This window comes from Microcoleus sp. Pol1C5 (genome assembly GCF_036701115.1).
Taxonomy (GTDB): domain Bacteria; phylum Cyanobacteriota; class Cyanobacteriia; order Cyanobacteriales; family Microcoleaceae; genus Microcoleus.
Genome location: NZ_JAUBQE010000005.1, coordinates 115,343 through 173,013, shown reverse-complemented (window position 1 = coordinate 173,013; position 57,671 = coordinate 115,343). Strand labels below are relative to the sequence as shown.

The 57,671-nt window shown below is 46.4% G+C and carries 44 protein-coding genes and 5 pseudogenes (1 of these 49 cut by a window edge); 24 read left to right on the top strand and 25 right to left on the bottom strand.

Annotated elements, in window-relative coordinates:
• A protein-coding gene (locus QUA23_RS04755; RefSeq protein WP_333074025.1) for a histidine phosphatase family protein crosses the window boundary here: on the bottom strand, positions 1-1,478 show its 5' portion. It extends 586 nt beyond the left edge of the window; the window shows 1,478 of its 2,064 coding nt (coding positions 1-1,478); its start codon is at positions 1,476-1,478; the stop codon falls past the left edge of the window.
• Positions 1,479-2,186: 708 nt separating this feature from the next.
• Between QUA23_RS04755 and QUA23_RS04750 the strand changes: the two genes are divergently transcribed.
• The 3 genes from QUA23_RS04750 to QUA23_RS04740 all read left to right on the top strand — a co-directional run bounded on the left by QUA23_RS04750 (position 2,187) and on the right by QUA23_RS04740 (position 6,186).
• Positions 2,187-4,664, top strand: a complete 2,478-nt coding sequence (locus QUA23_RS04750) for an ATP-dependent Clp protease ATP-binding subunit (protein ID WP_006632591.1) — start codon at positions 2,187-2,189, stop codon at positions 4,662-4,664.
• Between the two features lie 398 nt (positions 4,665-5,062).
• Positions 5,063-5,656, top strand: coding sequence for a signal peptidase I (gene lepB, locus QUA23_RS04745; RefSeq protein WP_333074027.1), 594 nt, complete (start codon positions 5,063-5,065; stop codon positions 5,654-5,656).
• Positions 5,657-5,862: 206 nt separating this feature from the next.
• Positions 5,863-6,186 carry a DUF1825 family protein gene (locus QUA23_RS04740; protein WP_015176373.1) on the top strand — a complete coding sequence of 108 codons (324 nt, stop codon included), beginning with the start codon at positions 5,863-5,865 and terminating at the stop codon, positions 6,184-6,186.
• Positions 6,187-6,379: 193 nt separating this feature from the next.
• On the opposite strand, the gene QUA23_RS04735 is transcribed toward QUA23_RS04740, so the two are convergent.
• Complete coding sequence (locus tag QUA23_RS04735; RefSeq protein WP_333074029.1) at positions 6,380-8,299, bottom strand: transglycosylase domain-containing protein; 1,920 nt, start codon at positions 8,297-8,299, stop codon at positions 6,380-6,382.
• 307 nt (positions 8,300-8,606) lie between these two features.
• Here QUA23_RS04735 and tyrS point away from each other — a divergent pair, with 307 nt between their 5' ends.
• The 3 genes from tyrS to QUA23_RS04720 are packed head-to-tail and all read left to right on the top strand — an operon-like array spanning position 8,607 to position 11,219.
• Positions 8,607-9,839, top strand: a complete 1,233-nt coding sequence (gene tyrS / locus QUA23_RS04730) for a tyrosine--tRNA ligase (RefSeq protein WP_333074226.1) — start codon at positions 8,607-8,609, stop codon at positions 9,837-9,839.
• A 32-nt stretch (positions 9,840-9,871) separates the two neighbouring features.
• A complete protein-coding gene (gene pyrF / locus QUA23_RS04725) occupies positions 9,872-10,582 on the top strand; it encodes an orotidine-5'-phosphate decarboxylase (RefSeq protein WP_333074031.1) in 711 nt (236 codons plus the stop codon).
• A gap of 37 nt (positions 10,583-10,619) precedes the next feature.
• On the top strand, positions 10,620-11,219 hold the full coding sequence (locus QUA23_RS04720; RefSeq protein WP_333074034.1) for a hypothetical protein: 600 nt from the start codon (positions 10,620-10,622) through the stop codon (positions 11,217-11,219).
• 222 nt (positions 11,220-11,441) lie between these two features.
• Here the strand turns inward: QUA23_RS04720 and QUA23_RS04715 are convergent, their stop codons facing one another.
• Positions 11,442-12,119, bottom strand: a complete 678-nt coding sequence (locus QUA23_RS04715; RefSeq protein WP_190661265.1) for a uracil-DNA glycosylase — start codon at positions 12,117-12,119, stop codon at positions 11,442-11,444.
• 168 nt (positions 12,120-12,287) lie between these two features.
• On the opposite strand from QUA23_RS04715, the gene QUA23_RS04710 reads away from it, so the two are divergent.
• The gene (locus QUA23_RS04710) at positions 12,288-12,959 is read left to right on the top strand and encodes a phosphoribosyltransferase family protein (RefSeq protein ID WP_333074035.1); all 672 of its coding nucleotides are present in this window, start codon (positions 12,288-12,290) and stop codon (positions 12,957-12,959) included.
• A gap of 42 nt (positions 12,960-13,001) precedes the next feature.
• The gene (locus QUA23_RS04705) at positions 13,002-13,292 is read left to right on the top strand and encodes a hypothetical protein (RefSeq protein ID WP_333074037.1); all 291 of its coding nucleotides are present in this window, start codon (positions 13,002-13,004) and stop codon (positions 13,290-13,292) included.
• A gap of 152 nt (positions 13,293-13,444) precedes the next feature.
• Here QUA23_RS04705 and QUA23_RS04700 read toward each other — a convergent pair whose 3' ends face one another.
• Both QUA23_RS04700 and QUA23_RS04695 read right to left on the bottom strand, forming a co-directional pair.
• Complete coding sequence (locus tag QUA23_RS04700; protein WP_333074039.1) at positions 13,445-13,822, bottom strand: VOC family protein; 378 nt, start codon at positions 13,820-13,822, stop codon at positions 13,445-13,447.
• 46 nt (positions 13,823-13,868) lie between these two features.
• Complete coding sequence (locus QUA23_RS04695; protein ID WP_333074041.1) at positions 13,869-14,489, bottom strand: histidine phosphatase family protein; 621 nt, start codon at positions 14,487-14,489, stop codon at positions 13,869-13,871.
• Positions 14,490-14,544: 55 nt separating this feature from the next.
• On the opposite strand from QUA23_RS04695, the gene QUA23_RS04690 reads away from it, so the two are divergent.
• On the top strand, positions 14,545-15,012 hold the full coding sequence (locus tag QUA23_RS04690) for a hypothetical protein (protein ID WP_333074043.1): 468 nt from the start codon (positions 14,545-14,547) through the stop codon (positions 15,010-15,012).
• Positions 15,013-15,157: 145 nt separating this feature from the next.
• Here the strand turns inward: QUA23_RS04690 and QUA23_RS04685 are convergent, their stop codons facing one another.
• Positions 15,158-15,484 carry a hypothetical protein gene (locus QUA23_RS04685; protein WP_333062717.1) on the bottom strand — a complete coding sequence of 109 codons (327 nt, stop codon included), beginning with the start codon at positions 15,482-15,484 and terminating at the stop codon, positions 15,158-15,160.
• Positions 15,485-15,956: 472 nt separating this feature from the next.
• On the opposite strand from QUA23_RS04685, the gene QUA23_RS04680 reads away from it, so the two are divergent.
• The 6 genes from QUA23_RS04680 (at position 15,957) to QUA23_RS04655 (ending at position 23,546) form a co-directional block, all read left to right on the top strand.
• Positions 15,957-16,238, top strand: coding sequence for a hypothetical protein (locus tag QUA23_RS04680; RefSeq protein WP_333024816.1), 282 nt, complete (start codon positions 15,957-15,959; stop codon positions 16,236-16,238).
• 218 nt (positions 16,239-16,456) lie between these two features.
• Positions 16,457-17,284 carry a PHP domain-containing protein gene (locus QUA23_RS04675; RefSeq protein WP_333074045.1) on the top strand — a complete coding sequence of 276 codons (828 nt, stop codon included), beginning with the start codon at positions 16,457-16,459 and terminating at the stop codon, positions 17,282-17,284.
• 200 nt (positions 17,285-17,484) lie between these two features.
• Positions 17,485-17,694, top strand: a complete 210-nt coding sequence (locus QUA23_RS04670; RefSeq protein ID WP_333074046.1) for a CsbD family protein — start codon at positions 17,485-17,487, stop codon at positions 17,692-17,694.
• A 295-nt stretch (positions 17,695-17,989) separates the two neighbouring features.
• Entirely contained in the window at positions 17,990-18,964 is a 975-nt protein-coding gene (locus QUA23_RS04665) for a hypothetical protein (protein ID WP_333074047.1), read from the top strand.
• Entirely contained in the window at positions 18,964-19,827 is an 864-nt protein-coding gene (locus QUA23_RS04660) for a DUF1822 family protein (RefSeq protein ID WP_333093767.1), read from the top strand. Before QUA23_RS04665 ends, QUA23_RS04660 begins: the two co-directional genes overlap by 1 nt.
• A 173-nt stretch (positions 19,828-20,000) precedes the next feature.
• Positions 20,001-23,546 carry a CHAT domain-containing tetratricopeptide repeat protein gene (locus QUA23_RS04655; RefSeq protein WP_333074050.1) on the top strand — a complete coding sequence of 1,182 codons (3,546 nt, stop codon included), beginning with the start codon at positions 20,001-20,003 and terminating at the stop codon, positions 23,544-23,546.
• An 85-nt stretch (positions 23,547-23,631) separates the two neighbouring features.
• Here QUA23_RS04655 and xseB read toward each other — a convergent pair whose 3' ends face one another.
• Both xseB and xseA read right to left on the bottom strand, forming a co-directional pair.
• Positions 23,632-23,859, bottom strand: coding sequence for an exodeoxyribonuclease VII small subunit (gene xseB / locus QUA23_RS04650; RefSeq protein ID WP_333046043.1), 228 nt, complete (start codon positions 23,857-23,859; stop codon positions 23,632-23,634).
• Positions 23,856-25,025: an exodeoxyribonuclease VII large subunit gene (gene xseA / locus QUA23_RS04645; RefSeq protein WP_333074052.1), complete on the bottom strand. Its 1,170-nt coding sequence runs from the start codon at positions 25,023-25,025 to the stop codon at positions 23,856-23,858. Before xseA ends, xseB begins: the two co-directional genes overlap by 4 nt.
• A 236-nt stretch (positions 25,026-25,261) precedes the next feature.
• On the opposite strand from xseA, the gene QUA23_RS04640 reads away from it, so the two are divergent.
• Complete coding sequence (locus tag QUA23_RS04640) at positions 25,262-25,996, top strand: hypothetical protein (protein WP_333074053.1); 735 nt, start codon at positions 25,262-25,264, stop codon at positions 25,994-25,996.
• Here QUA23_RS04640 and gmk read toward each other — a convergent pair.
• The 4 genes from gmk to QUA23_RS04620 form a co-directional block, all read right to left on the bottom strand.
• Positions 25,993-26,562: a guanylate kinase gene (gmk, locus tag QUA23_RS04635; RefSeq protein ID WP_333074054.1), complete on the bottom strand. Its 570-nt coding sequence runs from the start codon at positions 26,560-26,562 to the stop codon at positions 25,993-25,995. The genes QUA23_RS04640 and gmk overlap by 4 nt on opposite strands.
• A gap of 78 nt (positions 26,563-26,640) precedes the next feature.
• Positions 26,641-26,907, bottom strand: coding sequence for an extracellular matrix/biofilm regulator RemA (gene remA / locus QUA23_RS04630; protein ID WP_333074056.1), 267 nt, complete (start codon positions 26,905-26,907; stop codon positions 26,641-26,643).
• Positions 26,908-27,895: 988 nt separating this feature from the next.
• Positions 27,896-29,998 carry a M3 family metallopeptidase gene (locus QUA23_RS04625; RefSeq protein WP_333074057.1) on the bottom strand — a complete coding sequence of 701 codons (2,103 nt, stop codon included), beginning with the start codon at positions 29,996-29,998 and terminating at the stop codon, positions 27,896-27,898.
• A gap of 164 nt (positions 29,999-30,162) precedes the next feature.
• On the bottom strand, positions 30,163-30,999 hold the full coding sequence (locus tag QUA23_RS04620) for a hypothetical protein (protein WP_333074058.1): 837 nt from the start codon (positions 30,997-30,999) through the stop codon (positions 30,163-30,165).
• A gap of 1,105 nt (positions 31,000-32,104) precedes the next feature.
• Here QUA23_RS04620 and QUA23_RS04615 point away from each other — a divergent pair.
• Positions 32,105-32,434, top strand: coding sequence for a hypothetical protein (locus QUA23_RS04615; RefSeq protein ID WP_333074059.1), 330 nt, complete (start codon positions 32,105-32,107; stop codon positions 32,432-32,434).
• Here the strand turns inward: QUA23_RS04615 and QUA23_RS04610 are convergent.
• From QUA23_RS04610 to QUA23_RS04575, 8 genes and pseudogenes are all read right to left on the bottom strand, one after another.
• A pseudogene (locus tag QUA23_RS04610) lies at positions 32,385-33,455 on the bottom strand (IS630 family transposase). The gene QUA23_RS04615 and the pseudogene QUA23_RS04610 overlap by 50 nt on opposite strands.
• A gap of 495 nt (positions 33,456-33,950) precedes the next feature.
• Positions 33,951-34,227, bottom strand: a pseudogene (locus tag QUA23_RS04605) (IS1 family transposase); the annotation flags it as partial.
• 50 nt (positions 34,228-34,277) lie between these two features.
• Entirely contained in the window at positions 34,278-34,571 is a 294-nt protein-coding gene (locus tag QUA23_RS04600) for a TIGR03792 family protein (protein WP_333074061.1), read from the bottom strand.
• A 26-nt stretch (positions 34,572-34,597) separates the two neighbouring features.
• A complete protein-coding gene (locus QUA23_RS04595) occupies positions 34,598-36,808 on the bottom strand; it encodes a PAS domain S-box protein (protein WP_333074063.1) in 2,211 nt (736 codons plus the stop codon).
• 423 nt (positions 36,809-37,231) lie between these two features.
• A complete protein-coding gene (locus QUA23_RS04590; protein ID WP_333074065.1) occupies positions 37,232-37,417 on the bottom strand; it encodes a hypothetical protein in 186 nt (61 codons plus the stop codon).
• A complete protein-coding gene (locus QUA23_RS04585) occupies positions 37,392-38,600 on the bottom strand; it encodes an AAA family ATPase (protein WP_333074068.1) in 1,209 nt (402 codons plus the stop codon). The genes QUA23_RS04590 and QUA23_RS04585 overlap by 26 nt, the downstream gene beginning before the upstream one ends.
• A 71-nt stretch (positions 38,601-38,671) precedes the next feature.
• Positions 38,672-39,217 carry an RNA 2'-phosphotransferase gene (locus QUA23_RS04580; RefSeq protein ID WP_333074070.1) on the bottom strand — a complete coding sequence of 182 codons (546 nt, stop codon included), beginning with the start codon at positions 39,215-39,217 and terminating at the stop codon, positions 38,672-38,674.
• Positions 39,218-39,539: 322 nt separating this feature from the next.
• The gene (locus QUA23_RS04575; protein WP_333074072.1) at positions 39,540-40,223 is read right to left on the bottom strand and encodes a methyltransferase domain-containing protein; all 684 of its coding nucleotides are present in this window, start codon (positions 40,221-40,223) and stop codon (positions 39,540-39,542) included.
• Between the two features lie 565 nt (positions 40,224-40,788).
• Between QUA23_RS04575 and QUA23_RS04570 the strand changes: the two genes are divergently transcribed.
• The 7 genes and pseudogenes from QUA23_RS04570 to QUA23_RS30975 form a co-directional block, all read left to right on the top strand.
• A complete protein-coding gene (locus QUA23_RS04570; RefSeq protein WP_333074074.1) occupies positions 40,789-43,608 on the top strand; it encodes a diguanylate cyclase domain-containing protein in 2,820 nt (939 codons plus the stop codon).
• Positions 43,609-43,754: 146 nt separating this feature from the next.
• Positions 43,755-44,336, top strand: coding sequence for a Uma2 family endonuclease (locus QUA23_RS04565; protein ID WP_333074075.1), 582 nt, complete (start codon positions 43,755-43,757; stop codon positions 44,334-44,336).
• Between the two features lie 117 nt (positions 44,337-44,453).
• Positions 44,454-44,747, top strand: coding sequence for a hypothetical protein (locus QUA23_RS04560; RefSeq protein WP_006632553.1), 294 nt, complete (start codon positions 44,454-44,456; stop codon positions 44,745-44,747).
• Positions 44,734-44,868 (top strand): hypothetical protein, encoded by a 135-nt coding sequence (locus QUA23_RS04555; protein ID WP_333074232.1) that lies wholly within the window; start codon positions 44,734-44,736, stop codon positions 44,866-44,868. Before QUA23_RS04560 ends, QUA23_RS04555 begins: the two co-directional genes overlap by 14 nt.
• Positions 44,834-45,478 (top strand): annotated as a pseudogene (locus QUA23_RS04550) (DUF6745 domain-containing protein); the annotation flags it as partial. The gene QUA23_RS04555 and the pseudogene QUA23_RS04550, both read left to right, overlap by 35 nt.
• 83 nt (positions 45,479-45,561) lie before the next feature.
• Positions 45,562-46,488 (top strand): annotated as a pseudogene (locus QUA23_RS30980) (leucine-rich repeat domain-containing protein); the annotation flags it as partial.
• A gap of 561 nt (positions 46,489-47,049) precedes the next feature.
• Positions 47,050-47,604 (top strand): annotated as a pseudogene (locus tag QUA23_RS30975) (DUF6745 domain-containing protein); the annotation flags it as partial.
• Between the two features lie 598 nt (positions 47,605-48,202).
• On the opposite strand, the gene QUA23_RS04540 reads toward QUA23_RS30975, so the two are convergent.
• From QUA23_RS04540 to QUA23_RS04520, 5 genes are all read right to left on the bottom strand, one after another.
• Complete coding sequence (locus tag QUA23_RS04540; RefSeq protein WP_333074080.1) at positions 48,203-49,048, bottom strand: nitrate ABC transporter ATP-binding protein; 846 nt, start codon at positions 49,046-49,048, stop codon at positions 48,203-48,205.
• A 166-nt stretch (positions 49,049-49,214) separates the two neighbouring features.
• On the bottom strand, positions 49,215-51,215 hold the full coding sequence (locus QUA23_RS04535; protein ID WP_333074082.1) for a nitrate ABC transporter ATP-binding protein: 2,001 nt from the start codon (positions 51,213-51,215) through the stop codon (positions 49,215-49,217).
• 306 nt (positions 51,216-51,521) lie between these two features.
• A complete protein-coding gene (ntrB, locus tag QUA23_RS04530) occupies positions 51,522-52,364 on the bottom strand; it encodes a nitrate ABC transporter permease (protein ID WP_333074084.1) in 843 nt (280 codons plus the stop codon).
• A gap of 79 nt (positions 52,365-52,443) precedes the next feature.
• Positions 52,444-53,838: a CmpA/NrtA family ABC transporter substrate-binding protein gene (locus QUA23_RS04525; protein ID WP_333038790.1), complete on the bottom strand. Its 1,395-nt coding sequence runs from the start codon at positions 53,836-53,838 to the stop codon at positions 52,444-52,446.
• A gap of 784 nt (positions 53,839-54,622) precedes the next feature.
• Entirely contained in the window at positions 54,623-57,388 is a 2,766-nt protein-coding gene (locus QUA23_RS04520; RefSeq protein ID WP_333074086.1) for an HAD-IC family P-type ATPase, read from the bottom strand.
• Positions 57,389-57,671: the final 283 nt, after the last annotated feature.

The following is a 57,671-nucleotide window of genomic DNA, read 5'->3' as shown; positions in this document are numbered from 1 at the left end:
GCTAGCGAGCGGTTCGGATCGGTTGAAGAAAATAGATCCGAAATGAAGGTTGAGGGAGTAAACTGAAACCCTGTTGCCAAGGCCAGGAATGCGACAGCAAGCACTCCGATGAATTTCCAGTTTTTACTGTGGTGGTTTGATTCAACCGGGGATTTGTCGCGCCAAAACTGGGCGATCGCACCCGGTATTGCCAGACCTACAATTAGAATGATGCCGAAAAAGATCAGGCTGTCAACGTTAATGGGTAAATTGGCAACCTTCAATGTAGCCAAAAGCGCCAGTGGAGCAACGATTGATAGCGTTCTTGACAATAAAGCCGACGGATAAAGATTGCCGCCCCAAAGCACGGATAAAACTGGGGAAGTAAGGGCTGGGGGAACCATCCAAAACAGCACCCACAAAACTTTGTACAGATCCGCTTCGCTCTGATACAAAAATCCAGAAAATATTAAAAATAGCCCAACTGCCCATCGCACTGCCATCCACCCGTAAACTAGATACTTCACAGTAGAGGTTACTTTGCGTTTACTCGCTGCAAAGTCAATGTCTAGATAAGTATAAAAAGTTGAGGCGGCAAGACACGCAACGATTATTGCTCGAAATAGGACTGACGGAATCCCTGCTTCTGAGGTGCTGATTGCCCTTGCTAAGCTTCCCAGCAAAAAGGCGGCGGCATAGATCAAAATCGCCCACATAATTGAAAGATCGTTGATCTCTTTTCGCACAGAAGCCGCACCACCAGATTCCTTGTCGCGAAACTTCACGAGATCCACACCGCTGAGAGCTTTGCCATTGGGGAGTTTCAGGTGTTTATAAGCTGTCGGCGGTAGACCGCTTAAATAAAGTGCTAGAGGCTCCAATACATATTGATGGCACACTACTAGAATTGTTTCACCGCGTTCCAAGTGCGGTACTATTTTGTCTTCGTAGAAACGGGCAGCGCGAGAGTAAACTTGGGCAATCTTTTCGCCAGCCGGAGGTGCTTCGTTATGTGAATGCAACATTTCCTCGAAGCCTTCGTAGCCCAGTGCTAGACGCAGCAGATTTAGGTTGCGCCCCGCAAAAATGCCAAAGGATTTTTCACTAATTCGATGGTCGATTTGAACGGGAGTATCGGGCGACTTTAGTGCCTGACTTTCAGCAAGGGCGATTTCACAGGTTTGCCGTGCGCGTCTCATGTGGGAGACATATACTGCGTCAAACTTTGTACCTTTTTTCTTCAGGTCAACACCTGCACGTCGCGCCTGCAATCGGCCAAAGGATGTGAGGTCAACATCCAGAACTCCTGCAAAAATGTTGCGTTCGTTACTGGTACTTTCACCGTGCCGAATAAAGTAGACACGTCCTAGCTGTTCTGCATTGAATTCTTTGTGTGAAGCTGCAGAAGTTTTTGTGGCTGCATCCTGGAATTTACTTGTAACTTCGATCGCTCCATTTTCGGTACTTTCTACCTGGTCATCTAAGTTTCTAGTGTTCATTATTTACTTTCACTACGCCTTAAACAGGATTTAGATTCTTTTCCAAAATAGAAGTTTCAGACTTTTAAGTCTGACGAGTTAACGACCAAAGCACTCTGCTACGAAAGCAAGGTCTTGAACCGTGCTGAGTATAGTCTGAGCCAAACCCCTCAGAGCCTATCAACACTCACTAATTGCTCAGGAGCGATCGCACAACTGACAACAGGAACAATACCCAAATCTTCAACGAATCGGGGGCAAAATTTTAGATAAAGAAAGCCCAGCTCGCTCTCGCCCTCCCAAACCAACAGATCCTTGAGATGGACAACAGCTTAAGGGTGAGTTTAGGGGATCGCTCGTGAATCTAACTAATAAGTTTTGTACAAAACCTGGCCTGTCACTTGGAGAAATATCCATTTTGCGCCTGCATGACAGCCAAAAAGATTATGCTAGAATCCATCAATACGCAGTCGTAGGTTGGGCACGGGCCGAGAAGAGCAATCTTCTTGCAGTCTAGGGGAGGTTGTAGGTCAGCCACCATTTGGGTCTTCCCAGTTGAAAGCCACCCTGCAACATGAGCCTGGAATCTGCAACCGCAGCCGAGTGCGGCAGATAGGTTGGGAGTGTCGCGCTAGAATAAGCAGTACGAGTTAACACTCGAACACAAACGCTCGTTGTGCGAGCGTGACCTCGAAACGGGCACATAGCAGCAGGTGATGGGAATAAATCATGTTTGAACGCTTCACAGAAAAAGCAATAAAAGTAATCATGTTGGCCCAGGAAGAAGCTCGCCGCCTGGGTCACAACTTCGTAGGGACAGAACAGATCCTCCTGGGTCTGATCGGTGAAGGAACCGGGGTTGCAGCAAAAGTCCTCAAATCAATGGGCGTCAACCTGAAAGACGCGCGCATTGAAGTGGAAAAAATCATCGGGCGCGGTTCCGGCTTCGTAGCAGTCGAAATTCCGTTCACCCCCCGCGCCAAGCGGGTTCTAGAACTATCCCTAGAAGAAGCTCGCCAACTCGGACACAACTACATCGGCACTGAACACCTGCTGCTGGGCCTGATCCGCGAAGGTGAAGGAGTAGCGGCCAGAGTCTTAGAAAATCTGGGAGTAGACTTGTCGAAAGTCCGCACCCAAGTGATTCGGATGCTGGGAGAAACCGCAGAAGTCGCAGCCACTGGCGGCGGCGCTCGCACCAAAACTCCAACTCTCGACGAATTTGGAGCCAACCTTACTCAAATGGCGGTCGATGGCAAACTAGACCCAGTAGTCGGACGCCAAAAAGAAATCGAACGGGTAATTCAAATCCTGGGTCGCCGCACCAAAAATAATCCGGTGCTGATTGGCGAACCGGGAGTTGGTAAAACTGCGATCGCCGAAGGTCTCGCCCAGCGCATTGCTAACAACGACATCCCAGACATCCTTGAAGAAAAGCGCGTCGTCACCCTCGACATCGGCTTGCTCGTCGCCGGTACCAAATACCGGGGCGAATTTGAAGAACGCCTCAAAAAAATCATGGACGAAATCCGCACGGCGGGTAACGTGATTTTGGTGATTGACGAAGTGCACACTTTGATCGGTGCAGGTGCGGCTGAAGGGGCGATCGACGCAGCGAACATTCTCAAGCCGGCTTTGGCTAGAGGTGAGCTCCAGTGTATCGGTGCTACGACCCTCGACGAGTACCGCAAGCACATCGAGCGCGATGCAGCCCTAGAGCGGCGCTTCCAGCCCGTCATGGTCGGCGAACCCACCGTTGACGAGACGATCGAGATTCTCTTCGGTCTGCGAGAACGCTACGAACAGCACCACAAGCTGAAAATCTTGGATACAGCCCTCGAAGCTGCAGCCAAACTCTCTCACCGATACATCTCCGATCGCTTCCTCCCAGACAAAGCAATTGACTTGGTAGACGAAGCTGGTTCTAGAGTTCGCTTGATCAACTCCCAACTGCCCCCCGCAGCCAAAGAACTTGACAAAGAACTGCGCCAAGTCCTCAAAGATAAAGACGAAGCGGTGCGTTCTCAAGACTTTGACAAAGCCGGCGAATTGCGCGATCGAGAAATGACGATCAAAGCCGAAATTCGCGCTATTTCCCAAGCCAAAAAAACCGACTCGGCCCGCACCGGCGAAACCGACCCATCGCCAGTAGTCACCGAAGAAGATATCGCTCAAATCGTGGCAAGCTGGACGGGCGTCCCGGTAAACAAACTGACCGAATCCGAATCCGAAAAGCTGCTGCACATGGAAGATACCTTGCACCAGCGCTTGATCGGACAGGAAGAAGCAGTGAAAGCCGTTTCCCGCGCCATCCGTCGCGCTCGCGTTGGCTTGAAAAATCCCAATCGCCCGATCGCCAGTTTCATCTTCTCCGGGCCCACCGGCGTCGGCAAAACCGAACTCACCAAAGCCCTAGCCGGCTACTTCTTCGGTTCCGAAGACGCGATGATTCGGTTGGATATGTCGGAGTACATGGAACGGCACACCGTCTCCAAACTCATCGGTTCTCCTCCGGGCTACGTCGGCTACAACGAAGGCGGCCAACTCACAGAAGCAGTCCGCCGCCGTCCTTACACCGTCGTGCTGTTCGACGAAATCGAAAAAGCCCACCCCGATGTCTTCAATATGCTTTTGCAAATATTGGAAGACGGCCGCTTAACAGATGCCAAAGGTCGCACCGTGGACTTCAAAAACACGCTGCTGATCATGACCTCAAACATCGGTTCTAAGGTGATTGAAAAAGGCGGCGGCGGCCTCGGCTTCGAGTTCAGCGACAACCAAGCCGATGCTAATTACAACCGCATTCGTTCTTTGGTTAACGAAGAACTCAAAAACTACTTCCGCCCCGAATTCCTCAACCGACTCGACGAAATTATCGTCTTCCGCCAGTTGAACAAGGAAGAAGTCAAGGAAATCGCGGTCATCATGCTCAAAGAAGTGTTCGGTCGTTTGACAGAACAGGGAATCACCCTGGAAGTGACCGAAAAATTCAAAGAGCGGCTGGTAGAAGAAGGCTACAACCCCAGCTACGGAGCCCGGCCCCTGCGCCGCGCCATCATGCGCTTGCTGGAAGACAGCTTGGCTGAGGAAATCCTTTCTGGCCGCATCAAAGACGGTGACACCGCTGTTGTGGATGTGGGCGAGGACGGAATTGTTAAGGTGCTGCAAGGTCAAAAGCGGGAATTGCTGCCCCAAGGCGCTGAGTAAGTTTGAGTAAGTGCGATCGCGAGTTAAGTTTGGAAATAACCAATCTCGTAATCGCAAACAACTCAAAATCCTCACATAAAAAAGGTAGAGAATTTAAATTCTCTGCCTTTTTTATGAGTTAATATCAAGAGGATAGTTATGGCATAAAGCTTTGATTGATAGGGAAACCGCAGATGCAACGCAGATGCTTTTCAAGATTGTTTGCGAATGCCTGCACTTCACGTCTAGTAATTAACAGCGACATACTTCAATGGTAAGCTGGATAGCATTTAAATTGTATATTTTGGGCGGGTTCGCGTGCCCAGCTCGCTCATGGTTGGATTATTTCTTGAGATGCAATTTAAATGCTGAGCGAGCTTAATCAGATAATTAGTGGCAACTATATAGCGAGGACTTTCATGACATCTGAAAAAAAGAAATTGGGTACACAAGTAGCAGAAAATCCGCCTGAAAGCTGGTGGCAGAAAGCGTGGAAGTCGCAGCGAGAAAATCTTCAGATAGTGATTATTGCTTTGAGTTTAGCAATAGTGATTCGAGCCTTGGTCGCCGAACCGCGCTACATACCCTCAGATTCTATGGTACCCACTTTGCACGTGGGCGATCGGGTCGTCGTCGAAAAAATCTCTTACTACCTCGAACCTCCCAAAACAGGTGACATCGTAGTATTTGCCCCTCCCGAAAAGTTGCAAGAACAAGGCTTTACCCAAGACCAAGCATTCATCAAGCGGGTAATTGGCTTACCGGGTCAAACCGTCGCCGTTAAAAAAGGTTTAGTTTATCTCAACGATAAACCCCTCGACGAAAAATATATTGCCGAACCTCCTAAATACCAGTGGGGGCCTTATCGCGTCCCAGACAATGAATACTTCGTGATGGGAGACAACCGCAACAACAGCAATGACTCCAGCAGGTGGGGATTTTTACCTAAGCAGAACATCATCGGCCGCGCTGTCGTGCGATTTTGGCCTCTAGAACGCATCGGTCAAGTTTGAAGTCAGTTGACAGTGTGACTGTTGTCATCGCCAGCCCAATGCCCTGTTTGGCCAATGCCCATCCCTTATGCTGTACGGAAATTTCTACTTATTCTTGTGCCTTAAGGGGTAGGGACTTCCTCCGGCAACTGATAAAATGGTACAAAAAGCAGAGGGATTTCTCGCCTCGATCAAAATTAGTTGAATATTAAAAAATTAGGAAAGCTATGGGATTTTTTGATTCAGAAATTGTTCAGCAAGAAGCCAAGCTATTGTTTGAAGACTATCAATCTCTCATCAAACTAGGTGGCAGTTACGGCAAATTCGATCGCGAAGGCAAGAAAATGTTCATCGCTCAGATGGAATCAATGATGGAGCGCTACCGTATTTTTATGAAGCGCTTTGAGCTGTCGGAGGACTTCATGGCTCAGATGACTGTAGAGCAGTTAAAAACACAGCTCAATCAATTTGGTATCACGCCCCAGCAAATGTTTGAGCAAATGAACTCAACGCTGGAGCGGATGAAATCTGAGCTGGAAAAACAATCCTAGGGAGCAGAAGGAAGAAGGAAGAAGGAAGTTCGGCAACGGATTCTGTAACGGATGTAACGGATGTAAGGGATGTCAGGAAGAAGGAAGAAGGAAGAAAAAGAAAGTATTCCCCATGCCCAATCCCTAATGCCCAATGCCCAATGCCCAATGCCCAATGCCTAATCCCTAATGATTAATGACAAATGACTGATAGTTAAGGTCGCTCAAAAGATGAAGCAGGTTTGAAACTTTCTGCGGGAACTCCCTCCAAAGCTTGGCTCATAAAATCACGCCAAACAGGGGCGACAATAGTACCGCCAGTAGCACCGTAGCTCATCGGTCTGTAATTGTCGTTGCCCATCCAAACAGCCACCGACAACTGCGGCACGTAACCCACAAACCAGATATCCCGTTCTGACGAAGTTGTACCAGTTTTCCCAGCAGCCGGTCGCCCAAGCTGAGCAGCCCTTGCCGTTCCGCTGCTAATTACCCCTTGCAGGGCGCTGTTGACAGATGCCGCAGCCCAGGAATTAAGAACTAATTTGGGTTTTGGCGTATTGTCGAGCAAGACGTTGCCACTGCTGTCAGTGACTTGCACGATAAATGTGGTGTCAGAATGCCAGCCGTTGTTCGCAAAGGTAGCAAAAGCTCCGGCCATTTCTAAAGGAGTGAGGTCAACGGCACCCAATGGCAAAGAAATCACCGGTTCCATCGGACTTCGGATGCCGAGCACGCGGCAAATCTCAATCACTTTATTCAATCCGACTTCTTGGCCAAGCTTGACGGCGGGAATGTTCAGAGAGACTTCCAAAGCTCTGCGGATGCTGACTGCACCGGAGAAGCCACCGCCGTAGTTTTGAGGGTAGTAGTAGCCGTCGCCGTCGCGGTAGCCGACAGGGGAGTCGTATACAACTGAATCGGGGCTGTATTTGCCGCTAGCAAAGGCAGCGTAGTAGATAAAAGGCTTAAAAGAAGATCCGGGCTGGCGGCGTGCTTGAATGGCCCGGTTGAACTGACTCTTTTCGTAATCGACGCCGCCCACCATTGCTTTGACGAAGTGGGTGCGGGGATCGACGGCGGCTAGGGCAATTTGACCTTCCTCGCGATCGTAAAACAGGCCTTGGTAGTAAAGCCGATTGTGCCACGCTTTGACGGTTTCTTCGGCTATGCGCTGCATTTTGAGGTCGATCGTGGTTTGAACGCGCATTCCTCCCTTAACCACGGCATCTCGCCCAAAACGCCTTGTCAGTTCCTGAACTACGGCTTGTGTTACGTAAGGAACTTGAGAGCCACCAAAAGAGGTAATTTTGCCTAGCTTAATTTTTTCCTCGCGGGCAGCAGTCTCTTGGGCGGGCGTAATCCATTTAAGATCCTTCATGCGGCCTAAAACGAGGGTTTGCCGCTCTTTTGCCAACTTGTAATTGACGAAAGGACTGTATTCTTCGGGGGCAGAAATTAAGCCGGCCAGCATCGCTGCTTCTGAAAGAGTCAAATTACTTGCTGACTTGTTGAAATAGCTTCGAGAGGCTGTCTCTACGCCATACAAGTTGTGACCTAAGTAGATTTGATTCAGGTATAGTTGCAGAATTTGGTCTTTGTTGAGAATTTGCTCCAAGCGGATAGACATTACCGCTTCAGCTACCTTGCGACTAAATTTTGACTGGGGAGAAAGAAACAGGTTCTTGACTAGCTGCATAGTCATAGTCGAGCCCCCTTCCACGGTTCTACCTTTCTCTAGGTTAACTAGGAGAGCTCGGGCTATCCCGCCGGGATTGATGCCTTTGTGGGTAAAGAAGTTGCTATCTTCGATCGCCAGAACAGCTCGTTTCAGGTGCGGGGAGATTTGGTCAAGGGGTACGACATCCCGGTTGGCTTCGTCGTGGATGCTGGCTAGGGGCTTGCCGTTGATGTCGTAAATGTGAGTAGTTTCTGTGGGAGAGTAAGTTTGCAAGATCCGAACATCTGGCAAATTGCGGAAGCTGATCGCTAAGCCAACCAGTCCACCAGCGACTACGGAACTGGCAAGCATTGTCATGCTGAGTATAGTTCCGGCGGTCACTTTACTGACTGACTGAACAAACTCGAATACGGGGGCTGAGTTTTCCGTGTTATTGCGGACTGCGTTGGTTGACACGTGGATTTCACTTCCTCACTCGATTTGGGGTTTAAGACTTTTAATTTTAGATGCGAACCCTAAAGACTGTCAGTCGATTTTAGATTTTAGATTTTAGATTTTAGATTTATTCCACAGATGAATCTGGGGGTTTGAACAATAGTCTAAAATTTGGGGATCTCCACGACTGTTGTCGGGGGCTGGTATCCGTTTTTAGGCGGGGTCAGCTAATGAAAGCCGGTCAGCTTTGGGATTATAGTAGCTTGATAGTTATGTTTTTATGCGTCAACCAGTGAGTGTAACTAATTCTGCTGCACTTTGGCAAAATATGATGGACGATCGCTCCCCGATGATAACTCCTAACCTTTCAGCGCTTTACCGCGGCGTCAGCGAGATTTTTCCAGATCGACCTGATTCTAGCAACCCTGACGAAAATTTAGCCCAACTGCTGGCAAAAGTCGATCGACCTTTGCGCGTCAAACTCGGAATTGACCCGACAGGGAGTGACATTCACTTGGGACACAGCATTTGCGTCCGCAAGCTGCGGGCTTTTCAGGATGCCGGTCACACAGCCTTACTGCTGATCGGAGATTTTACCGCAAGAATTGGCGATCCGACAGGGAAGTCGGAGATGCGTAGCCAGTTGACGGCCGAACAAGTGGCGGAAAATGCCAAGACTTATTTAGACCAAGTGCGTCCGATTCTAGATTTTGACACACCAGGACGTTTGGAAATTCGCTACAACTCCGAGTGGTTGTCGAAATTGGACTTGGCGAAGATTTTGGAACTGCTGAGGACGATGACGGTGCAGCAGATGCTTGCTAAAGAGGGATTTGATAATCGGATGCAGCAGGAAAATGCGATTTATCTGCATGAGTTTCTGTATCCGCTAATGCAGGGTTACGATTCGGTGGCTTTGGAAGCGGATGTGGAGTTGGGGGGAACCGACCAAAAGTTTAATATTGCGGTGGGGAGAGATTTGCAGCGGCATTTTGGGATGAAACCCCAGTTTGGTTTGCTGATGCCGATTTTGATCGGCACTGACGGGGTGCAGAAGATGTCGAAGTCTTTGAACAATTATGTGGGTTTGTCGGAAGACCCGCTGACGATGTATTCTAAGTTGGAGAAAATTGCTGATAGTTCGATCGCCCAGTATTTTGAACTATTGACTGATTTGCCACTTGATGAATTGCCAGAAAATCCGCGAGAAAAACAGAAACTTTTGGCTGTGGATGTGGTGCGCCAGTATCGGGGGAAGGAAGCGGCGGACCGCGCACAACAAGATGCAATGGCGCTGGTTAAAGGTGCTGCTGGACAAGCTGATGCTGTGGCGGAGTTTTCTTTGGCAAGTGTGCAGTTTCCGGCTAAGTTGTTTTATATTCTGAGTGCTAGCGGGCTTTGTAAAAGCAGCGGTGATGCCAGGAAGTTGATGCAGGGCGGCGGGGTGAAGTTGGAGGGCGATAAAGTTTCTGATGTTAACCTCACCTTTGAATCACCTGCTGAATTGGAAGGTAAGGTTTTGCAGGTTGGGAAGAATAAGTTTGTGCGATTGGTGTCTTGAATCTCTTTTTTAACCGCAGATGAATACTGAAGATGAACGCTGATAATCGAATTATTGTTGCTTTGGATGTTTCCAGTCAAGAAGAGGCGATCGCACTTCTGGACAAACTGCCTGATGTATCTTTCTGGAAAGTCGGTTTGGAACTGTTTGTGAGTTCCGGGCCGGGGATTTTGGAAATTTTAAAACAGCGGGAAAAGCGGATTTTTCTCGATTTGAAGTTTCACGATATCCCGAATACTGTGGCTGGTGCTTGTCGGGCTGCTGCTAAGTATAATGTGGATTTATTGACGATCCATTCTACTTGTGGTAAAGAGGCTTTGAAAGCGGCACAGTTGGCTTTGACTGAAGGGGCGGCGGCTGTGGATAAACCGAGTCCTAAGTTGATTGCAATTACTCTGTTGACGAGTTTGAATTCGCGGCAGTTGGCTTTTGAGTTGAAAATACCTTTGGAGTTGCCAGAATATGCTTTGCACATGGCATTGTTGGCTAAGGAAACGGGTTTAGCTGGGGCTGTTTGCTCTCCGCAAGAAGTAGAACAGTTAAGAAGGAGTTGCGGGGATGATTTTCTGTTAGTTTGTCCCGGTGTGCGTCCGAAATGGGCCGATGGAGGCGATCAAAAGCGATCGATGACTCCAAAGGCGGCTTTGAAAGCTGGTGCGGATTATCTGGTGATTGGGCGGCCAATTACTGCTGCGCCCGATCCAGTGGCGGCTTTTACCCGTATTTGTGAAGAGTTGGAGTAACAATAGAAATGTTGTTTTTTACCGCCGATAAAAGCCGATGAACGCCAGTGTAATTTTATCTGCGTTTATCTGTGTTTATCTGCTGATATCTGCGGTTGCAACTCCGACTTTGGCAGTTAATTTTCTGACAAATCATACTAACAGTATCAATGCAAGTCGGTATGGTTTGTTAGTGCGATCGCCCTGTCCCGCTGATTTAGAAACTTTGGTCGATCGCCTGTTGCAAGATTTGCCGAGTTATGCTAATCGCGTAATTGTGCGATCGCACTTTTCTCCTAACACTAACACACCGCCCGGTTACGCGCTGCCGCAAATAATTTTAGCCGGCCGCCCGGAGTTTGAACCGTTACCTTTGAATTTTGAAGATGCACTTCCTGAAAATGCTAGTCAAGTTTTCATTACTACTTTGGAACGGCAGTATCGCGGGGATAAACGAGTTGAAATTCAGCAATATCATTGGCTGTTTTTAACTAAAACCGAGAACGGGTGGGAATTAGTAAAAATTGTTTCTAGGTTGGATACTGCGGCGGATGTTCGTCCGTTGTTGCGGCGGGAGGGGGTGAAAAGCGAAATTGCTGAGGCGATTCGTTTGTGGTTGCGAGATTGTCGTGCAAAAAATAAGTTGTCTCGCAACTAAATTGTATTTTCGGGCGGGCGAGACGCCCACCCTACATGAAATAATTTTTATTGTGGAACAGGCCTCTTGCCTGTTCCTGACAGAGGTATCAGAAAATTCACGAATTTTCTGTGGAGGGATTTACCGTGGGGTGCGGGCGGGTTTATGAGATTATCTGTTTCCGGCAATTATAGTTGGTGAAACCCGCCCATACAAAGCACAAACAAAAAATTATTACAATTGCTATTTTAATTCATCCAGTTTAGCTTTTATTGCCTGCATATCTTGCCACATATACCATTTCGGAGTTTCCGGTTCGCGGGAGGGGTTTCGCAGCAAGTAAGACGGGTGAAAAATTGGCATACACAAACGATTTTCCCATTCAATCCATTGACCTCGGATTTTACTAATAGGCCGCTTGTCGCTTAGCAAACCTTTGAGGGCTGTTGCACCAGTTAATAAAATGATTTTGGGGTCTAAGATGCGAATTTGTTCGAGCAAGTATGGTTTGCAAGCTTCGATTTCTTTTGCTGTCGGAGGGCGGTTGTTGGGAGGGCGACATTTGATGACGTTGGCAATGAATACGTCGGTTTCTGCACTCAATCCCACGGATTCTAAAATCTTATCTAACAGTTTGCCCGATCGCCCGACGAAGGGCAATCCGGTTTCGTCTTCGTTTTGTCCGGGCGCTTCTCCCACAATCAAAATTGAGGCTTGAGGATTGCCACGCCCGATGACAGCGTGAGTGCGCGTATTGCCCAATTCGCAGCGGTAGCAGCGGTTGCAGTGCTCGCCGATTTGTTCCATATTTTGATAAGTGCCGGGAGGAATGGGAATTTTGGCATTTGCTGGTATTGAGTCTGTTTGGAAAGTGGCACTTTGATTGTTGTCAAAAAGGCTTAGTTGCAAGTCGCTGGACATACATTTTACAATTAGGGAGATATTTTGGAGTCTAGAGTTTATAGTTTAGATCGGGTTTGGTGATTTGAGATTGGCTAGATGCTTGTGTGCGATGCTGTCGATCACACAATCTCAAATTAACACTGGCACAATCTCCAATTGTTTGGTTGAGCTCGTACAGGCAAAAATATGTTCTCTAACCCGTTTTTTGACGATCGCGCCGATGCAGGCGAAAAACTGGCCGAGGCAGTTGTGGACGAGTTCGGCAAGTTGAGTTTAATGACACAGAAGGCGGTGAAACCGATTGTTTACGCCTTGCCGCGCGGGGGTTTGCCCGTTGCTGTGCCGATTGCGCGCCGCTTGGGCTGTCCTTTGGATGTGGTTGTCGCCAAGAAAATTACTCGCCCAGATAATTTAGAATTGGCGATCGGGGCTGCAACTGCTGACGGTCACGTCCTCTGGGAAAAGCAAAAGCAGCACAATTTACGCTTGCAAAAATCAGCATTGCCCCGGGCTCAAAATAATGCTCAATCTCTGCTGGCAGATTTGTCTCCTGGACGCCCAAATATCAGCGCGGCTGGGGCTTTGGCGATTTTGGTAGATGACGGCATTGCTACGGGGATGACGATGGCTGTGGCGGCTAAGGCTTTGGAGTCGCAGCAACCGATGGCTTTGTGGATTTGTGCGCCTGTCGCCCCGGTAGAATTGATGGGATTTTTGGCCGAAATGGGCGATAAGTCGATTATTTTGGAAACCCCAGACCCTTTTTACAGCGTCAGTCGCTTTTACGGGCAATTTGCGCAGGTTGAGACGGCGGAGGCTTTAAGGTGTTTGCAGCAACAAACTGAATGGCGATCGTAGGTTAAGCTAGAAGGCTAAATCTAAAAGCTCGATCGCTAAAACATGAGACCTTGGCAATATTGGTTGGACACTTTGATTCTGTCTACTCAGCACAATCCGCCTCGCTTTGTTGAGTTGGTAATGTTGACTTTGGCGATGATTTTGCTCGGGCTGTGGAGTGTAACATTGCAGTGGCAGTATTTAACGCTGTCTCTGAGTTATATAATTGGTTCGTCTTTTTCTATTTTGGTGCGGGAATATCTCGGCCCGCGACCTCAATTTCAACTAACTCATCTGACAGCATTGTTGTTATTAATTATCAGTTTTTATAGTTTTGCTGAACTGATTAGGTAGTTAAGGCAGTTTTGAGTTTTGAGTTTTGAATGGTAAGTGCTGGTTTTATACCCAGTCCGCCTTAAATATCCCCTTGATTTCTTAACCACTCTGAGTTCGGACGAGAAGCAAGTGTAGTAGCGATTGAAATCGCCTAGTCTTCTCTACAGTCTCTACGGCTGATTGGATTGATGTAAAATTATGCGGTTGCCCGCAGGATCGAAGGCATAGATTTCTAGACCGTGAGCAGCTTTGATAATTTCTCCGTTGGGCGGATAACCTAAAGCCCAAATTCGGGCGATCGCATTTTCGATATCGCTGACTTCCAAACACAGACTCATGCCTGTTTTTGCTCGATTTGCAAATTCTGATTTGTGGGAATCTTTGGGTTTGAATATGCCGATTCTTAAGCCGGGGAGTTGAAATTCAGCATAAGTATTGGGAATGTAAGGGTTGGGTTCTATGTCGAGAAATTTTGTGTAAAATTTAACAAGAACTTCCTTATCAATATCTGCTAAAGTCACTAGGGCTGCGCTGTATTGGAAACTCATATAAATGGGGAATGGGTAATTGGTAATATTATAACTTTTTATTTATTTAAAATCCTCCAATTCGTCCGATTATCTGGATTTTACCTTGTCGATCGCTTTTGAGAATCACAGCTTCGCCGCTTTGCGGTACAATATCAGTAATCGCCGTAATATTCACTTGATGAGTTACCATAATAATCGCGCCTTTTGTGTTGCGGTTGCCAACTATTAATTTGCGAATTGTCGCTGTTTGTTGGGCTTCTTTGCTGCTATCGCTAAAGAACGAGTTCAATGCTGGGAACGGTTCGACTTTGCCTATATTTATCAGTTTTGCTGTTTCCAAACACCGACACCACTGACTCGATAAAACTCTGGCCACTTTGATGTTGCGGTTGCGAAATTCGGCTCCAATTTGCTTGGCTTGAGTTCTTCCCTGTACTGATAAATTGCGCTGGGTGGAACAGTCGCCTAACTTAAAGTTAGCAGGATCTCCAGTACCTGGGGCGATCGCGTGTCGCATTGCTACCACCAACCCCGTCTCCCCCCGCTGCAACAATTGCCACCCTGCTTGAGTTTGCGCGTTGGTTGCTGCGTCAGAACTGGCAGTTGCAATCATTAAGCCGATCGACAATACTAAAGCTACCGATCCGAAAAACCATTTCCAGTTGAGGTCAATCCGCGCAGCCATTGGTGCAGAAGTTAGAAATTAACTTATCATATTATAATACAACAAATATTGCTCTATGGAACTCACCAATTTTATTGCTCTGTCTGTCATTATTGCCCTCGTGCTGGGGATTGGGTTTGGAACAATGACTTGGGCTTACTTCGGCAAGGGCAGCATTTCTGTACTCTTTAAAGAACCAATTTTAACTTACCCAGAATTTCCAGATACCGACAGCGGCAGTAAAGCTTCCGTTTATTTTCAACAAGGAATTGAGGCTTATCAGTCAGGAAAGTACCGCAAAGCAAAAGATAAATTTACCAGCGCTGTAGAACAAGTTTCAACTTTAGCAGAAGCTTACCACAATCGCGCCTTGGCTTGTGCGAATTTGCGATCGGATGAGGAGGCCGTTGCAGATTTGATCCGTGCCAGCGAATTATACCAACAGCAGGAAGCTGGATTTGCGATCGACACGATTAAACAAAATCTTGCCGCATTGAAGCAGCGCAAATTAGAACGAGAAAAACAAAAAGCAGTAGCGACATAAATTATTATGTTCGGTCAGTGGAACTAAACCAAAACCTAGAGTTGTGGCCTGAAAAACCCGGTTTCTTTGTGGTTGGGAGAAACCGGTTTTTTTTACAGAAGTTTTATTAAATTGGAAAATCAAGATTTAACCTTCTCCAGTTCAACTAAATTGTTCTGGAAGCTTCTATTTGGTCGATTTTAGCAATCATCATTTCTCGGCTAGGTGCCACAACTCGATAATTAGTAATGGGATCGTAAGCTTCCCACTCTTGAGTCACTTCGCTGTCTTGCCACAAAAACCATTCCCGGTAAATTTCGCCGTCATCAATGTCGCCACACAATGGCAGCCAATCATCTCCTCCCAAATTATCAAAATCTCCTCCTACTAAATCAATCCAAGCTGCAAGGATACAAGAGTCAATAGCATTATTGTTAACAGCAACGGTGTTATATTCAATAGAAGTCTCGGGAAAACAAAGTGTGGATTTCATAAACTGTACCTGAATGTTATGTTATTAATTTATAAAAAAATCCTCTAGGTGAGTGACCGCAGAATGCCACTATCCTAACCTCCACAGTTCCCACCTCGAAAAACCTTGACACCCAAAGCGCTCAAATGCCTCTGCTTTATGACTTGAGACCGCTTTGAGTCAAGTCGCTAGACAGGCTAAATTGAGCCACTTTGCCAAGTGGCATACAAGAAAGCCCGATCGATAAAATATGGCTGGCGAAGGAGCTCGCGCATTGAGGAGCGAAGACAGCGCGACTGCCAATTGTATACTTGGTAAGTTGGCGAGTTTCAGTACAGTTTTTGTGATAAAATTAGCTCTGAGCGGACTTTCGTACCGACAGCCTGGTTTGGTCAAAAGCTTTGCAACGAGCTTTCCAATCGTAGTGCGATCGCCCGTTGTGATTTATTGTTAATTTTGCCAAGTCCCGATCGACTGTTAGGGAAAAAAAATTATGCAAGCAACCAACCAAGAAAGAATTATCGATCTGACAATCCACTATACAAACGGCAAACAGCAACACTTCCAGTTCAGTGCACCAGAGGGAACAGTAGGAGAGCAAGCAACTTTAGGCACTCGCCTGCACAAAATGTTGACGGCAGACCCGATAATTCTCGAATTGGCAGATAAACTCGTAGTTATCCCAGTTCACAACATACAAAGTATTGAAATATCGCCGATTCCTTCCAAATTGCCAGAGGGTGTCCTTCACCCAATGCGAGAAATCCAGAAATAGCTAAGGTGTTCTGCATCTAAATTCAACTGAAAAGGCGGGCAAAATGCCCACCACACGCAAGCTTTTAATAAACAGCAATGTCCCAATTAAAGGCGCGAAAACTTATTAGAGCTAACAGATTGAAATTACCCAAAAACTTGTCGATCGCAGGGACGATATATGTCGCGTGAGTGAGGGGAATAATTGCAGATTTTACAGACTTTAACTTACCAGAAAAAATGCTAGAGCTCCACTGTCACACTACTTATTCCGACGGCACTCTCACCCCTGCCGAACTCGTAGCCGCGGCCGCGTCCTCCGGGGTTCGCGCCTTGGCAGTCACCGATCACGATACGATGTCGGGCTGGGATGAAGCCTTCGCCGCCGCTGCTTTGCACGGTATCGAAATAGTCCCCGGACTCGAACTCAGCACCGTTCACAACGGCCGTTCGCTGCACATTTTAGGTTTTTATCCCGATGCAAATAAGTTGCGAGTTCCTTTGAACGATCGCCTGGAAGGACGGTTTCGCCGATCGCAGGAAATGGTCGAAAAATTAGCAGCAATGGGATACGCGATCGAACTGCCAAAAACATCCCCAGGAATGGCACCGGGAAGGCCTCATATTGCCTCTGCGCTGGTAAAAGCCGGTCACGCGAAATCATCGCGGGAAGCATTCGATCGCTGGCTGGGAGATGACGCCCCGGCTTATGTGCATTACGAGAAATTCTCGATCGTCGAAGGCATCGATTTACTGAAGAGTTGTCGCGCAGTACCAGTTTGGGCTCACCCTTATTTATTTCGCGGCGGCGCTGTTGAGGAAGTCTTAAAAGAATTAGTAGATGCTGGTTTAATGGGAGTTGAAGTATACCATCCCAGCCACAGTTCTAGCCAAATCCAAAAGTTGAAAGATTTGTGTCTTCATTACGGTTTGCTGGCAACTGGTGGCAGCGATTATCACGGCCCCGATCCCGAAAGGAAAGCAGCAGATAGCACCCAATTGAATATGCTGCATTTGCCGTTAGAATTGCTCGAACCGATTAAAGTTGCGGCGGCGAGTTTGAAATAGTTTTTTAGGACGAATTTTGCCGACCTATACAGTTGTCAAAAAAAGGAATCGTTTACTTTTTGAGTGAGGAATTTGCACGAAGCAAGTCCTTAGAAGAAGACCGAGGTCAAGCAGAATATAAATTAATATGAAGTTAAAGGCAATTGCAGGTGAGTTGATTTTACAATGTTACTAAAGGAACTTGCCAAACGGAGCTTATTATGAGTGCAGAAGACAGAGCAAAGGCGATCGGCAAAAATTTAGAAGGCAAAGCTCAGGAAATTTTCGGTAATATCACGGGCAACAGAAAAGACCAGGTTGAAGGCAAAGCCAAACAAGCGGAAGCCTCCGCCCGCCACGCAGCAGAAGATGCTAAAAATGCGGTGAAAAATCTGGCAGATCAAGCCAAAAGGTCGATCGACAAATTGTAGAAACTGCGTTCTACCAAATCTTGGCTAATAGAATTCGCTTCATATCAAATCCTTTGCTATCAATAGGGTTTGATATGATTTATTTTGGGAATTTGCATAAAATTGGGTGACTCCTGCGACATCTCTTCAAAAGCGCAATGGAGAAGTCCCTATAATTGTTAATTTTACACCGGGTTAATTTCGTAGTAAGGACTTCAGTCCTTATCGCATTGCCTTTACGAAAAATTTTTGCTCAACTCTGCATAAAGCCGCCAAAACCTGCGATATCAGAGTATCCACACGCAAAAACTGGACTATGACGAGACATAATACCCCCGTCGAACCCTTACCAGGTTTAGTTCCTGTAGCCCCAAGTTTCAACTTGTTGCTTCCACCCACGGGTTGGGAACTCAAACCGATTTCCTTGACTTTGTTACTGTTGGCAGGTTACAGCCCTATTTTCCCTGGGATAATCGAATTATCTCGATGTCATCCGAACGTGCCTGTGAACACCGACGAACAGTTACGCCAACTTCTACAACTCTTGAAAGACTCGCCAGAGGCGAGTAAGGAACAAGAAAGACTCAAAAATAAATTGTGCCAACTCATTCCCCATTTGCCCGGAATTCGCAAGAATCGCGATGCCAATCCTAATATTGATTTTGACGGCGCAGTGAATGAGGCCTATGGGGGTTTTTTCAAAACGCTGCCGAGATTTTTTCGGGAAATTGACCTCGATAATATCGCTGATGATGCGTTGCAAACCAGAGTGGTTAAGCGGTTCAATACAATTGTCAAACGCAAAGTATATGACCAATACAGCAAGTTAGAGCGGCAGCCTTTTACTTTTAGTCTGGATGCTCCAACTAAGAGCAAAACAGGTGAAGAATTTGATTCTGAAGGAGCGGCTGATGATACTACGGTCATAGGAATTGAGCAACTGATTGAGCAAGAACAAGTTAAAAATAAGGATCGCATCGGCCGCAAACTATGGCAGTGTATTGAAGACGATCCGACGGGAGAACTGCGAAACAGTTATCCCAATGAAAAAATAGATAAGACTCAGCCAAACACTCCCGAAAATCGTCGCCCTCGACCGGATGCCAATTGTCACATACTGGCAGTGCGATTGCTGCTGAAAGACCCTCCTGATAAATTATCGGTAATTGCCAGAGAGTTAAATATTGACTATCAAACTCTCAACTCTCACTGGAAAAGAACAGGTTTTGAACTCGTCAAAGAGATTGGCAATAGAATTGCTAAAGAATGTGGATATCAACCGGAGGAATAATGGTGAATAGCATGGATACTTATTTGTTACAAATTCCTCTGGAGCAAACTGCCCGCAATTTAGCTCTGCAATTTGCTTCAGAGCAAGCTAATCCGCAAAAAGGCAAGCGGGTTTATTTCAATACCCTGGCGGTTTGGGCAGTTAACTATTTTTTGGAATGGATGGAAATGGAAACCGATATTGATGGCGGTGATAGTTGGAATCCAGCAATGCGGGCAGTTTTGGATGTCGGCGATTTGGTTTTGCCGGGGATTGGCAAGATAGAATGCTGTCCGGTTCAGCTTGGAGAATCGGCGATTTCTCTGCCGGAAGTGCGAGGAAACCGCATTGCATATATCGTCGTTCAGTTTGCCGAACCTTTCGATAAGGTGAAACTTTTGGGCTTTATTCCGGCTGTGGAAATTCATGATGAAATTCAAGAGATTTCTCTAACTAATCTCAAACCCCTTGAGGAATTGTGGGATTATTTGGATCGAATTGAGTTGGCGATTCCGCTGTTGCAAGGTGAAATTGAAGAGTTGCTATCTGATTTGGGAGAAGATGACCCCGTACAAGCACAAGTTCGGGAGAATTTGCAAAACAAATCTATTTCGGAAATTGTGGCAATTTTGAATAAAGTTTTGCACAGTAGTGAGAAATCTGACTGGGGATATGAAGGGGGGAAGGCTTTAGCGGCAAGTGGTTCTAGCAGTGGAGGTTTGGGAAATAGAGATATATCTTTCTCTCGTGATAAATCTTCACCTGTTGAGAAAGCTTCAGATATTGAGGAGGATGTGAAAGCGGAACTGAATCTAATTGCTGAAGATTTGTTGGAGAAGTTGGCTGAGATTTGGGGAGATGGTGATGATTTTGCCTTGTCATAAATCGGCAATCTCCCAGAAATCTGGATAAATTTCCATGACTTGTAGATACTGTCTTGACCTGTCAAGGGGTATCTACAACATTCCCAAGACAAATATCTAGAATTTTTCAGGAATCTGCATAATTCTACCCCAAATTCCCGATCGATATATATACAGAATAAAGGGAAACTCTCATGGATGAACAACGCATCGCCGCCTATCTCGAACTGATTCCAGCCCTGCTTGAGTGCCCTAGCGGTACAGTAAATGATGTTCTCAACGCCAATCGAGACTTAGTTGATGCCAATTTTGTGCAAGTCATGGAAGCGGAAGCGGAGAAGATGGCAGCAGAGGGCAACTCAAATGCAGCAGCTTGGTTGCAAAAACTAGCGGCACATTTGGCAAATTATGTCACCAGTACAGCAACTTCTGAAGAGTATTTTTCTTTCTTGATGGAGGTGTTGCAAGCAACGTCAGACAGTGGCGGAGATCCTCAAGTCGTTTATCCTATTTTACAACACAAATTCGATAAATTGGATTTAAATTTTGCTCGAATATTACAAGCTTGGGCTACATCCACATTCACAGAAGTTACCTCAGAAGAAGCTGCTGCAATGGCTGCTGCTATTGTCTCTTTTGGCAATTTAATTAATCAGTTTCCTCTGGGGCGGCGGGCAGGGAATTTAGAAATAGGTATTGCTTGTTGTAGCGCAGCATCAGAAGTCTATACCCGCGAGAATTATCCCGAACACTGGGCAACGGTTCAAAACAATTTGGGGATGGCTTATAGTAACAGAATAGAAGGTGTCAGGGCTGCGAATATTGAAGAGGCGATCGCCTGTTATCGGGAAGCTTTAATAGTGTATACCCCTGAGAATTATCCCGAAAATTGGGCAGTGGCTCAAAACAATTTGGGGATTGCCTATAGGAACAGAATAGAAGGTGTCAGGGCGGGGAATATTGAAGAGGCGATCGTCTGTTTTCGCTTAGCATTAAAAGTCTGTACCCGCGAGGATTATCCCGAACAATGGGCAATGACTCAAAACAATTTGGGGATTGCCTATAGTGACAGAATAGAAGGAGTCAGGGCAGAGAATATTGAAGAGGCGATCGCTTGTTATCGGGAAGCCTTAAAAGTCTATACCCGCGAGGCTTATCCCGAAAAATGGGCAACGACTCAAAACAATTTGGGGAATGCCTATAGTGAGAGAATAGAGGGAGTCAGGGCGGCGAATATAGAAGAGGCTATCGCCTGTTATCGGAAAGCATTAAAAGTTCGTACCCCCGAGAATTATCCGGAACAATGGGCAGCGACTCAAAACAATTTGGGAATTGCCTATAATCACAGAATAGAAGGAGTCAGGGCGGGGAATATTGAAGAGGCGATCGCTTGTTATCGGGAAGCATTAAAAGTTTATACCCGCGAGGATTTTTCCGAAAAATGGGCAACGACTCAAAACAATTTGGGGATTGCCTATAATGACAGAAGAGAAGGAGTCAGGGCGGGGAATATAGAAGAGGCGATCGCTTGTTATCGGGAAGCCTTAAAAGTCCGTACCCGCGAGGCTTATCCCGAAGATTGGGCAGGGACTCAAAACAATTTGGGGACTGCCTATAGTGAGAGAAGAGAAGGAGTCAGGGCGGCGAATAGAGAAGAGGCGATCGCTTGTTATTGGGAAGCATTAAAAGTCGCTACCCGCGAAAATTATCCCGAATATTGGGCAATGACTCAACACAATTTGGGTCTTACCTATAGTGAGAGAAGAGAAGGAGTCAGGGCGACGAATATAGAAGAGGCGATCGCCTATTTTCGCTTAGCATTAGAAATTCGCACTCCTACTGCTTTCCCTTTAGACTGCTTGCAATCAGGTAGAAACCTCGGCAATACCGCTTTCACTGCTGGTTTTTGGGATATCGCCCTGGAAGGATTCGAGAAAGCGATTAAATCGGTGGAAAAAAGTAGAAGTTGGGCAACTTCCGACGATATCCGCCAGCAGATTTTAGCTGAATCTATAGGTGTTTACGAAAAGGCTATTCAAGCTTGCGTCAACAGCAACCAACTGGAAAAAGCCATAGAATATTGTGACAGAAGCCGTGCTCAGCGGTTAGTCGATTTAATGCACAGCAATGATTTGTATGCTAGCGGCGAAATTCCGCCCGCAGTGCAAAAGTATTTGCAGGAATTTGAGGCGAAGCAGCGGGAAATTGACGCAGAAGTTGAACAACTCCGCAAACCTTCTGAAGGCAATAAAGAATTAGTCGGTGTGGGGAGTCAGTCGCGCAGTCGGGCAGATTTTTCTGCTTACACGGAGAAGATTCAAGAATTGGAACGGGAGAAACAGCAAATCTGGGAAAACATTCGCAGTTTAGATCCAGTTTTAGCTGGACAAGTTCAAGCCGATCCGATGGAGTTTGCGAAGATGCAGCAACTCATTGACAATTCGCAGACGGCGATTCTCTGTTTTTACACGACGGATGATGACACTCATGTTTTTGTGATTTACAAGGATAAAGCGCCGCAGATTCACACTTGTCAGGGAGAGGGTTTGGCAACTTTTCAGAATTGGATTGGTCAGAGTTGGTTGTCGCCTTATTTGCAGGATCGGAAAATTTGGCAACAGGGGATGGGTGAGTTTTTGTCTCAGTTGTCGCAGCGGTTGAAAGTTGATGAGTTGATTGGTAATTGTTTGGAGGGAATTGAGGAATTGATTGTGATTCCGCATTTGTTTTTGCATCAGATTCCGCTGGCGGCATTGCCGGTAGAACCTCCCCAACCGAGGGCGGGCACCGGGGCACCGCCCCTACGAAGGGTGTTCCTTGGTGACAAATTCCTAATTCGTTACGTGCCCAGTTGCCGAATCTTGGAGTATTGCAATCAACGCCCAACCATCGAATCGCCGAAATACGGGATTGTGGAAAATGCCACTGATGATTTGTACTTCACTCCTTTTGAGTGCGAACAAATTGCCGAAATTGTGACCAAACCTGAGCGGTTAAAAGGAAGTCAAGAAGCCACAGTCGCAGCCTATCGAAACCTCGCCCAAAATGTGAATGTAATCCACTCCAGTCACCACGCTGTCTCGCGTTTGGACAATCCTTTAGAATCGCGATTGTTTTTAGGAGACGGGAGTATCACATTAGGGGAATTAATGACACCTGGTTGGCGGTTGCCGCAGTTATCCGATGTGTTTATGTCCTGCTGCGAAACTAATTTAGGAGGGACGGAAATTACCGATAATCTTCTTAGTTTGGGAACGGGGTTTTTGTGTGCGGGGGCGCGGAGTGTGGTCAGCACTTTGTGGGTCGTGGATGATTTTGCTACTTCGTTGTTTGCGATTTTGTACTATCAGTATCGCAGTCCCAAGGAAGGTTTGAGTCGTCCAGAGGCTTTGCGACTGGCACAGGTGAGGTTGCGGACAATTTCGGGTGCGGAGTTGAAAGAGCTTTATCAACTGCAAATCGATCCATTGCTTCAGAGAATTATTGGGGATTTAAAGTCAAAATTGGCTGTGGTTCAAAAGGAAAAACAAAAGTTAAAATTGCGGCATAAATCCTACAATAGGGGGACGGATGAGTTTAAGGAGTTGGGGGCGGAGTTGAATAAAATAACGAAGCGGGAGAATCAGATTCATAAACAGAAGAAAGGATATGAAAGTTTGAAAGAAAATATTTACACTCTGTCAAATCCTTTTGATGATTTGAGTTATTGGTCGGGATTTATTTGTCATGGTTTGCATTGACAAGACTTACGCACTCCGGCTCAATAAACCGGGTTTTTTACCGAATCTTTCGGCTGCAACGCGTCTTTTCGTAGTTCACCTGCGCTTAAAAATCGGGTTCCGCAGCCAAAAGCTCGATCGACAAATCCATCTGTTCCTTCCCCCGCGCCAAAAACCTTTCGCACTCCTGCCAACACTCCACAGCCACCCCAAACTGCTCGAAAACCTCCTCTAGAGGCAACTCTCCCGATTCCACCCGATCGATAATCGCTTCAATTCGATCGACCGTTTCCTCATAATTCCAGTCAGACTGGCGCAACTGCGAATCAATCATAACTTTTCTTCTGCATCCAATACTTCTAGAATCTTAACTTTCAGCACGCCCCGACTCAACCTCACAGTCAATTCCTCTCCCAATTCCAAACCGTCAGTTGTGCGGACGATCGTACCGTCACTTTGGATTACCGCCGCATAACCCCTTTGCAATACCGCAGCCGGATTTAATGCGGATAACTTTTCTTGCAATACTTCCAGTTTACCAGTTGCTTGCCGCAAAGTTCGGGATGTCGCAGGCAAACGTTTTAATCGATTTTGTAACAGTTGCAAATGCTCTTCTTCTGTCTGAAATCTTGCCCGGACAGCACTTGCTAAATTGAGCATTCTTTGCTTGTGTTCAAAGTAAAGATCTGCTAAAATTGGTACAGCTTGAGCGGCCGCAGCAGTGGGAGTGTGGGCTCGTTTATCTGCTACTAAATCGGCTAGAGATTCGTCTCTTTCGTGTCCGATACCAGTGATAATTGGAATCGCACAATTCGCGATCGCCCTGACAACTCTCTCATCATTAAAACAAGCCAAATCTTCCGCAGAACCGCCGCCCCGCCCTAAAATGATCACATCAGCCCTACCGTCCAATTCTACACGGGCGATCGCCCTCGCAATGGCAGCAGCAGCCAATTCTCCCTGCACTCCTGTCGGCGACAGCAACACCCGCAAACCGGGATATCTTTGGGCTAGAGTGCGCTGAATGTCTCCCCAAGCAGCGCCAGTATCGGATGTCACCACGGCCACAATTTGCGGGTGTGCGGGAATCGGGCGCTTTCGGGCGGGATCGAAGAAACCCTCAGCATCCAAGCGCGATCGCAATTGCTGCAACCGCAAAGCCTGCAATCCTTCCCCAGCCGGTAGCGATTGCACTACTGTCAACTGGTACTCGCCGCGATTTTTGTAAACCCGGATGCTTCCCAAAACCAGCAACTGTTCCCCTTTTTCCGGGATTTGCACCAATTTTTGCCGCTGAGAATTCCACACCACGCAGCGAATAGCAGCGCTTTTGTCGGTGTCGCACAGAGTGAAAAAGCAGCCGCTGGGGTGGTGCGAAACGTTCGACACCTCGCCTGTCAGCCAAACTGATTGCAGGTTGCGATCGCCCTCCAACAACTCTTGCAGGTATGATGTTAGTCCGGCAACAGATAAAGCTGTATCGGGAAGAATTGAAGTCATCCAATTTTAGATTTTAGATTGTAGATTTTAGATTTAGGCTACTATCAATACTTCGGACAGTGTGTGATTGCCAAGGGTAAAATAAGGGTTTCAGCGCGATTGTACAATCTCGTTCCTAACGGAAAATCAAGGGTTTCCGACTAGGATCTCAAAATAGTCCGGACTATTGTAGTATATCTAAGGTAATTTATTGGTAGGCTGAGCGGGCGATCGTAATTTTAACTGCAAACAAACTAATGATATCAGATACAATGACTTCGATGAATGTGCTGCGCCAAGAGGCGGCGGCGATCGGCATTACGGAGGAAGAAGCCAGAAAATATGGCGACCTCCGACATAAAAGAACTTGGTCTTTGGCGATCGAACATCACCTGTCAATGCAAGATTTTGCCGATCGCATAGAACAATCCTTCACAACTTCCGAACCCGATTCCTCCACCGCACTCAACCACTCTCAGACTGCGGAGTCGAAAGACTATGGTATTCAGCTAACTGCGAACCTAGGCGAATCTAGAGTAACCAAGGAGAATCAAACAGCATCTGTTGCTTCGCCACAACAGCAAGCAGTAGCAATTGGGCGATCGCACGGCAATTCCGACTACCGCAGCAACCAAAACCGAGGTTTTCAACAAGTAGTTCAAAATCATATTAAAGCATTAACAATTGCGTCCGCCTCCCGCACAAATCTGCCCCATTCACAACTGGGTAATTGGGTTTGTCCTGAGTGTGGGCCGGAGGGCGAATTGGGCTGTTACCTCTGCGCCGGAGAAGGCACTGTAGGGGACATTTCAGCTATTGGCTGGACGCTAGCTTATATGGAAATGTTGGGCTGTTCTGCTCGCGAAATTGAACCGTTGAGAAAAATTTCGCCTTCAGTGAATATTCTGGAATTGAATTTAAAAGTTTGTGTTGCTATCAAACAAAGTAGCGAAGTTTTAGCCAGGACGGAGAAATGGGTAATTAGTCATTAATTACCTGAAAGCTCAACCAAATTAAGTATTGATTCTAGCTTTTTCAAAGCAACTTCCAATTCGTCATTAACAACTTGGAAATCGAATTCCCCCGCCGCTTCAATTTCCTCTTTAGCCCGCACCAACCGACGGGCGATCGCAGTTTCGGAATCTTGACCCCGGCTCCGCAGCCGCCGCTCCAATTCTTCCCAAGAAGGAGGTAAAATAAAAATTCGCAGCGCCTCTGCAAACTTATTCCTAATTTGCCTAGCCCCTTCCAACTCAATTTCGAGGATTACCCATTTTCCCTCACCAATTCCTTGCTTGAGACCAAAATAAGGAGTACCGTAAAAATTACCGGCAAACTCAGCCCATTCCGCCAACTCTCCAGCCTCAACCATTTGTTCAAAACGGCTGCGGCTGACAAAATAGTAATGCTGTCCCTCAATTTCTCCCTCACGGGGCGATCGAGTTGTCACCGATACCGAAAGATACAATTCAGGATGGCGATTGAGGAGCGATCGTACTAAGGTGCCTTTCCCCACACCGCTAGGCCCCGTCAGAACAATTAATTTACCAGATTTCATCTTTAGAATAGAAACGTGTAATAATTTAAGTTTCCGCTTACTTTAGACTGTAAGCGCTCAAATTGCAACTGACAAACCTCAATCATCCCGACTTTGACTGTCTTTGCTGATCACAAAACGATTAGCAACCGTTTCCGGCTGAATCGCCGAGAGGATTACGTGACTCGAATCTGTAATAATTACCGCTCTCGTGCGGCGGCCGTAAGTCGCGTCAACCAGTTGTCCCCGCTCCCGCGCATCAGTAATAATCCGCTTAATTGGCGCTGACTCTGGACTGACAATGGCAATCACTCGATTAGCAGACACAATGTTACCAAAACCGATATTAATTAATTGAATATCCATGAAAATCTTAATCTATGGGTGAACGACTAACTATCAATCCTTACTTTTTATCATATATACAAATATTTTTTCTTACAATCCTAAAATTAATCTCAACTAAGTTTTTTAGTTGAGATTAATTTTTTACCCTTTTGACGCCGAGTACCCCGTTCTTTATCAAAAATTTAAAAAAGACTCGGTGTTGCCGCTGTATCTTAAAGATTCGGTAAACTCCTCAATTTTTAGTTGCTAATAAAAGCATTACCTGTATCGAGACAAAAGCCTATAAATGTTGCGAAATATAAAGTTAATTTCCCGGAGAGGGAAACTTAAGTATAATCCGTGATTAATAACAGTAAATATTCGCAAATGCTGGTTTGATGAGCTTTCCAACCTCAACTAAAAGCCGCTGGCGATCCTCTTCGAGGGCTTCGCTAACGCACTTTTTGCCCGATTTTTTACCAAAAGATTGGGGATGATGTGCCAAACTACAGATTTTTATTGCATGATGTTCTACAATAAAATGGGTTTGTAGTGAAAATTTTAGTTTTATTAATACCAATAAAAAAGTGTGGCTACAATTATCAATTTTATAACAAATCTGAAAACTTGCAGAGTCTCGCGCCGGACACGGCAGTGCCGTTTCCCTACAGATGGTCGCAGGATTATATGTTGCAATAATTGTGGGAATTAGTATAAAAATCTGAACACTTTAGTTTTACTACCAACATTTTGAATTCCGCAAAAGTTAGGCAGAAAGGGGTTTTACGCATGAGATTAATTCCGGTTGAATTGGAATGATTAAACCGCAGAGGGCACAGAGAACACAGAGTCAGAGAACAGAGAGATGAATAATTCCGATGCTACCTGATTTGATATAAATTATAGCGGTAAGAATTCATGCACACCGCACCATACGCATAAAGGAACTGCGTAAATTTTGGTCAAAAAACTGGGATTAATGCAGATAAATTTACCCGCATTAATCCCCAGTTATTGCACAATTAAATTAAGCCGCAACTAAACCGCTGTGTCTCAACAAAGCTTTAGTGCTCGGTTCGCGTCCCCGGAAAGTTTTAAACACTTCCATCGGGGGCAAACTGCCGCCCAATCCTAACACTGTATCTCGGAAGCGCCTACCTGTAGAGGCGATCGCACTTTCATCTTCCAAACCCGCTTCCTCAAACGCCGCAAAAGCATCAGCGCTGAGCACTTCCGCCCATTTATAACTGTAATACCCCGCCGCATAGCCACCCGCAAAAATGTGTCCGAAAGCGCACAAAAATGCGTCTTCTTCCAGAGGAGGCAAAACGGTGGTAGTTTTAGCGATACGGTTGCGGACATCGGCCACAGTTTCGCTGCCGCCCGATCGATAGCGGTGGTGCAGTTCGATGTCAACGCTGCTAAAATGTACTTGCCTGAGCATGACGCTGCCACTCATGTAGTGGCGGGCTGCTAGGAGTTTTTGGTAGTAGTGTTCCGGCAAAGTTTCCCCGGTTTCGTAATGCTTTGCCATCCCGAACAAAGTCGCGCGATCGTAACACCAATTTTCCATAAATTGACTGGGCAATTCCACTGCATCCCACTCAACATTATTGATGCCCGAAGCCCCCGGATAGTCTACCGTTGTCAGCATATGCTGCAAACCGTGACCGAATTCGTGAAACAAAGTTTCGACTTCCAAAAAAGTCATTAAACTCGGTTTGCCGTCAACAGGAGGACTTTGGTTGCACACCAAATAAGCCACCGGCAACCGTGTTGTTGTCTTTCCGGCTTCCACCAATTTAGCGCGCACCACGCACTCGTCCATCCAAGCACCGCCGCGCTTTTCTTCGGGGCGGCTGTAGGGGTCTAAATAGAAATTGGCGATCGTATTTCCTGCTTCGTCATCTATTTGGAAATAGCGCACATCTTTGTGCCAGACAGGAGTTTGACCGTCCGCCGCAGTTACTGTAACGCCGAACAGCCGCTTTACTAATCCAAATAACCCCTCTAATACCTGTGGCAAAGCAAAATAAGGCCGCAATTCTTCGGCACTAAAAGCAAACTTTTCTTCCCGGCGCCGTTCCGACCAAAAACCTACATCCCAGTGCTTCAAATCTCCAGCTTCCGGCGCGCCTTTTTCGGCCGCAAAAGCTTTCAATTCTTCTAAATCTTTGACAGCAGCATCATAACTAGCCTGGCGCAATTCTTCTAACAAAGCTTCCACTGCTGCAACGTCGGGAGCCATTTTGCTCGCCAAGCTCAATTCGGCATAACTACTAAAGCCGAGTAAAGCAGCTTTTTCCTGGCGCAAAGCTAAAATGCGATCGGTCAACGGCCAGTTATTCAATTCTCCGCTACTTGCTCTGCCGATAAAAGCTTTGTACAACTTTTCGCGCAAGTCGCTGCGGGTGCTGTGCTGCATGAAAGGGCCGTAACTCGGAAAGTCTAAAGTAATCCGCCAAGGGCCGTTTTCGGCATCCGCATTTTCTTCGCCGGCGCTGCGAGCGGCTTGAGCTGCTAAACTCAACAAACTCGGTGGCAAACCGTCAATTTCGTCTTTGTTTGTGAGGGTGAGGCTGAATGCTTTGGTAGCGTCAAGGACGTGATTGGAAAATTGGGTAGTAATTTCAGCCAATTCTAATTGAATGGCATTAAAACGCTCTTTTTGCTCGCCTTCTAAACCGACGCCGGAGAGTTGGGCGTCTCGGAGAGCGGCTTCGACAATTCGCTTTTGAGCTGACTCTAAGCTGTCCCAATTTTCGCTAGCCCGCAGCGCTTTAAAAGCTTCATAAAGTGGTTTGCTTTGACTGAGCTTGCTCCAAAATTTTACTACTTCCGGCTGCACTGTTTCGTGAGCCGATCGCAGTTCCGGGCTATTTTTCACACCCATCAAATGTCCGACAATGCTCCAGCTCCAATTTAAACGCTCTCCGAGTCGCTGCAATGGTTCTACTAAGCCGCTCCAAGTCGGCTCTACAGACGATTCTAAGTCAGCTAGCGAGGCTTCTAGTTCGGTCAGCAGTTGGGTAACAGCGGGGACTACGTGTTCTGGTTCGATCGCGTCAAATGGAGGCAATCCTTGACCGATTAGTAACGGGTTATCAGCAATAGTTACGGTTGCAGTCATTTAATTTTCTTGTAACAGGTTGAAAACAGGTGAACTAGACAGATTAGCTTTTCATTTTGTAACACAGTTGTCGAAAAATTTGGGTTCGATCGGGCGTGAGTCCCAGAATGTCAGAGTCGAAAAATCTTCCTTCTGACTGATGACTAATGAGTGTTCACTAATTATTAATGACTACTCTCTTGTGTGTGCTGCAACTCCTTGACAACCGAGATTAAGCGCTTGAGGTGAGGTTTGACAACTTCTTGCTGCTCGTGTTCCAAACGGTGAATTTGAGCTTGGACGATCGACAAATCCGCACTCGATTCGTGTGCGGGAGCTTGCAGTTGGCTTTGCAAATTGGCCATGACTTTCTGGATTTCCAAAAATCGAGTATTTACTACTTCCCAGTCGTCTCTGGTGATAGAAGTTTCTGCCAAGCCTTGCGTCGCACTTTGCAGTTGCTCTATAGCCTGTTCTACAGCTTGGAGATTCGCCCGTTGGTCAACCGATAAATCTTGCAGTTGTTCGCTCACCTGCTGGCGGACATCGAGCACAGCAGACGCCACGATTTCTTGCAAAGAAGCTACCGACTCTCCTAAACTCAGCAACTGCCGCTGAATATCGAGAGAATCCTCAAAGCCCTCAGCCCTAGGCATTGCAGCCATTTGCTGGCGCAGCGCTGCAATATCTCCAGACAACTGCTTGCGTAATTTAACAATTACCGTCACAGCCGTTTTTTCGACTTTATTGACAGACTTTTGGACTTGGGCCATTTCCGAATTGTGATGCACCCGCACTTGCTGCTCGAAGCGATATCGGTTAGCAACATTCAGCGACAAAGCCAAAGTTAGGGGAGCCACCCCGTAAAAAGCTTGACCCGACACTGCCACCGCCAGGGAACCCACACCAGAGGCAGCCAGAGAGGCGTACTCTGCCATCTCCAGCCAGTGCCTTTGAGGAAAACTTGGTCTCAAGTGGTTTGCAACAGAGGGTTTTGGCTTCCGCACGGCTCTTTGGGTCATAGTATTTGCTCGTTGTTGATAAGGTTGCGAGATTGGGTGGAGCATCGATTTCTATCCTTTTTTCAGTTATATGTTTTAGATTATTTCTTGGCACTGTTCTATTTTTACCTTTGTGAGTAAGTTAAGGATGACTGCCATATTATTATGTATTTGGGAGCCTGTGACGATCGCGCCCAATTCCGGATCTTAAAAGGTTCGCCCCAACGCGCCCTCTATTTTACAGGAGTTAGCGCCACCGGGTTCGGGCGATCGACAATAGCTGTCCAGGCTAACCGAACAATGCCTAAGACGATTTTAGATTTTAGATTTTAGATTAAAAGTTAAAAAATGCGACCTACTGAGGGCGATCGGGATTTGGAGCTTGTCTGGAGTTGCATTTTTGTTCGCCCATTGGTATAATCTACTCTTTCTGAATTGCCCCTCTCAAATTTACTGTAAAAATTGACCAATGAACTCAGAAAAACCCGGAATTGGCGATCGGCTAAAGTCTATTTTCAGTATCGCAATCTTTATCATTCTCGTAGTAGCAGTAGGCTTTTTAAGCGTTAATTTTATTTCAGCTCTCTATGAAAAATTTTCTTAAAATTAGTCCTGGACGCATGGGTGCCAGAAACCGTTTTTTTTTACGATAATAGTTCGTCGCAGCCCGCATAATCGGTATACAACCCGGTTTCTTTAGTCGGAGTAAGTCCCAGACTGTTTGAGATTCCCCACTTCTTCAATTATTCTCCAATTTTAAGCACGAGATAATTTGTTTAGATTGCATTCTCCTTCTTCCTTCTTCCTTCGGCTATAATTTTAACTATAAAGATTGTGGTCTGGGTCTAGCCAGACAATATAAAAAACATTTTCACTAAAAAATCCATGCACCCTGCTGTATTCGTATCGGCTCAATAAGTAGGGGTAGCAGAGGAAAAAAAGTAAGCAAGGTACATAAAGTGTTATAAAATAGGACACATGACCCCAAAGATTATTTCAAAAGACAAGTCATCCTCCGATTTACTGCAAACAATCGACCTAAAAGGGATTGCAGACGAATCAATGCGTCAGACAGTAGAGATATTACTGAACCACTAGCGAGCAATTACAATTAAAAGTCAAAGACTTGGAGTTAGAAAATCAACGGTTAAAAGATGAAAATAACCGATTGGAGGGAGAACAAGGAAAACCAGACATCAAAGCCAAGTCCAAAGGGTTCAGAAGCGAGCACTCATCAGAGAAAGAGCGAAGAACGCCAAAAAAGCATAGCAAAGGCAGTAAGAACGCGACGATAAAAATAGATCGAGAAGAAATACTAGAATATCCTCAAGACCAACTGCCATCAGACGCAGAATTTAAAGGATACGAACAAGTAATCATCCAAGATATCAGCTTATACCATTTTTTTAAAGATGTGCTAGAGATAAAGAATGTAAAATCCAAGACCATCCTGTGACAAAACCAATGACATGATTCGTTAAAGATGCTAAGATTTCCTGAACTTTTACGCGGAGTTCGTCAAGATTACTAAAAACTAACCAAGCTAAAAATTCTTTGATGTATTCCCACACTCTTTCTGTTGGATTTACTTCAGGACTATGAGGAGGCTGAAATAGTAAAATAATATTGTCTGGCAATTCAGATTTGCTTAAAAAATGAGCGGGAGCATTATCGATTTGAATAATATGCAATTCATCAGGATACTCAAGGGATAATTGTTGCAAATATGCTTCAAAACAAACCTTATTCAAATGGGAAAATTCCCAAAAAAAACTTCTTCTTGTTGATGGGGATACTGCTCCATACAGCCAAAAACATTTAAATTTTCATTGCTGTTTTCCTACGGCTTTTACACCGAAGAGTGTTATCCTTCGTCTCTGAATTGTATGTAATCCTAATCGAGTTTCGTCACTACACCTAAACAGAAACTTCTTGTATTTCTTTATTTGGTCAGGAGTTCTATCCAGCAAGGCTTTGATTTTTTGAGACAGGCTATTCTTGAATTCATTGATTGCCGTTGGCTGTTGTTCACTACTCCGGGATCTTGGGATTTTTAATTTACTTTTTAACTCCCCTTTGACCAAGGAGTATACAGCTTGATAACTACTAGGTATCTCTTTGATTAACCAAAGCCAGAGATGAACTTCTTTATAACTGGAAAATCCTTCGGGGTCTCTCAATTCTTGTTGTAATGCAGCCGCTACTTCAACCGAAAACTTTTTGGGTCTATCAAAAATCTGCCGATTTTTTAACAAGTTTTCTATGCCACCCTCTTTATATTGAAAGAGCCAGCGATGAATTGTGGTTTCACTTTTACCCAAAACTGACGATACTTCTCGGACTGTTTCTACTTGTTTTAATTGAAATAAATAAAGCATTTGAATTTTATTCTATGCTAAAACTCTTTTTTGTTTTTTCCGAATCTCTAGCAATACTTCTATAGATTCGGTAATCGTTATATGAGGACGCCCAGACATTTTAATATTCTCCTTTACTTTTCAGGTAACTCTAGCATAACTTTAGAAAAATGGTATCAGTTACAATCCTTTGATATATTGCTTCATTACAAGTGACAGAGTGTAAAAATTTTCGAGTTTTTCTATCAAGCAGCGCCGCATACCATTTTTAAGAACAGGCTTTCCGGCCTGTTCCACAAACAATTAATTTTTTTGTGGGGTGGGCATCCTGCCCGCCCATTAAAGGCTTATTGAGCATGGTGCAACATCTCAGTTACAATCCTTTGATATATTGTTTCATTACAAGTGACAGGGTGTAAAGACTTGCTTCTTTTTCTATCAAGCAGCGCCGCGATAGAGATTGCAACGCATTTAGCAAATATGATGATAATATTTGTCGATTTTGTAGCAATTTGGCGAAGTTAACTGGCTGGTTTTCTGTCGCCAACAATGACATAACTTGTTTTTCTAGTTCGGAAGTGGGTAGTCCTGCATAGTCATGAAAAAATAAGCCTTTCACTCTATAGATAAACAGGCATTAGACTCATGAATAAAATACCAGATTGCTCCAATATGATTGGAGAGTTTTTTAGAAAAGGAAAGAGTTTTTCTGGTTAAACGAGATATTCTTTGTCTCATCGTATTGTTAAATCTTTCTATATAGGAAGTTTGGCCACTTTCCTTGACTACTGATTGGTGTCTCTTTTTTGGAAAAACTCTCTGATAAGCACTCCAAAAGTCGGTGAAAAAACAAGCACCTTGACTCTGGAACTGTCGGTAGAGAATCCCACAATCCTTGAGTTCCTAAATGGTTACTACTAACTAATGACTGATGACTGATGACTAATGCAAAAACTTGCGAACTTGATATTCGCGACTTTCGGCGATCGCAATTTGCAAATCGCCCATTTTGGCATCCAACTCATCGATTGTGCTTTGTGGGATCGACTTCCACTTCTCCCTAGTTTCCCAGCGAATCAACATCACCACCTCATTTTCCACCGGATCTACCCAAATTTCTTTGCCTAAAAAACCGTCCCAATTTTTTAGTCCCTCAGTCCAAACTTCCTGATCTCGCTGAATAAACTGCTCCCACTTTTCTTGAGGTACTTTAAATTTTAGCCACTCAATTACCATATTATTTCCTATTTGTAAATAGCTAATTAATCGTTGCCGATCGCAATTTTAATTATCAACTCAGTTCCCTCTCCCGGACGCGAAACACAGTGCAACTTACCGCCGTGCTTTTCTACTACTAAATGCTGGGATATTGCTAGACCCAAACCTGTGCTCGTGTCTGGACATTTAGTGGTAAACAAAGGGTCAAAGATGCAGTCGAGGACTTCTTCAGTCATCCCAGGGCCGTTGTCACTAATGGCGATCCCAACTTCGTTTTCCCCTACCACAAAAGTCCGAATCCGAATTTCAGGATTGAATACTTCAGCTCTCGCTCGGCCTCCAGACAACAAAGACTGACTTTGCATTTTACCATACTTTTCGGCATTTCTCCCCCCTTCTTCCAAAGCGTCGATCGCATTTGTCAACAAGTGCATGAACACTTGGTTTAAGTGTCCCGCATAGCAGTGAACTCGCGGCAAATCCCCATACTCTTTAACTAGAGAAATCCCCGGTCGTCCCCCTTTAGCTTGCAGGCGATTTTGCAAGATCAGCAAAGTGCTGTCCAAACCTTCGTGGATATCAGCAGGCTTCATTTGGGCTTCGTCAGTACGCGAGAACAAGCGGAGCGATCGCACGACATCGCGAATCCTTTCGGAACCGATTTTCATTGAATTTAGCAGTTTTGGCAAGTCTTTTTTGATGAAGTTTAAGTCTAATTCTTCCATCAAATTTTGAATTTCCGGCACGGGATGGGGATAATATTTTTGGTAAAGGTCGATCGCTCGCATCAGTTCTTGAATGTAGCCAGTAGCGTGGCTGACATTGCCGGAAATAAAACTAACTGGATTATTAATTTCGTGCGCTATTCCTGCTACCAACTGCCCCAGAGATGACATCTTTTCTGTTTGAATCAGTTGAGTTTGAGTTTGCTGCAAAATTAACAGCGTCTGCTCTAATTTAGCCGCTTGTTGTCTCAGGCGTTCTTCGGATTCTTGCAAAGCTAAAAGTGACTGTTTACTTTCTGTAATATCCAATCCCACAAATACCGCCGCCGTATTGTTATGGTATTTTTGAGCCACTATTAGATAAGTTTTATTTTCTCCTCTGATGCTCGCTGTTACTTCTTGAGATGTTTTCTTTTTATGATTCGCAAAGAAATCGTATACTAAATCGTTAAATTTGGGACTTGTCTCTAAAAAACCTACTTTTTGACCGATAAATATTTCTGCCGGCATTTTGTAAGCGCTAGCTAAATGTCGGTTTACTCCCAAATAGCGCAAATCTGAACTTACCCAAGAAACTAATCCGGGTACCGCGTCCAAAACGGCTTGAAGTTGCTCTTTTGCCTCTACGAGCGCTGATTCTGCTGCGAGGCGAGCGGAAATGTCGCGGGCGATCGCGCAGCGGTATTCGCAGCCACCGTATTCTAAATAATTGACTTTAACTTCGACGGAAAAACTGGCGCCGTTTTTGGTTTTGTAACTGGTTTCAAAAGTGAGGTTGGTTTGCTCCTTGAGTTGAGCCCAGTGTTCTCGCCAATCCGATGCTGGCAACTGCGAATCGATGTCGCTAACCCTCATATTTAGCAGTTCCGATTCCGAGTAGCCGAAAAGATGGCAAGCGGCTTTGTTCGCGTAGCAAATTTGACCGTCGGAGGTAGTAAAAAAGATTGTATCAGAAGCATTTTCGAGGGCAATTTGAGTTAATTGTGGGATTGTTTCTAACTGCTTGCTTTTGACCTCGAACTGAAATTTATTAGAGCAATTAGTGTGAGCGGGAGCCTCAGCTATCTTAGATGCAAACAACATCAAACCGCCGATCGCACCTTCGTTATTTTTCCAAGGCTGAAATACCCATCTTACCGACTCGCTGACAGAGCCGCTTGCTGTTTTTCCTGATACAGATGCGATCGATCGCCCTGCCACAAACTCGCTGTATTCCAAAACTCCCGTCAAACAAGCCTGGGCATTTTGCTCCCAATATTCCGGGAGATTCGGGAACAGTTCCCAATGAGATCGGCCGATCGCCTCGCCGTCGCCCAACCCGCAATCTGTTTCCCAGCGACGGGAAACCGACAGATAGCGCATTTCACAATCTACCATTGCCACGGCTTCGGCGGAGCGCTCCACAAACCGCCGAAATCGCTCTTTACTCTCCGACACGGCTGCCTCTGCGGGTTGTTGGGCGATAGGGACATTCCCGTCAACGTACCTTCCCAGTCCCTGACTTTTTTGCTGAACTGGCTTAGTTTGCACGGTTTGGGATTTCCTCCATAGCTGTCAAGTTTGAAAAACTCTGTTTTAGACCAAAAATGCTGTGTTCCCCTGATTTGCTCTCTCTGACAATACCCTTAGAGGGTATCACCCATCATTGATATCATTTTTGATGGGGATATGTCTATAGGCATTGCTATCAACTTAAGGCTAAAGGTAGTGCCCGCCTGCTGTTTGACCATTAGGCATAGATCACGCCGGCGCCCCCGGAATAGTCGGAGGGGACTGGAGTGATCTCTTGCCTGCCCCGACTATTCCGGGGCGCAACATGGCAGCGACACTAGGCAAAAAACGAGAGAGACAAAGGGTTTTAGACGATTGGTGACACCAATGGTCTATAGGTACTCAAGAAATTTTCCCCCACACTGTGAGAGTCAGAAAATTTCCTGATGATTGTTCGGTATTTTAGACAAGTTCCCAAAAGAATGCAACTGCCGGCCCGCGATCCAAACCATGAGCTTCCTCAGTCATTCCCAATTCTTTAATTGCAAATCCCACATCGAACATGGTATGAGATCCTGTAGCCAGTGCGATCGCCAGATAGCTTGAGAATGCAAGAGAGCGCTCAAACAAATTTGTGCGTAAATTCACTGGTAAAATCCACTCTTCCTTTCCGTAACATTGCAGGATCTAATCTTTCAGTGGTGTTGCAAGTCATCAAAACTACCAGTTTTTGCTGAAATTGAATGCCGTGTTCGTCGATGACGCTTTGATACAAAGTTCCATCCAGCAAACTCAAAATATGTTCAGTTTTATTAGTGCGTTGGGCTTCTGCGGTCGATCGATCTTGAGCCAAATTATCAGCCTCGTTGATAATAATACAAATCCGCTCTAAATAACTCGGTGGCACAAAATTTTCCACAGCATCGTGGTCTAAGATAAAAATCACATAACCCAGCGGCACTAAAATTTCCTTTGCTACCGCTTGCGTCCAAGCAGTTTTGCCCGTCCCCGGTTCGCCACTAACCAAAACAGCCAACTGATTTTGATCTAGAATGGCCTGCTGAACTGTATCGGTAAAACTTTGAACCTCCGCAGAAAACGTGCGAATTGGGAACTGGCTGTGAACCTGTCCGACGCGGCTTTTGTACCCGCCCAGAATCACCGCTAAATTATAAGTGGCCTTGCTAACTAGCGGCGCAATATCTTGGCAAATTAGAGTGTAGCAGCGTCTTCCCCTGTCGTAGCTGTCTATTTGCAGCCAGCAGCCGAATCGAGTCCAAGAAGCATAAACAGTACCCAAAACTTCCAAGCGTTCCCAGCTAACAAACCGCTCCGGGGGATAAGAAAAATGTCGCTCCATAAAAAACTGGGTAATCGCATCCGGTTTTCCCAGCAAATCGAGAACTTTAAAAACAGTAATCTCTTGGAGTTTGTTGAGCACGTAATCGATGGGAATGCTAGCGCGGCTGACCAATTGCACCACAGGCGTTTCGGTAACTAAAACATCTTTGTAGCGGTAATCCGGGTAAACTGGCTGCGGAGTAATGTAATCCCAAAATTCATCAATTTCGTAGCGAGTATTTTCCGAAAATACATTTAAAATATTTGCCCACCAAGTATATTGGTGTCGTCCCATTGCGTCGGCAATGTCGCTAGCTGCGCCTAAAGTTTTTTGAGCAAGTTCTAAGGGGTCGGTAGACGCTAAATGTACCAGGTGTTCCCAATCAAATTGACGGTATAAAGGTCGCCAGCCAGATCCTAGTAGGCCTCTATTTGGAGAATTGTTTTGATGAAAATTGTTTTCGCGATCGCCCATGTTTTCCGCACTCATTTGGCAAAATTCCTACTTACTCTTATTTTACATTCTTTGTCCTACACCTTCTACAAAACACGGGAAAATCATCAATTTATTTTGAGATAAGTGGCTGGCACAAAATCTACTAACCAAACTTTGTTTTCCGAGCAGTAAAATGTATGGTTATCGCGTTGCATGGCTGCGGCATCTACAGTAAAGACTGCCGGGATGCCGTGTCTTGCACCTACTTGGCGCGCCGTCTGGATATTCACGGACAAATGAACGTGATGCCGCGACATTTTCCTAATTCCTTGACTGAGAATTGACTCGACGGCAGCGCTACCTGTTCCGTGATATAAAATATTTGGGGGAACAGCGGGTTCTAACTGTAAGTCAACCTCTACGCTGTGTCCTTGGTTGGCACGAATTAGAGTGCCTGTGGAATCAAATGAAAAGCGCTGCTTATCGTTTTGCGCGACTACTTCCTTGAGTTCTGCAAGCTGAACAGGAAAGTTATTTTTTTGGCACGCATCGAGGAGTTCGCTAACAGGAACCCAGCCACCTGGAGCGAGTTCAATGCCGATACGCGAAGGCGCGTGACGCAGGTGTTTGCTGAAATATCGGCTGATTTTTACTAATCGATAATCGTTCATAATTTTACTTAATTTATTTAGATTTTAAATCACTTTTAACAAAATGTCAGTAGCGGGTTATATCGTTGATTGGAGGCGGGTTTATTGAATCTGTTTGCAATGCCATAGGGTGCTTGATTGAACTCGCCTTTACAGGTTTTTGGAAAAATTTTTCTGGATATAGAAATGGTCTTACGCGCGAATTATAGAGGTAATGTGCGCTCTTAAGCACCTAGAGAAATAGGTTCTGCCTCCGGGAATAAAAAAAGTGTTAGGAGTGCCATTTTTGACGAGCTTGATCTTTTGATAATTATCAAAAACTTTGCCTTCTGTCGAAGGCATTTTACCTGGGTATAACTCCGCCAAAAATAGCAAAATTTAGATAGCGCCAGTGACATCCTGCGTCTGCAAAACCAGCTTCTGCAAGCCACTGTGTCTGCTCTTCCACAGAGGAGGGAATATCTTCTTCTCGATATTTTTTAAACCAGGCTGCATCATCTTCTCCGTTAGCTTTCATGTACTGCCGCCACAACTGTTCATATTGCTCAGTCAGCCGGGGAGTTGCACCTGTGACAATATCTCGAATTAGCAAGATTCCCCCTGGATTCAGCGAGTGGAAAAGTTTGGGAAATAGCTGTTGTTTACCTGCGCTGTCGAGGTGGTGGATTGCCAACCCAGAAACTACCAAATCGTAACCGCTGCCGAAATCATCTTCGGCAAAGTTTCCTTGCTGCAAGGTCAGCCTTTCTCGGAAAGCGGACAAGTTAGTTTGGCAAATTTTCAGCATATTTTCGGCGATGTCAAAGGCTAGGACATTTGCTTGAGGAAATGCTGACAAAATCATTGCCGACAGTATGCCTGTCCCCGCGCCTAAATCCAGAACTTTTATGTTAGCATTAGTTTCAGAAGTGATTAACTGCAATATTACATCGTGTTGCTCGCCATAGCGCGGAATGAGGCGGGGAATTAAACCGTCATAATCAAAGGCTATTTGTTCAAATTGCTCGCGTACAGCGTCTAAATTCACAGAAAATTTTCCTCAAATTGTTAATAGTTGAGTGCGTCAATGCAGTTGGGCGGTTCTCTTATCTCAATGTATGTTACATTGATAATACAAAAAATCTACAGACCTGTCAAGATGTAGAATAAAATAATTTCAAATAAGTTACGGACGATCGCCAGATAGGGACTGAGTGTACCCCAACCCGCCCCTGATTTGGGAACTTTCTAGCCCTGCACATATTGTCTTTCAGTGCAGATGAGACAGAATGCCACAGACCCAAAAGCCAGCCGAATACGAGACTTTGTGCCAGCTACCGGGAGTAATTGTGAGACAAAAGTTGACGCTTATGATACCCGTTTCAAACAAGAATCCAACTTTAGGTGCATGATCCATACCCTAAATTTGTCAGTAATTCCACATAGTAATATATAAAATCTAAAATAGAAAAGGGAATTAGCAAGCAGCCGATGATCGGCTAGATATGAAAAAATCAGTCCTCAGATTGACAAACTTTAGCCAACTATAAACAAAAATTGAGTTGACTCCCGAGTGGATGTGGTACCTGCCAATTTTTCCGGAAGATAAAGAAATGCAAAGTATTGCACCCGCAGGCGCGGGAAAGAAAATTGTGATAATGAATCAGGATGCGAGTAGATTAGGTGTCAGCCGTCAGGGGAAGATAGAAACAATGGAAATCCAACAACGGAGTAAGGATAAGCCCGATCGCCAGCAACAAAAAGCGTCCGATCGGCTCGATAAATTATCTACGACAAAAGAAGTAGATTCGTCGCTACAAGAATGTTTAGATTTTAAAATAGCGCTCGACCGATCGGCACTTGCGGTGAGGACTGATGCGCGAGGAATTATCAACTATGTCAGCGAACAAGTTTCCTCCATCTCCAACTATTCCCGCGCTGAACTAATCGGCAGCCACTTCGGCATCCTCCATTCGGAATATAAATCTTCGGAATTAATCAAAAATCTGCTGTCAACTGTTGCCAAAGGTGAAGTTTGGCAAGGAGACATTCAGAGTAAAGCTAAGAATGGAACTGATTATTGGGTGTACGCAACAGTAGTTCCACTGTTGGACTGTAAGGGAAAACCCTGTCAGTATTTGGCGATCGGATTCGACATCACCGATCGCAAAGCCGTTGAAGCCGCCCAAGCCGAAGCCAACCGGGCAAAAGACGAATTTCTGGCGATCGCCTCCCACGAACTGCGATCGCCCCTGAGCGCGATTTTGGGATGGGCGCAGCTAGCCCGATCGCGCAATTTAAACGAAGCCACCACCAGCCGCGCTTTGGAAATCATCGAGCGCAACGCCAAATTACAAAACCGACAAATAGACAATCTGCTCGACCTCTCGCGGTTGCTGCGAGGGAAAGTGTGCCTGAACATCGGCCAAGTTCACCTCCCGTCTATCATAGAATCGGCGATCGACACTCTGCGTCCCGCCGCCGATGCCAAAAACCTCCGCTTAGAAAAACATTTCGACCCAGCCGTCAGCTACGTTTTGGCAGATGCAGAACGATTGCAGCAAGTAGTCTGGAACCTCCTTGCAAACGCCATAAAATTCACCCCAGAATCGACACCATACCCAGTGCAAGTGTGGATCGAGCCTACTCCGTCGGGGGTCTTGATTCGGGTCAGCGACAGCGGTTGCGGCATCGACCCCAAATTTCTGCCACACATCTTTGACTACTTCCGCCCTGCAGACAGCTTCCAGAATAAGGAACAAAATCGGCTGGGGCTGGGGCTCTCAATTGTGAGGCACTTGGTGGAACTGCACGGGGGAACTGTTTGGGCTTCGAGTCCCGGCCTCGGTCAGGGGGCGACCTTTGGGGTGCTGCTACCGAGCGACAACAAAAATGCACCCGACGATCGCACTGCTGCGATCGCCCAAAGGGAAAGCAGACCCGGATCGGTTTCCAAACCCCTAGCGGGAAAGCAAGTCTTGGTAGTCGAAAGCAGCGCCGAGATCCGCCAATTTCTCAAAACAGGCCTCGAAGCATTTGGAGCCAAGGTAACAGCGGTGGGTAGCGCCTGCGAAGCGATGGCGGAGTTGCAACAGTCGCGGCCCGACGTGTTGGTGAGCGATATGACGGTATCCGGAGCCGACGGCTGCGATTTGATCCGCCGCATCAGAGCAATGGAAATGTCCGAGCACAGGCAACTGCTGCCCGCAGTGGCGCTGACGGGAGGCATCGAGGAAGAAGATTCGGCATCGGCGCTGGAGGCAGGGTTTCAGAGGCATTTGTCGAAGCCGGTGGAAGCGAATCAGTTGGTGAGCGCGATCGCCCAATTGGCTGGACTGACTGGATTCGGCTCCGGAGAGTGGGGATCGGGAAATATTCGGGCAACCACACCCCATGCCCTGCTACCGGAACCTAGCAGTTTGGACGACAAAAATTATTTGGAACAATTAACAAGTGACAGCAGAGAATTACCGCTGTTGCTGGTAGTAGAAGACAACAATTTTCTGCTGGCTTACCTCCAAACTTTATTAACTCCGTACTATCGAGTCGCCGTGGCGAGGGACGGGGTTGAAGGTTTAGAAAAAGCCAAAAGTTTGCAGCCAAATTTGATTGTTAGCGACCAAATCATGCCCAGACAAAACGGACTGGATTTGCTCAAGGAGATTCGGAACACGCCAGAATTGAAATCTACTCCGGTAATATTTTTGACAGCGCGATCGGGGATGGAATCTCGAATCGAAAGTTTGGATGCGGGTGCTGACGATTATATTTCAAAGCCTTTTGACGAGAGGGAATTGCTCGCTAGGGTGAGAAATTTGTTGCGATCGCACTCAGCCGAACAGCAGTTGGCGGAGCTCAACCGTCAGTTGCAGCAGCAGAAACAGCAGTTAGAAACAGTGAATCGAGCCTTGCAGTATTTGGCAAATTACGACAGTTTGACTGAGGTAAGAAACCGCCACTCTTTTAATGAATACCTCGATACGGAATGGCGGCGTTTGGCAAGGGAAGAAGCACCGCTGTCTTTGATTATGTGCGACATTGATTATTTCAAACTTTACAACGACACTTACGGTCACCAAGCGGGGGATGAATGTTTGCGGCAAGTGGCGACAGTAATCCAGCATTCGGTAAAGCGGGCGGCAGATTTAGTAGCGCGTTACGGTGGAGAAGAATTTGTAGTAGTTTTGCCGAATACGGATATTGAAGGTGCCACTTGCGTAGCTGAAATGATCGCACGACAGGTGCGGGGTTTGCACATACCTCATGCTAAGTCTGCTGTCAGCGAATATGTGACGCTGAGTTTGGGTGTAGCTTGCTGCATTCCGGCGCCGATGTCGCAGCCGGGGGCGCTAATTGCGATCGCCGATGAGTCGCTTTATCGGGCGAAAGAAGCAGGGCGCGATCGAGTTTCGGTTGCCGCATTTGAAGGATAATATAATAGTTAAATCAACTTGTATGGTGTGTCAGAGATCGCTAGTTTCGATTTAAACAGATTTTTTGGATCGGACGCACCATACAAATGTGCTTGCAAAATTGTGCGAATTAAAATTGCTATAAAATATTTAAATGAGGTCGTGCCATGACAGCAACCTTAGACAAACCAAAAGACCAGCGCCTAATTCACTCCGGGATTGATTGGCAACAATTTAAGCTAATCGAGCAAGGGTTTTCGGATTCCCCCGACATCCGACTTTTTTATTTCAAAGGTCAGGTAGAAATCTTGGCAGTTTCGCAAGAACATGAAGTCTTCAGCGGTGTCATCGCCCTGTTGCTAGGTACGTATTTTGTAGAAAAAGAAATCGATTTTACGCCCACAGGAAGCTTTACCCAGGAAAAAGAAGGAAAAGCCTCCGCACAAGCAGACCAATCTTACTTAATTGGCAAAGCATCGGGAGGCATTGCAGACCTCTCGATCGAAGTTGTATATACTAGCGACAACGAAAGCAAGTTGAATCGTTACCAAGCCTTGGGAGTCCCTGAAGTTTGGTTTTGGGAGGATGGAGTATTTGGGCTGTATCATTTGCGATCGCACGGATATGAAAAAATTGACCAAAGCGAAGTTCTGCCCGGTTTAGACATCAACCTACTGTCTCGCTGCTTGCTGATGGCTTCTAGGGTTGAAGCAGTTAAGGAGTTTCGGCGCGGGATTACTGCGGTATAGAGAAAAAGTGGAATTTGGTTTGTGGTTCTTGACAGCCATGTATTACAAATGTAGTATTAAATTACGGTAGAAAAGCTCGATCGACCGACACCAGAAAACAAAATTTAGAAAAAACCTATGCAACCCATCCGACAAGGCGACGTAATTCTCACTCCCGTACCGAAAATCGAAGGAGAAAAAAAACCTCACCTAACTCTCGCCGAAGGTGAAGTCACCGGACATTCTCACCAGATTATTGAGGGACAAGCTGAACTCTACGAAAAAGACGGCACTCTGTACTTGCGGGTGCTTTCACCGACAGCTTTATTGAGTCACGAAGAACACCATGCGATCGCCATTCCCGAAGGTAATTGGATGGTGCGAATTCAGCGCGAATATGAACCGCAAGGTTGGAGGTATGTCGCAGACTAAGGTTAAAAAACTAACGCCAGAACAAGCTGCGGAAACAATTAAATCGGCTTACAGTGCGATCGGCAAAAAAGCACCGGAAATCATTTGGCAGTCTGTTGGATTTTTGGATTTCGGTTTTTAATTTAACTCATTCCTACGGCAGAAATTGGATTGTTTTTAAATCCATTGTGCAGGATTGCGGCTGGATTTATCCCTATGAAAAAGTTTGCATTATCTGCCAAAAGCCGTTAGCGAAGCCCTCGAAGAGGATCGCACTTTCCGTTGACAGCAACCACCGCTTGCACGCCGAAGGAAAACCAGCGGTACAATTTGCCGACGGTGTTTCGATTTACGCCTATCACGGCGTGATTTTGCCGGAATGGTACGGCAGGCTGCACCCGGATCAGTGGCAGTCTAAGTGGGTGTTGAAGGAACAGAATGCGGAAGTTCGGCGGGCATTAATTCAGGGAATTACTTACGATCGCATTTGTCAAGAATTAGCGGTGACAGAATTAGATAGTTGGCAGGAATACACTCTTTTAAGCATCGAGTTTGACGATGATTTTGATTGGGTGGGTAATGCAAAGCCAGTTTATTTGTTAAAAATGACTTGTCCGAGTACGGGACACATTCACGCTTTGCGAGTGCCGCCAAATGTGCGATCCTCTTCGAGGGCTTCGCTAACGGCTCAAGAAGCAATTCGCTGGGTAAATTGGGATATCGATCCAGCGGAGTTTAGCGTGCAAACTTGAAGATTTTTAATTGCCACACAGGCCGGCAGGGGTTTAAACCCCTGCCGGCCTGAAATTTTACCAAACTAAAATCAGAATTTATCATGTCAGACCCACAAACAAACCAACCAATTAATCTCAGTAGCTTTGGTGAATGGTGCAAACACAAAGATAGTCTTTCAGAAGAGGCAATATATACAATTGAAGTGCTGTTAAACAAGGCTGGCACTTCTGACTGCAATGAAGCCGATCGGATACTTTCAAACCTCACTGAACTGAATCTTAACTACAAGGAAATTACCGATATTACTCCGCTTTCGGCACTCACTAACCTAACATCTCTGAATCTCGGCAGCAATCAAATTACCGATATTACTCCGCTTTCGGCACTCACTAACCTGACATCTCTGAATCTCTACTGCAATCACATTACCGACATCACTCGGCTGTCGGCACTCACTAACCTGAGCAAACTGGAGCTCTCGGAAAATGAAATTACCGACATCAGTGGGCTGTCGGCACTCACCAACCTGACACACCTGAATCTTTACCAAAATGAAATTACCGACATCAGTGGGCTGTCGGCACTCACAAACCTGACCTACCTGAATCTCTACGACAATCAAATTACCCACATCACTGGGCTGTTGGGACTCACCAACCTGACAGACCTGGCTCTGGACCGCAATCAAATTATCGATATAACTGCGCTGTCTGGACTCACCAACCTGACCCGACTAGGTCTCGAAAACAATCAAATTATCGATATAACTGGGCTGTCAGGACTCACCAACCTGACCGTACTGGAACTCTGTTGCAATGAAATTATCGATATAATTCCGCTGTCAACACTCACCAACCTGACCGTACTGCGGCTCAGCCAAAATCAAATTACCGACATCACTTCGCTGTCAGGACTCACCAACCTGACCATACTGGGTCTCTGCGACAATCCAATTACCGATATAAGTGGGCTGTCTGGACTTACCAACCTGACAGACCTGAATCTTCAATGCAATCCAATTACCGACATCACTCCGCTGTTGGGACTCACCAACCTGACTGTACTGCGTCTCTGCGAAAATCCAATTACTGACTTAAATCTGTCGCTCGAACTTACACAGAAGTACCTGATGCTCTCCACGACGCCAATTGATGCTAAAAAAGCTACAGAAACCGTGAAAAATATTTATGTAGCTATTGGTCACAAAGCACCCCAAGTTATTGTTTGCAGCAGCCCGGCGGTAGCTAATTTAAATTTTCTCAAACAACTCAAAATTGACTGTATGTCGCAAAATCAAATATCGCTAAAGGCGACTGGTAATTTAGGATGGGGAAAGTCGTTGCTTAAGGAGTTATTTCAATCGGTGGATGTAGGATTGAGTCGGATGTTTTGGAAGGAGCTGTGCCATCAAATAATACTAGAGCCGGATACCGATTGCACACTCGTGTCAGAACTTCAGGAATTGGCAATAAATTACCCTGAATCGCCCCAATCTGAGTCTCGATTGTATTCTAACTATCTACAGCCACTAACCCCTACGGATTTGGTGAAGGAAATCCATTTTACTGAATTTGCGATCTCGAAATTTGGTATCACTCTCGACCAAAAAGCCCAAGAATTACTTCACTGCAAGCAACAGTTGTTCGAGGATTGCGGCTGGATATTTCCGTTTGAGAACATTTGCTTAGTTTGCGATCGCCCCCTGCACCTTCGCTTTGACAGCGCCAACGAGCTACACGCTGAAGGAGAACCGGCGATCGCATTTGCGGACGGCTACAGTTTATACTTTCACCACGGCGTTAAGTTACCCGAAAAATACGGAAAAGTACACCCCGATTTGTGGCAAGCAGAATGGCTTCTATCCGAATCAAATGCCGAACTGCGTCGAGTATTAATTGAGACAATTGGTTACGATCGCATTTGCCAACAATTGCAAGCAGTAAAATTAGATACTTGGCAAGAATACACGCTATTAAAAATTGATAACGCCGATGTCGAGCCGATTTATTTGTTAAAAATGACTTGTCCGAGCACGGGATTCATTCATGCGTTGCGAGTGCCGCCTGATGTGACATCTGCTAAAGAAGCAATTCGCTGGGTAAATTGGGATATTGACCCAGAGGAGTTTTCCGTGCAAACCTGAGTAATACAAATTTAAAAAAGTGTTGCTACAATCATCAGTCTTATACAAATTGTTAAAAGTTACAGAACCCCGCCCCGGACTTAGGCTAAACCGTTTCCCTACCCGATATCTGTACCTCAGTCAACTGAAAACCGCTATATTGACAAAAGCCTTAATTCATGAAACACCGATCAGCGTTCCTGCAGTGTGCCAGTTCCCAGGGTGGAATGCACCAACCACCGATCGCCCAAAAACAGTTAATAACATGAAGAAGAAGCCCACCCTCGATCGAAGGTGGGCTCTGTTCATGCCAGCTTACCGACAGCTAGGCAATCGGGTCTCTTCGCTGGTAGACGTAAAATATCGGAAAAAGATCCGAACGTCCGAAAAAACTTATCGCCCACCATTAAGCTTCAGTTTACCCAACCGGATCGGGAAAATTGCGCCCCTAGCGATGTTCCCCTGAAACCGGGGAACACTGGGGCTTCAACTTTTCAATAGACTTCTGCAAAAAAGCTCGTCTTGGGCCGGCAGGATGCCCAAAGCCTACTCCGCACAAGAATTAAAATTTTTCGAGAAGTCTCATAATTCTCCTCTTTAACTTTGATTTGCCAACTGATTAAGCATCGTGATCGTGTGCAAAACGACGGAACAGGAAATCTAAAGCGTAGTTCCGCAAATTGTAGTATTCCGGATCTTCCATCATTTGAACCCGATCGCGCGGACGCGGAAAAGGAATCTCCAAAACTTCGCCAATTGTCGCCGATGGGCCATTAGTCATCATCACCAGTCGATCGGCCAAAAACAGCGCTTCATCAATATCGTGAGTAATCATCAGCACCGTACAGCGGTGATCGTTCCAGATTTTCAGCAACTCTTCCTGCAATTCCTCCTTAGTAATTGCGTCCAGAGCACCAAAAGGTTCGTCTAAAATCAGCACTTTCGGGCGAATTGCCAAGGCGCGGGCAATCGAAACCCGCTGCTTCATCCCCCCCGAAATTTGCGGCGGTCTTTTCTCAGCAGCTTCTGTCAATCCCACCATCGCCAAATGCTCTTTGACGATCGCATTTTTTTCTACCTTCGACTTATTCGGAAATACAGCATTAACCGCCAGATAAACGTTTTCAAACACCGTCCGCCAAGGCAGCAAAGCGTAACCCTGAAACACCACCATGCGATCGGGGCCAGGCTTCGTAATCCGCTGCCCGTTAATCGACACGGTGCCCTGGCTCGGATGGCTAAAACCCGACACCATATTTAACAGTGTTGATTTGCCGCAGCCCGAGTGTCCGATCAGAGTAATAAACTCTCCCTCAGCTACAGTCAGATTGACGTTTTCTAAAGCCCTGTAACCGTTTGGATATTCTTTGTAAACATTGTCCATCACCAAAAAAGGCTGGCGGCGGCCTTTTCCCCGCTGGATTTGAGTTTTGGTGTTTGTCTGGTTGAGAGAAGTATTAATCATGGGTTTGGGAAATTGTGATTGGGTGATTTGCGAAGGAAGAATGAAGAGGCAATAGGGAAGAATGAAGAGGCAATTACTAAGTAGAATTAGCAGTTAACAATTAATAGCTAAAAACCAAAAACTAATAATTAGCAATTACCCTGTTTTTATCCAACTAAAAACCGCTCTAAGCAGCTCTGCGGCCGGAATCGAGTACAACTTCCGCCATCGTGAAATCGCGTTTGATCGCCAGATTGTTGAGATAGCCGATCGGATCGTCAGCATTAAACACCGAGCCGTCAAACAAGCTGAGAGAACCGCGAGTGTAATTAATATCAGCCATCCCCAGCTCTCGCGCCGCCGTGCTGAACGCACCGACTCGCACCACCCGTTCCAGAATTTCCACCCAGTTGCGCGGGAACACAGTATCGCCCCAGCGCGCCATCTGCACCATGTGCCACAGTTGTTCGGTGCGGCTTGGGCGATTCACCCCCTCTCCAGAAAACAAGTGGTGGGCGTATTCCCGCATCGGAGTATCGAGGTTGCAAGCAACTGATTGCGGGTCGCCGAGTTGGATGTAACTCTTATCAGTAGCGACGTACTCCCTTCCCGCGACTATTTCCGAAACCTCGGCGGCGTGATTTGGATCGGCGCAATAGTTGCAAGCTTCGAGCAAAGCTTTGACTAGAGCAATGTGAGTGTTGGGATAAGCATTTGCCCAGTCTTCCCGCACCCCCAAAATTTTTCCCGGATGCCCCGGCCACAGTTCCAAATCTGTAGCCACCGTAAAGCCGACTCCTTCCATCGAGGCCCGCAAGTTCCAAGGTTCGCCGACGCAGAAACCGTCAATAGTGCCGCCCTGCAAGTCAACGATCATCTGAGCCGGTGGGATATTTTTCAGCAACACATCGCGATCCGGGTCAATGCCACCGGAAGCCAGCCAGTAACGCAGCAACAGGTTGTGCATCGAAGAAGGGTGAACGATTCCCATACGGTGCGTTTGCGCGGGCGTTCTCTGGAGCATTTTTTTAAAGTCTGCCAGAGTGTAGATGCCTTGGTCGTAAAAGCGCCTCGCGAGCGTAATTCCGTTGCCATTGCGACTCATGGTGAGGGCTGTAACCGTCGGAATCGGCTTCTCTTGGTGGCCTCCCAAGCTCAACCACACCGCCATCCCAGAGGGCATTTGAGCTGCGTCTAAGTAACCTGCGGCGATGCCGTCTACGATGCCGCGCCAGCTTGTTTCCCGCACGAGGTGGACTTCATCTAGGCCGTGCTTGGCAAAAAAGCCTTTTTCTTTGGCGACAGCGAGGGGAGCACAGGCTGCGAGGGGAATAAAGCCGAGTTCGAGGTTGACTTTTTCCAGGCCGTGACGGGCGATCGCGGGTACTTTCCGCGCCCGCAGTTTTTTGACGCGCTTCTGCTGGTTGAGGAAGTAAATCATTTCGCTACGTAGAGCGTAGTAGCTGGGGTGTGAGACTACTTCCATCCGTTTGCGGGGGCGGGGGATGTCTACTTCGAGAATGCCGCCAATCTTCGATTCTGGGCCGTTAGTGAGCATGACGATGCGATCGCTCAGCAACACGGCCTCATCCACGTCGTGCGTTACCATCAGGGCGCTGATTTCGTACTCTTGGCAAATTTCCATCAACTTTTCTTGCAAGTTGCCGCGAGTCAAAGCATCCAAAGCGCCGAAGGGTTCGTCTAAGAGTAACAGTTTGGGGCGCAGGGCCAGAGCACGGGCGATCGCCACGCGCTGTTTTTGTCCGCCCGACAGCAGTGCGGGTTGCTTCTCAGCGTGGGGCGTCAAGCCCACCATGTCGATGTGTTTTTGAATGATTTCGAGGCGTTCCGCTTTGGGTAAGCCGCTCATTACCGAGTCTACGGCTAGGGTAATGTTTTCTCTGACCGTCCGCCAAGGTAGCAGGGAATAGTTTTGGAATACTACCATGCGATCGGGGCCTGGCTGGGTGATTCTTTGCCCTTCAATTGTCACCAATCCGGATGTCGGCATATCCAAACCTGCGACCATATTTAGCAGCGTAGATTTGCCGCAGCCGGAGTGTCCAATTAAGGAGATAAATTCGCCTTTTTTAATTTCCAGATCGATGCCTTTAAGGGCTATGTATGTCCCGCCATCTGAGAGATTAAAGACTTTTTCTAGTTGTTCTACTGCAATCAAAACAGACATGATTTTCTTGCCTTTTTTGTAGGTTTGTTATTTCGCTAGATATTGATTGTTGACTGTTGACTGTTGACTGTTGACTGTTCGCTGTTCGCTGTTTGCTGTGGACTATTAGCTGTTGATATATAACAGCTAATAGTTAATACATTTCTGGATGCATAAAACTGCTTTTTAAACTAACCAAACTACTTTGTTGAATCCCTCAAAAATAGTTTAAAAAACTGGTTTCTTAGCCTCTGAGTTCGTAATTCCTGTAAGAGTCAATTGTCAACCGTCAACCCTCACCCGTCAACCGTTAACCCATCCAATTAGCTACTTTCCTTGAGGGGGAGCAATCTTTTGCTGCAACCAAGCCATCATGCGATCGAGCAACAAACCAACAGCCCCAATGTAGAACACCGCTAACAGAATTTCGCTGATGTAGTTTTGCTGGTAAGCATTCCAAATAAAGAAGCCGATACCCGTAATCCCCGACATCACGATTTCCGCTGCAATAATCGCCAGCCAAGCCAAACCGATCGCAATTCTCAATCCTGTGAAGATGTAGGGAAGTGCCGACGGAAACAAAATATTTAAATAATACTCTTTCCGAGTCAGTTGCAGGACTTTCGCCACGTTGTTGTAATCGTCGGGAATTTGGCGAACACCTTCAGCCGTGTTGATTAAAATCGGCCACACTGAAGTGATAAAAATTACGAACAAAGCAGCAGGTTCGTTTTGTTGCAGTGCAGCCAGGGCGATCGGCACCCAAGCCAAAGGCGCTACCATCCGCAAAAACTGGAAAATCGGATCTAAAGCCTTGTTCAAGAAGGGATTCGTACCTACCAAAACACCCCCAGCAATTCCCACAGCAGCGGCTAGAGTGTAGCCTTTTGCCACCCGTTCCAAACTAGCCAAAGTTTGCCAAAACAAGCCGATTCCGTAGGTTTTGGAATTCATGAAAGGATACAGCAACAATATCCGCGTCCGTTCGTCAGTCCAAACACTTATCGGTCCCGGTAGTTTGATCAGTCCGGTGCTCGACAGGAATTGCCAAACTAATAGAAATCCAATTATTCCCAAAATTGGCGGCAAGATATTTGGAGAATTCTTCTTCCACAACTCGCCAAATGCTCCTTGTGCATTGCCGCCTCTCCGACTTGTACTTACAGCCATGCTGCTAATCTCCTATCTCTGGTGATGTGTATTTTCGAGACTAAATTTCGAGACTAAATTATGGGAAGCTAAGACCCCATCACACTTTTTTAATTGCCAAACTCTTGAGATAAGCTTCGGGATTTTCCGGGTTGAATTCTTTGCCGTCAAAGAACTTTTCAACGCCGCGAGACGTACTTTTCGGAATGTCAGCATCAGCAACTCCGGCTAATTTAGCTGCCTTCTTCCAGATATCTTCTCGGTTGACTTTATCGATGATTGTCTTTTTGTCTGCCAAGGTTTTTGTCGGCAGGAAACCCCAGCGCACGCTTTCGGTTAAGAACCACAAATCGTGACTCTTGTAGGGATAGGAAACGTTGCCGACGCCATCATTCCAGTACAGCGGACTCATCTTGAAGTCGTTGATGTCTGGTTTGCCGTCGCCCATAACATAATTGCCTTGATAAGGAGGCGTCAAAACCGTCGGAGATACGTCAAAGAAGTTTCTTCCAGAAGTAATGGCGACTAATTCGGCTCGATGTTCGGGCTTGTCGCACCACTGCTGCGCCTCAATTAGTCCTGCGAGTAAGGCTTCGGTGGCTTTGGGGTGTTTGTCTACCCAGTCGCCGCGAATTGCTAGATATTCCTCTGGATGTGCTTTCCAAATTTCGGAGGTGAGGGCGGACATGAAACCGATGTTTTCTTTGACAATCCGCAGCGGCCAGGGGTCGCCGGTGCTGAAAGCGTCCATACTTCCAGTTTTCATGTTGGCGACGGTTTGGGCAGCGGGTACTGTTAGCAACTCGGCCTCTGTGTCGGGATCGATGCCGTTAGCTGCCAGCCAGTAGCGAATCCAAAAGTCTTGGTTGACTTTGGGGAAGGTGTAGGCTGCTTTGAAGGGAGTACCTGCTTGTTTGAGGCCTTTGATGTAGTCTTGGGCCGCTTGATCTAGTTTAAGTCCGAGGCCTTTGCCTTGGTGTTTGGCCGCGATCGCAATTCCATTTCCGTGAGTGTTCAACTGGGCTAGAACATACATGGGGATTTGGACGCTGTTTTTGGTGATCAGACCTTGACTAATTTGATAAGGCATCGGCATTTGCCACTGGCCGCCGTCAATGCCGCCGCCTGCCGATCCAATTTCTAGGTTATCTCTGGCAGATCCCCAGTTGGCTTGCTTAGCAACTGTTACCTCAGTCATGCCGTATTTGGCAAAAAAGCCTTTTTCTTGGGCAATGATTAAAGGTGCTGCTTCGACGATCGGGATATATCCCAATGTGATTTTAGTGCTTTCAATTCCTTCGACTCTTTTCTCGTTGGCAACAGCCACTACTGAGGTTGCTGCGGGTATCGCGCCGTCAGCACCTGCAGTTGCACCGGGTTCTGGAGGATTTCCCAAACAACCTTTGAGCAGTATTGAACCCAGGGCAGATGCACCTGCTTTGATGATAAATTTACGCCGAGAAAGCGCAGAAAATTCATCTGAAAATCTTGTCATAGCCTAGCCTCGCTGCAATTCATAATCTTCTGTAACAACATTCACTGAAGGTTATCAACGCGCTTTTTTGCTGTTCGCTAATTGGGTTTAGCTAACTGTTTTGAGCGCTGGTTGGCAGGAGGGAGCAAAAGATTTATAGCTAGTATAAGTCTTTAAACTATCCCTGCTGATTTGACTGGTTTGATTAATATCGATATTTCGATCTGCCGAGTTGTCTGAACTCACTTTTTGCGAGCCGTACATTTTCTTGGCTTCGTTATTAGCTTACCGTACTGTTGCGGAAATTATAAAACAATTATTAAATTCAATTGATAAGTAAATCTTTTGGGACGGCGCTCTCGATAAGGAGCCGTTGGGAAGAGCGATCTGGTTTGCTTATCAAAACTGCTTCAAACTAAGACTCGCTGGGCAAAGGCTGTAGCGAAGGGTGATCGGGGGTCATTCAAATCTCTTGTCAATAAGCGACAAATATCGCCTCCCGCGCACATTTACTTTGTTAATATCTCTCTACTTTTTTAAGGGTTAATTGTAGTCTGTTATACAGAAATAATTAAAGCTTTACGAAACTGCTGTTTTCAAAGGGTTAACGGGTTTTCAGTGGTGGACTAAAATTGGCGCTTAATCGTAAGTAATTTAACGGATATGATATGACGCGGGCTTTCAGGTTCGATTTCTGTAAAACAGAGAAACCCGGTTTCTTCAAGAAACCGGGTTTCTGAACACCCGAAATTACTAATCGGTGGCAGTACCTACAAGTTCGATCGCACTTTCTTCGTGCAGCAACTTAGTTGGGCGGGTCAAAGCGGTTGACCCAGAGAGCAACACCGATCATCGGTAGCGCGACTCCGAAACAAATCAGCCACTGATCCAGATTCATCGGAGCCGTCTCAAATATGCGATTGACAAACGGAGAATTAGCAAAGATGATCTGCAAAATCACCGCCAGGACAATTCCCACACCGAGAGCGGGAGCGCCGCTAACTTCTTCCTTAGAACCGCTAAACTTAGCAATCAAAGAAGGCAACAACTGGCTGAGACTCAACAGGTAAAAAATTCTCCCCATTACCAAAGCTTGAATCGCCATCGTGCGGGCCAGTGCCAAAGTTCCCCAATCCGCTTGGCGCACCCATTCAAACATTCCGAAAATCAGAGTCCAGTTGTAAAGAGAAATAGCGATGATCCGCTTGATCCGATTTCCGGTGAGGAAAGCTTCGTTTACCGGTCGGGGCTGCTGTTTCATCACTCCCGCTGACTTGGGCTCGAAAGCCAGAGGCACAGTCATGGTGATCGAGTTGAGCATATTCAGCCAGAGAATTTGTAGCGACAAAATCGGCAATTCTCGACCGAGGAGCGTGCTGAGCAAAATTGTCATCGATTCTCCGCCGTTGACTGGGAGAATGAAGCTGATTGCTTTGAGCAGATTTTTGTAAACCGATCGCCCTTCTTCGACAGCAGATTCGATCGACGCAAAGTTATCATCGGTAAGAATCATGTCGGCGGCTTCCTTAGAAACCTCCGTACCGCTACCCATCGCAATGCCGATATCCGCTTGTTTCAGCGCTGGCGCGTCGTTAACGCCATCTCCCGTCATCGCCACGATTTCGCCTTTTTGCTGCAAAGCTTCTACGAGGCGGAGTTTTTGTTCGGGGGCGACGCGGGCAAAAACTGAGCCGGCTTCTACAGCTTCGCCGAGTTCCTGCTTGCTCATTTCGGCGAGTTGAGCGCCGGTGTAGGCTACAAGTTCTCTGTGGTGTTTCGTTTTGCGGAATCCCATGCGGCGGGCGATCGCCTTGGCTGTAGCGATGTGGTCGCCGGTAATCATTTTGACTTGGATGCCGGCGGTTTGACAAGCTTGGACGGCTGCGATCGCTTCTGCCCGCGGTGGGTCAATCATGCCTTGCAGTCCCAAGAAAATCAGCCCTGACTCCAAATCCGAGTGATCGACGGAATTTTGGCTTTGGGGTACTGGCTTTTTCGCTAAAGCCAAGACGCGCAAGCCTTGCTTTGCCATTTCATCGACTTGGTGGTGAATTTGTGCGCGATCGACTTCTACCGGATTTCCTTGAGTGTCGAGACTGGAACCGCAGCGGCCGAGAATTGATTCTACGGAACCTTTGACGTACAAAATTTTGCCACTGGGAGTTCGGTGCAGCGTCGCCATGTATTGAAACTGAGATTCAAAGGGAATTGAATCCAGCCGCTGCATTGACTTGGACAAAATTTGCTGGCTCAAATCAGCTTTTTTGCCCGCAGCAATTAACGCTCCTTCTGTCGGATCTCCGACGACAATCCAATTATCGTCTTTGAATTCCAGGTGAGAGTCGTTGCAAAGGAGTCCAGCTTGCAAACATTCTTGCAAAGTTGGAGTTTGGCTGACAGTAATTGGCAGTTGGTTGAGTTGAATTTCACCTTCGGGGCTGTATCCCGTACCCGTAACCGAGTAGGATTCGCCACCAGAATAGATTTCTTGCACCGTCATTTGGTTTTCCGTCAAGGTTCCGGTTTTGTCGGAACAGATGACTGTAGCGCCGCCGAGGGTTTCCACTGCGGGCAATTTGCGGACGATCGCGTGGCGATTTGCCATCCGGGAAACGCCTACGGCTAGGGTGACGGTAATGACGGCGGGTAAGCCTTCGGGAATTGCGCCGACAATCAGGGCGACAGCGGGTTCGACTGCTTCTTTAAAGGCTGAAACCCCCGCAGGGACTGGCCGCCCCAATCTGACGGCGAAGGTCAAGGTCGCCATTCCCAACACGAATAACAGCCAGTTTTGACTGAATTGGTTGAATTTGCGGGTTAAGGGGGTGGTGAGGTCGATGTGGCGATCTAATAATTGGGAGATTTTGCCGGTTTCGGTTTTATTGGCGATCGCAATTACGATGCCGCTAGCTTGGCCAAAAGTGACAAAACTGCCGGCATAGGCCATGTTATCCCGTTCTGCTAGCGGCGTTTCTTTTGGCAGAACTATGTCTCCAGATTGTCCTAATTCTTTTTCGACAGCGACTGATTCCCCGGTGAGTCCCGATTCGTCGATTTGCAAGTCGCGCACTTTCACTAAGCGCAAGTCTGCCGGTACTTTGTCGCCGGAAGTCAGGATTACTAAGTCACCGACTACGAGTTCTTTGGAGGGAATTCTTAATTTTTTGCCGCCCCGAATGACTGTGGCTTCGGTGGTGACAGCTTGGGCTAGGGCTTCAATTTTTTTCTCGGCTCCAGCTTCTTGGATGAAACTAATAGTAGCGTTGGTGGTTGTTACGCCCCAAATTACGCTAGCGTTTAGCCATTCTCCAATCACTGCTTTGATTAAACCTGCACTCAGCAAGATGATCAGGAGGGGTTGGTTAAATTGCAGGATGAATTTTAACCAGGCTGGTTTCCCTGCTTTAACCGTTAGTTCGTTGGGCCCGAATTTCTGTTGGCGATGGTTGGCTTCTGTCGGTTCTAAACCGCTTTCCAGGTTGGTTTCTAAGATAGTTGCAACCTTGGATATTTCTAGGTAGTGCCAATATTGCTCTGCTACGTCTACATCGTTGGCGGATCTTGATGGCATGATTCTTCCTGAATATTTGGGGTGTCTGACGAGCTTCGATCGCTCCTTAATACGCACGCTCAATACAACTCATCGCTCGTTGGAGCGTGAATATATTGAGCGGCTTAATTGTTGGTTGATTACTTTAACGGGCTGTGACTTACATCTATATTACAACCGATGTGGCCGTTTGTGGCAAGAGATTTGGGGAATTATTTGCCACGCTAAATCTTGTTTGGGACTTGGTGGCTAAGGTGGAGAAAAGTCGATAAAATCCCTTGACATTTTGCCAATTTTAGGTGTG

Coding starts and splice junctions, on each gene's coding strand:
- QUA23_RS04750 (WP_006632591.1), top strand. CDS start 2,187: ATGTTTGAACGCTTCACAGAAAAAGCAATAAAAGTAATCATGTTGGCC.
- lepB (WP_333074027.1), top strand. CDS start 5,063: ATGACATCTGAAAAAAAGAAATTGGGTACACAAGTAGCAGAAAATCCG.
- QUA23_RS04740 (WP_015176373.1), top strand. CDS start 5,863: ATGGGATTTTTTGATTCAGAAATTGTTCAGCAAGAAGCCAAGCTATTG.
- tyrS (WP_333074226.1), top strand. CDS start 8,607: ATGATGGACGATCGCTCCCCGATGATAACTCCTAACCTTTCAGCGCTT.
- pyrF (WP_333074031.1), top strand. CDS start 9,872: ATGAACGCTGATAATCGAATTATTGTTGCTTTGGATGTTTCCAGTCAA.
- QUA23_RS04720 (WP_333074034.1), top strand. CDS start 10,620: ATGAACGCCAGTGTAATTTTATCTGCGTTTATCTGTGTTTATCTGCTG.
- QUA23_RS04715 (WP_190661265.1), bottom strand. CDS start 12,119: ATGTCCAGCGACTTGCAACTAAGCCTTTTTGACAACAATCAAAGTGCC.
- QUA23_RS04710 (WP_333074035.1), top strand. CDS start 12,288: ATGTTCTCTAACCCGTTTTTTGACGATCGCGCCGATGCAGGCGAAAAA.
- QUA23_RS04705 (WP_333074037.1), top strand. CDS start 13,002: ATGAGACCTTGGCAATATTGGTTGGACACTTTGATTCTGTCTACTCAG.
- QUA23_RS04700 (WP_333074039.1), bottom strand. CDS start 13,822: ATGAGTTTCCAATACAGCGCAGCCCTAGTGACTTTAGCAGATATTGAT.
- QUA23_RS04695 (WP_333074041.1), bottom strand. CDS start 14,489: ATGGCTGCGCGGATTGACCTCAACTGGAAATGGTTTTTCGGATCGGTA.
- QUA23_RS04690 (WP_333074043.1), top strand. CDS start 14,545: ATGGAACTCACCAATTTTATTGCTCTGTCTGTCATTATTGCCCTCGTG.
- QUA23_RS04685 (WP_333062717.1), bottom strand. CDS start 15,484: ATGAAATCCACACTTTGTTTTCCCGAGACTTCTATTGAATATAACACC.
- QUA23_RS04680 (WP_333024816.1), top strand. CDS start 15,957: ATGCAAGCAACCAACCAAGAAAGAATTATCGATCTGACAATCCACTAT.
- QUA23_RS04675 (WP_333074045.1), top strand. CDS start 16,457: ATGCTAGAGCTCCACTGTCACACTACTTATTCCGACGGCACTCTCACC.
- QUA23_RS04670 (WP_333074046.1), top strand. CDS start 17,485: ATGAGTGCAGAAGACAGAGCAAAGGCGATCGGCAAAAATTTAGAAGGC.
- QUA23_RS04665 (WP_333074047.1), top strand. CDS start 17,990: ATGACGAGACATAATACCCCCGTCGAACCCTTACCAGGTTTAGTTCCT.
- QUA23_RS04660 (WP_333093767.1), top strand. CDS start 18,964: ATGGTGAATAGCATGGATACTTATTTGTTACAAATTCCTCTGGAGCAA.
- QUA23_RS04655 (WP_333074050.1), top strand. CDS start 20,001: ATGGATGAACAACGCATCGCCGCCTATCTCGAACTGATTCCAGCCCTG.
- xseB (WP_333046043.1), bottom strand. CDS start 23,859: ATGATTGATTCGCAGTTGCGCCAGTCTGACTGGAATTATGAGGAAACG.
- xseA (WP_333074052.1), bottom strand. CDS start 25,025: ATGACTTCAATTCTTCCCGATACAGCTTTATCTGTTGCCGGACTAACA.
- QUA23_RS04640 (WP_333074053.1), top strand. CDS start 25,262: ATGATATCAGATACAATGACTTCGATGAATGTGCTGCGCCAAGAGGCG.
- gmk (WP_333074054.1), bottom strand. CDS start 26,562: ATGAAATCTGGTAAATTAATTGTTCTGACGGGGCCTAGCGGTGTGGGG.
- remA (WP_333074056.1), bottom strand. CDS start 26,907: ATGGATATTCAATTAATTAATATCGGTTTTGGTAACATTGTGTCTGCT.
- QUA23_RS04625 (WP_333074057.1), bottom strand. CDS start 29,998: ATGACTGCAACCGTAACTATTGCTGATAACCCGTTACTAATCGGTCAA.
- QUA23_RS04620 (WP_333074058.1), bottom strand. CDS start 30,999: ATGACCCAAAGAGCCGTGCGGAAGCCAAAACCCTCTGTTGCAAACCAC.
- QUA23_RS04600 (WP_333074061.1), bottom strand. CDS start 34,571: ATGGTAATTGAGTGGCTAAAATTTAAAGTACCTCAAGAAAAGTGGGAG.
- QUA23_RS04585 (WP_333074068.1), bottom strand. CDS start 38,600: ATGAGTGCGGAAAACATGGGCGATCGCGAAAACAATTTTCATCAAAAC.
- QUA23_RS04580 (WP_333074070.1), bottom strand. CDS start 39,217: ATGAACGATTATCGATTAGTAAAAATCAGCCGATATTTCAGCAAACAC.
- QUA23_RS04570 (WP_333074074.1), top strand. CDS start 40,789: ATGCAAAGTATTGCACCCGCAGGCGCGGGAAAGAAAATTGTGATAATG.
- QUA23_RS04565 (WP_333074075.1), top strand. CDS start 43,755: ATGACAGCAACCTTAGACAAACCAAAAGACCAGCGCCTAATTCACTCC.
- QUA23_RS04560 (WP_006632553.1), top strand. CDS start 44,454: ATGCAACCCATCCGACAAGGCGACGTAATTCTCACTCCCGTACCGAAA.
- QUA23_RS04555 (WP_333074232.1), top strand. CDS start 44,734: ATGTCGCAGACTAAGGTTAAAAAACTAACGCCAGAACAAGCTGCGGAA.
- QUA23_RS04540 (WP_333074080.1), bottom strand. CDS start 49,048: ATGATTAATACTTCTCTCAACCAGACAAACACCAAAACTCAAATCCAG.
- QUA23_RS04535 (WP_333074082.1), bottom strand. CDS start 51,215: ATGTCTGTTTTGATTGCAGTAGAACAACTAGAAAAAGTCTTTAATCTC.
- ntrB (WP_333074084.1), bottom strand. CDS start 52,364: ATGGCTGTAAGTACAAGTCGGAGAGGCGGCAATGCACAAGGAGCATTT.
- QUA23_RS04525 (WP_333038790.1), bottom strand. CDS start 53,838: ATGACAAGATTTTCAGATGAATTTTCTGCGCTTTCTCGGCGTAAATTT.
- QUA23_RS04520 (WP_333074086.1), bottom strand. CDS start 57,388: ATGCCATCAAGATCCGCCAACGATGTAGACGTAGCAGAGCAATATTGG.